This window comes from Streptococcus parasuis (assembly GCF_021654455.1).
GTDB lineage: Bacteria > Bacillota > Bacilli > Lactobacillales > Streptococcaceae > Streptococcus > Streptococcus parasuis.
Window position 1 is genome coordinate 2,017,787 of the sequence record NZ_AP024276.1, and the last position, 57,671, is coordinate 2,075,457.

At 42.1% G+C, this 57,671-nt stretch carries 56 protein-coding genes, 11 tRNA genes, 3 rRNA genes, 2 pseudogenes and 1 riboswitch (1 of these 73 cut by a window edge); of the genes and pseudogenes, 7 read left to right on the forward strand and 65 right to left on the reverse strand.

What is annotated here, in order from left to right; translation table 11 throughout:
* Positions 1-203: 203 nt before the first annotated feature.
* The 6 genes from fusA to L6410_RS10130 all read right to left on the reverse strand — a co-directional run bounded on the left by fusA (position 204) and on the right by L6410_RS10130 (position 6,579).
* Positions 204-2,285, reverse strand: coding sequence for an elongation factor G (gene fusA, locus L6410_RS10105; protein ID WP_105126475.1), 2,082 nt, complete (start codon positions 2,283-2,285; stop codon positions 204-206).
* A 212-nt stretch (positions 2,286-2,497) separates the two neighbouring features.
* Positions 2,498-2,968 carry a 30S ribosomal protein S7 gene (gene rpsG / locus L6410_RS10110; RefSeq protein WP_002940031.1) on the reverse strand — a complete coding sequence of 157 codons (471 nt, stop codon included), beginning with the start codon at positions 2,966-2,968 and terminating at the stop codon, positions 2,498-2,500.
* A gap of 16 nt (positions 2,969-2,984) precedes the next feature.
* Complete coding sequence (gene rpsL, locus L6410_RS10115) at positions 2,985-3,398, reverse strand: 30S ribosomal protein S12 (RefSeq protein ID WP_002940030.1); 414 nt, start codon at positions 3,396-3,398, stop codon at positions 2,985-2,987.
* Between the two features lie 229 nt (positions 3,399-3,627).
* Positions 3,628-5,250: a chaperonin GroEL gene (groL, locus tag L6410_RS10120; RefSeq protein ID WP_237395445.1), complete on the reverse strand. Its 1,623-nt coding sequence runs from the start codon at positions 5,248-5,250 to the stop codon at positions 3,628-3,630.
* Positions 5,251-5,341: 91 nt separating this feature from the next.
* Complete coding sequence (groES, locus tag L6410_RS10125) at positions 5,342-5,623, reverse strand: co-chaperone GroES (RefSeq protein WP_237395446.1); 282 nt, start codon at positions 5,621-5,623, stop codon at positions 5,342-5,344.
* 560 nt (positions 5,624-6,183) lie between these two features.
* Positions 6,184-6,579 carry a single-stranded DNA-binding protein gene (locus tag L6410_RS10130; protein ID WP_172040749.1) on the reverse strand — a complete coding sequence of 132 codons (396 nt, stop codon included), beginning with the start codon at positions 6,577-6,579 and terminating at the stop codon, positions 6,184-6,186.
* 78 nt (positions 6,580-6,657) lie between these two features.
* On the opposite strand from L6410_RS10130, the gene L6410_RS10135 reads away from it, so the two are divergent.
* Entirely contained in the window at positions 6,658-7,590 is a 933-nt protein-coding gene (locus L6410_RS10135) for an alpha/beta fold hydrolase (protein ID WP_172089535.1), read from the forward strand.
* Positions 7,591-7,658: 68 nt separating this feature from the next.
* Here L6410_RS10135 and ytpR read toward each other — a convergent pair whose 3' ends face one another.
* The 4 genes from ytpR to L6410_RS10155 are packed head-to-tail and all read right to left on the reverse strand — an operon-like array spanning position 7,659 to position 9,903.
* Positions 7,659-8,282, reverse strand: coding sequence for a YtpR family tRNA-binding protein (gene ytpR, locus L6410_RS10140; RefSeq protein WP_172040745.1), 624 nt, complete (start codon positions 8,280-8,282; stop codon positions 7,659-7,661).
* Positions 8,283-8,300: 18 nt separating this feature from the next.
* Positions 8,301-9,257 (reverse strand): DUF1002 domain-containing protein, encoded by a 957-nt coding sequence (locus tag L6410_RS10145; RefSeq protein WP_237395447.1) that lies wholly within the window; start codon positions 9,255-9,257, stop codon positions 8,301-8,303.
* Positions 9,258-9,301: 44 nt separating this feature from the next.
* Positions 9,302-9,622: a thioredoxin family protein gene (locus tag L6410_RS10150; protein WP_024375735.1), complete on the reverse strand. Its 321-nt coding sequence runs from the start codon at positions 9,620-9,622 to the stop codon at positions 9,302-9,304.
* On the reverse strand, positions 9,619-9,903 hold the full coding sequence (locus L6410_RS10155; RefSeq protein ID WP_002936537.1) for a DUF4651 domain-containing protein: 285 nt from the start codon (positions 9,901-9,903) through the stop codon (positions 9,619-9,621). The genes L6410_RS10150 and L6410_RS10155 overlap by 4 nt, the downstream gene beginning before the upstream one ends.
* Before the next feature lie 212 nt (positions 9,904-10,115).
* Here L6410_RS10155 and pepA point away from each other — a divergent pair, with 212 nt between their 5' ends.
* Positions 10,116-11,177: a glutamyl aminopeptidase gene (gene pepA / locus L6410_RS10160; RefSeq protein ID WP_024393516.1), complete on the forward strand. Its 1,062-nt coding sequence runs from the start codon at positions 10,116-10,118 to the stop codon at positions 11,175-11,177.
* Positions 11,178-11,222: 45 nt separating this feature from the next.
* On the opposite strand, the gene L6410_RS10165 is transcribed toward pepA, so the two are convergent.
* The 11 genes from L6410_RS10165 to comGA form a co-directional block, all read right to left on the reverse strand.
* Positions 11,223-12,479 (reverse strand): bifunctional folylpolyglutamate synthase/dihydrofolate synthase, encoded by a 1,257-nt coding sequence (locus L6410_RS10165; RefSeq protein WP_237396779.1) that lies wholly within the window; start codon positions 12,477-12,479, stop codon positions 11,223-11,225.
* Between the two features lie 54 nt (positions 12,480-12,533).
* Positions 12,534-13,085 (reverse strand): folate family ECF transporter S component, encoded by a 552-nt coding sequence (locus L6410_RS10170; RefSeq protein ID WP_237395448.1) that lies wholly within the window; start codon positions 13,083-13,085, stop codon positions 12,534-12,536.
* A 41-nt stretch (positions 13,086-13,126) separates the two neighbouring features.
* Positions 13,127-13,216: riboswitch (THF riboswitch) on the reverse strand.
* A gap of 123 nt (positions 13,217-13,339) precedes the next feature.
* Positions 13,340-14,527: an acetate kinase gene (locus tag L6410_RS10175; protein ID WP_237395449.1), complete on the reverse strand. Its 1,188-nt coding sequence runs from the start codon at positions 14,525-14,527 to the stop codon at positions 13,340-13,342.
* Between the two features lie 49 nt (positions 14,528-14,576).
* Positions 14,577-15,530, reverse strand: a complete 954-nt coding sequence (locus tag L6410_RS10180; protein ID WP_172071572.1) for a class I SAM-dependent methyltransferase — start codon at positions 15,528-15,530, stop codon at positions 14,577-14,579.
* 19 nt (positions 15,531-15,549) lie between these two features.
* The gene (comGG, locus tag L6410_RS10185; RefSeq protein WP_237395452.1) at positions 15,550-16,050 is read right to left on the reverse strand and encodes a competence type IV pilus minor pilin ComGG; all 501 of its coding nucleotides are present in this window, start codon (positions 16,048-16,050) and stop codon (positions 15,550-15,552) included.
* Complete coding sequence (gene comGF, locus L6410_RS10190; protein WP_237395454.1) at positions 16,028-16,462, reverse strand: competence type IV pilus minor pilin ComGF; 435 nt, start codon at positions 16,460-16,462, stop codon at positions 16,028-16,030. Before comGF ends, comGG begins: the two co-directional genes overlap by 23 nt.
* Positions 16,449-16,742, reverse strand: a complete 294-nt coding sequence (comGE, locus tag L6410_RS10195) for a competence type IV pilus minor pilin ComGE (protein WP_237395456.1) — start codon at positions 16,740-16,742, stop codon at positions 16,449-16,451. Before comGE ends, comGF begins: the two co-directional genes overlap by 14 nt.
* A complete protein-coding gene (comGD, locus tag L6410_RS10200; protein ID WP_172040730.1) occupies positions 16,714-17,118 on the reverse strand; it encodes a competence type IV pilus minor pilin ComGD in 405 nt (134 codons plus the stop codon). Before comGD ends, comGE begins: the two co-directional genes overlap by 29 nt.
* On the reverse strand, positions 17,102-17,386 hold the full coding sequence (comGC, locus tag L6410_RS10205) for a competence type IV pilus major pilin ComGC (RefSeq protein WP_172055438.1): 285 nt from the start codon (positions 17,384-17,386) through the stop codon (positions 17,102-17,104). Before comGC ends, comGD begins: the two co-directional genes overlap by 17 nt.
* A 1-nt stretch (position 17,387) precedes the next feature.
* Complete coding sequence (gene comGB, locus L6410_RS10210) at positions 17,388-18,416, reverse strand: competence type IV pilus assembly protein ComGB (RefSeq protein WP_261311091.1); 1,029 nt, start codon at positions 18,414-18,416, stop codon at positions 17,388-17,390.
* Positions 18,337-19,287 (reverse strand): competence type IV pilus ATPase ComGA, encoded by a 951-nt coding sequence (comGA, locus tag L6410_RS10215; RefSeq protein ID WP_237395458.1) that lies wholly within the window; start codon positions 19,285-19,287, stop codon positions 18,337-18,339. The genes comGB and comGA overlap by 80 nt, the downstream gene beginning before the upstream one ends.
* Before the next feature lie 87 nt (positions 19,288-19,374).
* Here comGA and L6410_RS10220 point away from each other — a divergent pair, with 87 nt between their 5' ends.
* A complete protein-coding gene (locus L6410_RS10220; RefSeq protein WP_237395459.1) occupies positions 19,375-20,325 on the forward strand; it encodes a S66 family peptidase in 951 nt (316 codons plus the stop codon).
* 27 nt (positions 20,326-20,352) lie between these two features.
* On the opposite strand, the gene L6410_RS10225 is transcribed toward L6410_RS10220, so the two are convergent.
* The 4 genes from L6410_RS10225 to pbp1b form a co-directional block, all read right to left on the reverse strand.
* On the reverse strand, positions 20,353-20,727 hold the full coding sequence (locus L6410_RS10225) for a DUF1033 family protein (protein ID WP_024392660.1): 375 nt from the start codon (positions 20,725-20,727) through the stop codon (positions 20,353-20,355).
* A gap of 130 nt (positions 20,728-20,857) precedes the next feature.
* Complete coding sequence (gene rpoC, locus L6410_RS10230) at positions 20,858-24,502, reverse strand: DNA-directed RNA polymerase subunit beta' (RefSeq protein WP_172039399.1); 3,645 nt, start codon at positions 24,500-24,502, stop codon at positions 20,858-20,860.
* 177 nt (positions 24,503-24,679) lie between these two features.
* The gene (gene rpoB, locus L6410_RS10235; RefSeq protein ID WP_002936570.1) at positions 24,680-28,252 is read right to left on the reverse strand and encodes a DNA-directed RNA polymerase subunit beta; all 3,573 of its coding nucleotides are present in this window, start codon (positions 28,250-28,252) and stop codon (positions 24,680-24,682) included.
* 771 nt (positions 28,253-29,023) lie between these two features.
* Positions 29,024-31,429 carry a penicillin-binding protein PBP1B gene (gene pbp1b, locus L6410_RS10240; RefSeq protein WP_237395462.1) on the reverse strand — a complete coding sequence of 802 codons (2,406 nt, stop codon included), beginning with the start codon at positions 31,427-31,429 and terminating at the stop codon, positions 29,024-29,026.
* Between the two features lie 152 nt (positions 31,430-31,581).
* Between pbp1b and tyrS the strand changes: the two genes are divergently transcribed.
* Positions 31,582-32,838: a tyrosine--tRNA ligase gene (gene tyrS, locus L6410_RS10245; RefSeq protein ID WP_237395465.1), complete on the forward strand. Its 1,257-nt coding sequence runs from the start codon at positions 31,582-31,584 to the stop codon at positions 32,836-32,838.
* Positions 32,839-32,894: 56 nt separating this feature from the next.
* Positions 32,895-33,272 carry an HIT family protein gene (locus L6410_RS10250; RefSeq protein WP_237395467.1) on the forward strand — a complete coding sequence of 126 codons (378 nt, stop codon included), beginning with the start codon at positions 32,895-32,897 and terminating at the stop codon, positions 33,270-33,272.
* Between the two features lie 28 nt (positions 33,273-33,300).
* On the opposite strand, the gene L6410_RS10255 is transcribed toward L6410_RS10250, so the two are convergent.
* The 21 genes from L6410_RS10255 to L6410_RS10355 form a co-directional block, all read right to left on the reverse strand.
* Positions 33,301-33,510, reverse strand: a complete 210-nt coding sequence (locus tag L6410_RS10255) for a heavy-metal-associated domain-containing protein (protein WP_237395469.1) — start codon at positions 33,508-33,510, stop codon at positions 33,301-33,303.
* A 153-nt stretch (positions 33,511-33,663) separates the two neighbouring features.
* Complete coding sequence (locus L6410_RS10260) at positions 33,664-34,128, reverse strand: CopY/TcrY family copper transport repressor (protein WP_237395471.1); 465 nt, start codon at positions 34,126-34,128, stop codon at positions 33,664-33,666.
* A 102-nt stretch (positions 34,129-34,230) separates the two neighbouring features.
* The gene (locus L6410_RS10265) at positions 34,231-35,739 is read right to left on the reverse strand and encodes a metal ABC transporter solute-binding protein, Zn/Mn family (RefSeq protein ID WP_237396794.1); all 1,509 of its coding nucleotides are present in this window, start codon (positions 35,737-35,739) and stop codon (positions 34,231-34,233) included.
* A 9-nt stretch (positions 35,740-35,748) separates the two neighbouring features.
* Positions 35,749-36,561 (reverse strand): metal ABC transporter permease, encoded by an 813-nt coding sequence (locus L6410_RS10270; RefSeq protein WP_160864054.1) that lies wholly within the window; start codon positions 36,559-36,561, stop codon positions 35,749-35,751.
* The gene (locus L6410_RS10275; RefSeq protein WP_024404806.1) at positions 36,554-37,258 is read right to left on the reverse strand and encodes a metal ABC transporter ATP-binding protein; all 705 of its coding nucleotides are present in this window, start codon (positions 37,256-37,258) and stop codon (positions 36,554-36,556) included. The genes L6410_RS10270 and L6410_RS10275 overlap by 8 nt, the downstream gene beginning before the upstream one ends.
* A complete protein-coding gene (locus L6410_RS10280; protein ID WP_024404807.1) occupies positions 37,259-37,702 on the reverse strand; it encodes a zinc-dependent MarR family transcriptional regulator in 444 nt (147 codons plus the stop codon). It lies immediately after the preceding gene.
* Between the two features lie 181 nt (positions 37,703-37,883).
* A protein-coding gene (locus L6410_RS10285; protein WP_172016537.1) for an IS630 family transposase occupies positions 37,884-38,731 on the reverse strand; the annotation gives its coding sequence in 2 pieces (ribosomal slippage) (positions 37,884-38,428 and positions 38,428-38,731; 849 coding nt in all).
* A gap of 172 nt (positions 38,732-38,903) precedes the next feature.
* Positions 38,904-38,987, reverse strand: a tRNA-Leu gene (locus L6410_RS10290).
* A gap of 11 nt (positions 38,988-38,998) precedes the next feature.
* A tRNA-Gln gene (locus L6410_RS10295) sits at positions 38,999-39,070 on the reverse strand.
* Positions 39,071-39,081: 11 nt separating this feature from the next.
* Positions 39,082-39,154, reverse strand: a tRNA-His gene (locus tag L6410_RS10300).
* Positions 39,155-39,161: 7 nt separating this feature from the next.
* Positions 39,162-39,232, reverse strand: a tRNA-Trp gene (locus L6410_RS10305).
* A gap of 7 nt (positions 39,233-39,239) precedes the next feature.
* Positions 39,240-39,320: transfer RNA gene (locus tag L6410_RS10310), tRNA-Tyr, on the reverse strand.
* Between the two features lie 15 nt (positions 39,321-39,335).
* A tRNA-Phe gene (locus L6410_RS10315) sits at positions 39,336-39,408 on the reverse strand.
* 22 nt (positions 39,409-39,430) lie between these two features.
* Positions 39,431-39,504: transfer RNA gene (locus L6410_RS10320), tRNA-Met, on the reverse strand.
* An 11-nt stretch (positions 39,505-39,515) separates the two neighbouring features.
* A tRNA-Ser gene (locus L6410_RS10325) sits at positions 39,516-39,605 on the reverse strand.
* A gap of 6 nt (positions 39,606-39,611) precedes the next feature.
* Positions 39,612-39,683, reverse strand: a tRNA-Glu gene (locus L6410_RS10330).
* Between the two features lie 21 nt (positions 39,684-39,704).
* Positions 39,705-39,777, reverse strand: a tRNA-Asn gene (locus L6410_RS10335).
* A 5-nt stretch (positions 39,778-39,782) separates the two neighbouring features.
* Positions 39,783-39,898, reverse strand: a 5S ribosomal RNA gene (gene rrf / locus L6410_RS10340).
* 208 nt (positions 39,899-40,106) lie between these two features.
* Positions 40,107-43,010: ribosomal RNA gene (locus tag L6410_RS10345) — 23S ribosomal RNA — on the reverse strand.
* A 301-nt stretch (positions 43,011-43,311) separates the two neighbouring features.
* Positions 43,312-43,384 (reverse strand) — tRNA-Ala (locus tag L6410_RS10350).
* Positions 43,385-43,436: 52 nt separating this feature from the next.
* Positions 43,437-44,992 (reverse strand): 16S ribosomal RNA (locus L6410_RS10355).
* Together the 16S, 23S and 5S rRNA genes with 11 tRNA genes alongside form the textbook arrangement of a ribosomal RNA operon.
* Positions 44,993-45,479: 487 nt before the next feature.
* Between L6410_RS10355 and L6410_RS10360 the strand changes: the two are divergent.
* Positions 45,480-46,502, forward strand: a pseudogene (locus tag L6410_RS10360) (IS30 family transposase).
* Between the two features lie 276 nt (positions 46,503-46,778).
* Positions 46,779-47,207 (forward strand): annotated as a pseudogene (locus L6410_RS10365) (helix-turn-helix domain-containing protein); the annotation flags it as partial.
* Positions 47,208-47,793: 586 nt separating this feature from the next.
* Here L6410_RS10365 and rplQ read toward each other — a convergent pair.
* The 19 genes from rplQ to rpsQ all read right to left on the reverse strand — a co-directional run.
* On the reverse strand, positions 47,794-48,180 hold the full coding sequence (gene rplQ / locus L6410_RS10370) for a 50S ribosomal protein L17 (RefSeq protein WP_000331493.1): 387 nt from the start codon (positions 48,178-48,180) through the stop codon (positions 47,794-47,796).
* Positions 48,181-48,194: 14 nt separating this feature from the next.
* A complete protein-coding gene (locus tag L6410_RS10375; protein WP_024391469.1) occupies positions 48,195-49,133 on the reverse strand; it encodes a DNA-directed RNA polymerase subunit alpha in 939 nt (312 codons plus the stop codon).
* 44 nt (positions 49,134-49,177) lie between these two features.
* Complete coding sequence (rpsK, locus tag L6410_RS10380) at positions 49,178-49,561, reverse strand: 30S ribosomal protein S11 (RefSeq protein WP_004195509.1); 384 nt, start codon at positions 49,559-49,561, stop codon at positions 49,178-49,180.
* A gap of 17 nt (positions 49,562-49,578) precedes the next feature.
* A complete protein-coding gene (gene rpsM, locus L6410_RS10385; protein ID WP_002936622.1) occupies positions 49,579-49,944 on the reverse strand; it encodes a 30S ribosomal protein S13 in 366 nt (121 codons plus the stop codon).
* Positions 49,945-49,963: 19 nt separating this feature from the next.
* Positions 49,964-50,080, reverse strand: coding sequence for a 50S ribosomal protein L36 (rpmJ, locus tag L6410_RS10390; protein WP_001808836.1), 117 nt, complete (start codon positions 50,078-50,080; stop codon positions 49,964-49,966).
* Between the two features lie 24 nt (positions 50,081-50,104).
* Positions 50,105-50,323: a translation initiation factor IF-1 gene (gene infA, locus L6410_RS10395; protein ID WP_002936627.1), complete on the reverse strand. Its 219-nt coding sequence runs from the start codon at positions 50,321-50,323 to the stop codon at positions 50,105-50,107.
* A gap of 121 nt (positions 50,324-50,444) precedes the next feature.
* Positions 50,445-51,086: an adenylate kinase gene (locus tag L6410_RS10400; protein ID WP_024391470.1), complete on the reverse strand. Its 642-nt coding sequence runs from the start codon at positions 51,084-51,086 to the stop codon at positions 50,445-50,447.
* Positions 51,087-51,179: 93 nt separating this feature from the next.
* The gene (secY, locus tag L6410_RS10405; protein WP_237395473.1) at positions 51,180-52,490 is read right to left on the reverse strand and encodes a preprotein translocase subunit SecY; all 1,311 of its coding nucleotides are present in this window, start codon (positions 52,488-52,490) and stop codon (positions 51,180-51,182) included.
* 13 nt (positions 52,491-52,503) lie between these two features.
* A complete protein-coding gene (gene rplO / locus L6410_RS10410; protein WP_024391472.1) occupies positions 52,504-52,944 on the reverse strand; it encodes a 50S ribosomal protein L15 in 441 nt (146 codons plus the stop codon).
* A gap of 129 nt (positions 52,945-53,073) precedes the next feature.
* Positions 53,074-53,256 carry a 50S ribosomal protein L30 gene (rpmD, locus tag L6410_RS10415; RefSeq protein ID WP_024383066.1) on the reverse strand — a complete coding sequence of 61 codons (183 nt, stop codon included), beginning with the start codon at positions 53,254-53,256 and terminating at the stop codon, positions 53,074-53,076.
* A gap of 14 nt (positions 53,257-53,270) precedes the next feature.
* On the reverse strand, positions 53,271-53,765 hold the full coding sequence (gene rpsE, locus L6410_RS10420) for a 30S ribosomal protein S5 (protein ID WP_024391473.1): 495 nt from the start codon (positions 53,763-53,765) through the stop codon (positions 53,271-53,273).
* Positions 53,766-53,783: 18 nt separating this feature from the next.
* The gene (gene rplR / locus L6410_RS10425) at positions 53,784-54,140 is read right to left on the reverse strand and encodes a 50S ribosomal protein L18 (RefSeq protein WP_002936641.1); all 357 of its coding nucleotides are present in this window, start codon (positions 54,138-54,140) and stop codon (positions 53,784-53,786) included.
* An 88-nt stretch (positions 54,141-54,228) separates the two neighbouring features.
* On the reverse strand, positions 54,229-54,765 hold the full coding sequence (gene rplF, locus L6410_RS10430) for a 50S ribosomal protein L6 (protein ID WP_024391474.1): 537 nt from the start codon (positions 54,763-54,765) through the stop codon (positions 54,229-54,231).
* A 402-nt stretch (positions 54,766-55,167) separates the two neighbouring features.
* Positions 55,168-55,566, reverse strand: coding sequence for a 30S ribosomal protein S8 (rpsH, locus tag L6410_RS10435; protein ID WP_024391475.1), 399 nt, complete (start codon positions 55,564-55,566; stop codon positions 55,168-55,170).
* A 218-nt stretch (positions 55,567-55,784) separates the two neighbouring features.
* Complete coding sequence (locus L6410_RS10440) at positions 55,785-55,970, reverse strand: type Z 30S ribosomal protein S14 (protein ID WP_002936651.1); 186 nt, start codon at positions 55,968-55,970, stop codon at positions 55,785-55,787.
* A 14-nt stretch (positions 55,971-55,984) separates the two neighbouring features.
* Positions 55,985-56,527: a 50S ribosomal protein L5 gene (rplE, locus tag L6410_RS10445; protein WP_018377731.1), complete on the reverse strand. Its 543-nt coding sequence runs from the start codon at positions 56,525-56,527 to the stop codon at positions 55,985-55,987.
* Between the two features lie 23 nt (positions 56,528-56,550).
* A complete protein-coding gene (rplX, locus tag L6410_RS10450) occupies positions 56,551-56,856 on the reverse strand; it encodes a 50S ribosomal protein L24 (RefSeq protein ID WP_024391476.1) in 306 nt (101 codons plus the stop codon).
* 194 nt (positions 56,857-57,050) lie between these two features.
* Entirely contained in the window at positions 57,051-57,419 is a 369-nt protein-coding gene (gene rplN, locus L6410_RS10455; protein ID WP_002936658.1) for a 50S ribosomal protein L14, read from the reverse strand.
* Between the two features lie 24 nt (positions 57,420-57,443).
* Positions 57,444-57,671: the 3' portion of a 30S ribosomal protein S17 gene (gene rpsQ, locus L6410_RS10460; protein WP_000440801.1), read on the reverse strand. It continues 33 nt past the right edge of the window; only the last 228 of its 261 coding nucleotides appear in the window; its start codon lies beyond the right edge, outside the window; its stop codon occupies positions 57,444-57,446.

The following is a 57,671-nucleotide window of genomic DNA, read 5'->3' on the forward strand; positions in this document are numbered from 1 at the left end:
TCGAGTTATATTTTTTAAAAGGCAAGCCTTTTAATCCTATTGTGAAAATTGTAACTTGTAGATTTACAAGAAAGTTTTCAACGTGATTATTATATAACTATTTGACGAAAATTGCAAGTATTTGCCACCTCTGTCTTGCAAGCTATTTATGAAAATTTTAATGAAAAAATGAAAAAGGCAGCCGAAGCTGCCAGGGTAAGCAATTATGCATTGCCGCCGTTTTTCTTAATGATTTCATCTTGTACAGATTTTGGCACATCTTCGTAGTGGTCAAATACCATCATGAACGTACCGCGACCTTGTGTTGCTGAACGAAGAACAGTTGCGTAACCAAACATTTCAGCAAGTGGTACATAAGCACGAACGATTTGTGTGTTACCACGAGCTTCCATACCATCAACACGACCACGACGTGCAGTAACGTGACCCATAACGTCACCTAGGTTATCTTCAGGTGCAGTGATTGTTACAAGCATCATTGGCTCAAGAATAGTTGGTTGAGCTGATTTAGCCGCTTCTTTAAGGGCAAGAGATGCTGCCACTTTGAAGGCTGTTTCAGATGAGTCGACATCGTGGTATGAACCATCGTAAAGCTTAGCTTTAACGTCAACAATTGGGTAACCAGCAAGAACACCATTAGCCATAGATTCTACGAGACCTTTTTCAACCGCTGGGATGAATTCACGTGGAACCACACCACCGACGATAGCGTTCTCGAACTCGAAACCTTTACCTTCTTCGTTTGGTGTGAATTCGATCCAAACGTCACCGAATTGACCTTTACCACCAGACTGGCGTTTGAAGAAACCACGAGCTTGTGTAGAAGCGCGGAATGTTTCACGGTATGATACTTGAGGAGCACCTACGTTTGCTTCAACCTTGAATTCACGACGCATACGGTCAACAAGGACATCCAAGTGCAACTCACCCATACCAGAGATAACTGTTTCACCAGTTTCAACGTTTGTTTCAACGCGGAATGTTGGATCTTCTTCAGCCAATTTAGAAAGCGCAATCCCCATCTTGTCTTGGTCAGCTTTAGATTTAGGCTCAACCATCAATTGGATAACTGGTTCTGGAACGTGGATTGACTCAAGGATGATTTTTGCTTTTTCATCTGTCAATGAGTCACCAGTTGTAGTATCTTTCAAACCAACCGCAGCGGCGATGTCACCTGCATAAACAGTTTCAATTTCTTGACGGCTGTTTGCGTGCATTTGAAGGATACGTCCGATACGCTCACGTTTACCTTTAGAAGTGTTCAATACGTATGAACCGCTGTTAAGGACACCTGAGTATACACGGAAGAATGTCAAACGACCTACGAATGGGTCAGTCATGATTTTGAAGGCAAGAGCTGCAAATGGCTCTTCATCTGATGCATGACGCTCTTCTTCAGCATCTGTATCTGGGTTAACACCTTTAATAGCAGGAATGTCAAGTGGGCTTGGAAGGTAGTCGATAACCGCATCAAGCATCAACTGAACACCTTTGTTTTTGAAGGCTGAACCACACAATACTGGGAAGAATTCAACGTTAATAGTTGCTTTACGGATAGCAGCTTTCAATTCGTCAATTGTGATTTCTTCACCTTCAAGGTATTTCATCATCAATTCTTCATCAGTTTCAGCAACTGCTTCAACCAATTTTTCACGGTATTCTTCAGCTTGCTCAAGGTATTCAGCTGGAATATCTTCTTCAAGAATATCTGTACCAAGGTCGTTAGTATAGATTTCAGCTTTCATCTTAATCAAGTCGATGATACCACGGAACTCATCTTCAGAACCGATTGGCAATTGGATTGGATGAGCATTTGCTTGAAGACGCTCATGAAGTGTGCTTACTGAGTAAAGGAAGTCAGCACCGATTTTATCCATTTTGTTCGCAAATACAATACGTGGAACACCGTATTCAGTTGCTTGACGCCATACTGTTTCAGTTTGTGGCTCAACACCTGATTGTGAGTCAAGAACGGTTACCGCACCATCAAGAACGCGAAGTGAACGTTGCACTTCGATTGTGAAGTCCACGTGTCCTGGTGTGTCGATGATGTTTACACGGTGGTTGTTCCATTGAGCTGTTGTTGCAGCAGATGTGATAGTAATACCACGTTCTTGCTCTTGCTCCATCCAGTCCATTTGTGATGCACCTTCGTGAGTTTCACCGATTTTGTGGATTTTACCAGTGTAGTAAAGAATACGCTCAGTTGTCGTCGTTTTACCCGCGTCAACGTGCGCCATGATACCGATATTACGAGTTTTTTCCAATGAAAATTCGCGTGCCATGAGGTTTGTTCTCCTATATTTTTAGATTTCTATTTTGATTATACCATATTTTAATAAAAGCGAGTGGGTAAATCCCACCCGCTTAATTTCTTACTAATGGTGTGAAATGGCTGAGGCATGCCTCAATCCGATTTGTGATGATTGAACGATAAGTTGATACCATAATCTCAATTGATTTATGTAGAACTGACTTAAGGTCCTCACATCCTATCTTACCAGCGGAAGTGTGCGAATGCGCGGTTTGCTTCTGCCATTTTGTGAGTATCTTCACGTTTCTTAACAGCTGCACCTGTGTTGTTTGCTGCATCCATGATTTCTTTCGCAAGGCGATCGATCATAGTGTGCTCACCACGGTTACGAGCGATTGTTACCAACCAACGAAGACCAAGTGTTGTGCGACGCTCTGGACGAACTTCAACTGGGACTTGGTAGTTAGAACCACCGACACGACGTGCACGTACTTCAAGTACAGGCATGATGTTTTCCATTGCTGTTTCAAATACTTCAAGTGCATCATTGCCAGTTGCTTCTTTGATTTGATCAAAGGCACCGTATACGATTGATGCAGCAGTACCACGTTTACCGTCCAACATAACACGGTTAATCAAACGAGTTACCAATTTTGAGTTATACAATGGATCTGGCAATACTTCGCGCTTAGGCGCTTGATTTTTACGACTCATTTATATTTCCCCCTTCTTAGCCTTTTGGACGTTTAGTACCGTATTTAGAACGGCCTTGCTTACGATCGTTTACACCAGCAGTATCAAGTGCACCACGAACGATATGGTAACGTACCCCTGGAAGGTCTTTTACACGTCCACCACGAAGAAGAACCACACTGTGTTCTTGCAAGTTGTGACCGATACCTGGGATGTAAGCAGTAACTTCGATAAGGTTGCTCAAACGTACACGAGCAAATTTACGAAGGGCTGAGTTAGGTTTTTTAGGTGTCATTGTTCCGACACGAGTTGCAACACCGCGTTTTTGTGGTGATGAAACGTTTGTTTGAACTTTTTTACGGCTGTTGTAACCAACGTTCAAAGCTGGTGATTTAGATTTTTCTACTTTAGACTTACGTGGTTTACGTACCAACTGGTTAATTGTAGGCATCTACATTCTCCTGTATATATTTTTTATTTTTGGTGATAGGGCATTGGTGACAACCCCTATCTGTGTGTACTTTTGCAACATTTGTCAGCACGTCCCTGTACACTCTTGAGAGACCAAAAGTAAAAAGTACCGTCTAATATAGTACCATATCCCAAACCTATTGTCAAATAGATGTGATTGAAATTTTCAAGAAAAACACAGCCTTTCGACTGTGTTTCCTTTAATCTAATTAGTAACCCATTCCCATTCCATCCATACCTTGTGGCATAGCTGGAGCGGCTGGTTCTGGTTTGTTAGCAACAACTGCTTCTGTTGTCAAAATCAAGCTGGCTACTGAAGCCGCATTTTGAAGAGCTGAACGTGTTACTTTAACAGGATCAATAATACCTGCATCCATCATGTTGACCCATTCGCCTGTCGCTGCGTTAAAACCAGTGCCAAGTTCTGAATTCTTCAACTTGTCAATGATAACTGAACCTTCATAACCTGCGTTATAGGCAATCTGACGAACTGGTTCTTCCAAGGCACGCAGGACAATATTACGTCCTGTTTCATCGTCGCCTTTCAACTCCAATTTCGCTACACTATCGATAACATTGACAAGAGCTGTACCACCACCGGCTACGATTCCTTCTTCAACTGCGGCACGTGTTGCGTTGAGGGCGTCTTCGATACGGAGTTTCATTTCTTTCAGCTCAGTCTCAGTAGCAGCACCAACTTTGATGACAGCGACACCACCTGACAATTTAGCCAAGCGCTCTTGCAATTTTTCACGGTCAAATTCTGAAGTGGTTACCTCAATTTGTGACTTGATAACAGCGACACGGTTGGCAATTGCTTCTGGATTTCCAGCACCTTCAACAACGGTTGTACCATCTTTATCGACCACAACTTTAGCTGCTTGACCAAGTGCTTCGATCGTCGCATCTTTCAAGTCCAAACCAAGGTCTTCTGTAATCACTGTACCGCCGGTCAAGATAGCAATATCTTCCAACATAGCTTTACGACGGTCACCAAATCCTGGCGCCTTGACAGCAACTACGTTGAAAGTACCACGAATCTTGTTGAGTACAAGTGTTGGTAAGGCTTCCCCATCCACATCGTCAGCAATAATCAACAATGGACGATTGGTTTGGAGAATGCTTTCCAAAAGTGGCAAAATATCTTGAATATGAGAAATTTTCTTATCGGTAATCAAGATGAATGGATTTTCAAGTTCAGCCACCATCTTTTCATTATCTGTTACCATGTATTGTGACAGATAACCACGGTCGAATTGCATACCTTCAACCACATCCAATTCTGTTTCCATACCGCGAGATTCTTCAATGGTAATAACACCATCTGTTCCCACGCGCTCCATAGCTTCTGAGATGTACTCACCAACTTTTTCAGAACGTGAAGACACGGCTGCGACTTGAGCAATTTCTTCTTTATTTGAAACTGGATTGGCCTGCGCTTTCAGAGCCTCAACTGCTGTTGCGACTGCTGCTTCAATCCCACGACGGATACCGATTGGGTTGGCACCTGCAGTCACGTTTTTCAAGCCTTCGCGAACAATCGCTTGTGTCAAAACAGTAGCAGTTGTTGTACCGTCACCAGCTATGTCATTGGTTTTTGAAGCCACTTCGGATACCAACTTAGCACCCATATTTTCAAAATGGTCTTCCAATTCGATTTCTTTGGCAATTGTCACACCGTCGTTTGTAATGAGTGGTGATCCATAAGCTTTTTCCAAGACAACATTGCGACCTTTTGGTCCCAAGGTTACTTTGACCGTATCAGCCAAAATATCGACACCACGAACCATGCTCTCACGAGCATCTGCTGCAAATTTAATTTCTTTTGCCATAATTATACCCTCCCGCCTAAATCAATAAAAAATCCTACTTCACATTTCTTACAATTTCACAAGCGGGTTCAAATCCTTTTCTATTAGTTTCTTATTCAACGATTGCTAAAATATCAGTTTCACGAATGATGTGAACGGTCTGGTCACCGTCTTTGACTTCCAAGCCTGCATGAGCGTCAATCAACACTGTGTCACCAACTGCCACAGCAGGTGCTACCAGGTCTCCGTTCAAGGTACGAATTCCTTGTCCAATCGCTAGGACACTTGCTTCCTTGGTTTTTTCTTGACTTGCTCCAGCTAAGACAAAGCCACCAACTGTTTGTTCTTTTTCTTCAATTTTTACGACGATACGATCGCCCAATGGTTTTAACATTCTACTACCTCCTGGTATTTTTAGCACTCTATACACATGAGTGCTAATTCACATTTCCTATTGTATCACTTGGTCAAAAATAGTCAAGAAAATTCTATCTCTTTTTCGTGAAAATCCTCCTTAAGTATGAGACAGAATTTACCTATTCATTATTGTTAAACTATGCTATACTATTTTTAACAAGTTAGGGAGTATTCATGAAATTTTTTAGAGATTTAAAAACAGACTACCTTGAAAGCCGATTTTCAGCCTACGAAAGTTTTGCAGAATGGTTTTAAAACGTAAATTAGGCTTTGGTGGGAAAATGATATTCGCCTGTCTACTCTGGCTAGTCTGGATATTTTTCTTTCGCCACCCTCACTACATCATCTTTTTCTTCTACAGAGTTATCCTACTTTCTCTAATTATCATGCTGATAGAATGGTGGAGTGATAGGAAATAGAACACAAAAAACACCAACTTTCATTGGTGTCTTTAAGGAGATATGAAAAATATTTAGGATTGACCAAAGTATAACCTATTTTTCAATACGCTCCATCGGTCTTGGGACGGATATTACATCAAAACGGCAATTCTTCTTCTTCCAAAATCACATCCGCCAAATCATCATTCGCATTATTTTCACGCATAGCACGTTGAGCACGACTTTCAAGCAATTGGAATGATTGACCTAGAATCTCTGTCACATAGTGGTTGCTACCGTCTTTTTCGTATTTTCGCGTTCGCAACTCACCGTCAATAGAAATCAGACTGCCCTTGCTGCCATAAGAAACAAGTGTTTCCGCCAGTTTGCCCCAGAAAATAATATTAAGAAAATCTGCTTCACGCTCACCATTTTCTGTCTTAAATCGGCGATTGACTGCGACAGTTACACGAGTCAGATTTTTGCCATTTGGCGTTTGAGTCAGTTCTGGTTGGGCCGTCAAGCGACCGATTAAAATAACTTTATTATACATTTTATATCCTCCTACTTATTTATTCGTAGGAAAGATGATAAAATGATGAAATAATAAAAATAAATGGGGAGTTTTTCAATGATGAGAAAGAGGGTATCACACCGTCTGCTGTTAACAATTACGATCGCTATCGCAGCCATGTACTGTTATCACCAGATTCAAATTCAACTGGAACAACCACTTCGGCAACCACTAGGACAAACAGTTACTATTAAAAATAAGAAAATGAATGTGTTAGTTGAGGGCAAAGGTAACAAAACACTTGTATTTTTAGCAGGTGGAGGAACTACCTCTCCTATACTCGACTTTCAAGCCTTGACCTCTCGACTAAAAGATGATTTTAGAATTATTGTCGTTGAAAAATTTGGTTACGGATTTAGCGACGATATTGATGAGAAACGAGAAATACAAACCATCGTAGCAGACACTCGCTCAGCCTTAAAACAGCTAGGCATTCAAGGAGAGTTAATCCTCTGCCCCCATTCATTATCCAGTCTCGAGGCACTCTATTGGTCCAATCACTATCCTGACGAAGTGGAGGCTATTGTTGGCTTAGACATGGCATTCCCCGCCTCCTACCAAACAATGGATATAAATCCTTCCCTATTTCATGCTCTCTCGTTTGCATCTCATTTTGGAATAACACGTTTCTTTCCCAGTTTGGCCAATCAACCAGCCCTTAACCAACCCTTTCTATCCAATCAAGAAAAGGCTACCTATCAAGCCCTACTGCACCATCACCCAATCTCAACCAATATGCTAAACGAATTAGAAGAACTTAAAGAAAATGCTGATACAATCAACAATCTGCCAACTCCCAGTATCCCAATGCTCTTGTTCGTTTCAAATGGTGATGGAACAGGGTTTACACAGGCAGAATGGTTGGGCTACGCTCATCAATTCTGTAAGAAGGCAAATAATATCAAAATCATACAATTAGATTGCCCTCACTATGTCCATGATTACCTCCCCCAACAAATAGCAGAACAGATAACAGAATTTGCACGATAACACAATTATTTACAACAAATTATTCAAAGTTAAAAATCGAACGGTTGCTATTCCCGTTCGATTTCTTCTTATCCCTTCCAGTGTTTTGCTGGTTCAAATGCTGCTCCGACTTCTGCGGAGTCGTCCAATTCGATAATACCACGGACTTGTGGTGCGTTTGGCAGAGCCAATTCACGCGGACTGCACATCATACCAAAGCTATCTTCACCACGCAATTTTCCCGGGAAGATTAGGCTACCGCTCGGCATCATTGCCCCCGGAAGAGCCACAATGGTTTTCAATCCTTGGGCAGCATTTGGGGCACCAGCTACGATTTGCACTGTTTTATCACCAACATTGACCTGACAGATATTGAGGTGGTCGCTGTCTGGATGAGGAACCAATTCCGCAATCTGACCGACTACGAACTTTGGAGCATTGTCGTTGACCAAGCTTTCAGTAAAGCCTTCTTTTGCTAATACTGCATTCAAGGTCGCAACTTGCTCGTCTGTCAGGAAAACTTGACCATTTCCAGCAATCTCAACCAAACTTGATGCTTCAAAAATATTCCAGGCTACTGTTTTTCCTGTGTCCTCTAGGAAAACACGCGCCACTTGACCCTTGCGTTCAAACTGGACAGCCTGCCCCTTGTCCTCAGCAACAATCACCATCAGAACATCGCCAACGTGTTCCTTATTATATGTAAAAATCATTTCTCTTTCATTTCTCCTTTATGCAAATAGACCGGTCAAGCCTTTCCAAAGATTTTCAAAAAAGGCACCGATTTTTTCTAAAATCCCTGAATCTTGTAGATTCTTATAGGCTTCTGAAATTTGTTGCTCCGCCTGTTGCTTGAACTGGTTGAGCTGAGCGGCAACCTCAGCCGAATCAATGGCAGAAGTTTCCTGATAGGCTTTGGCAAAGGTAACTAATTTTGAAATTTCATCTGCTGTGATGACATTTTCCAAACCGTTATTGGCCAAGACATCGTTAATAATAGTATTAATGTCTGATTCGGAAGCTACCTGACCATTGGACTTTTTGTAGTCGGCAAGAGCTGTCTTGATTTCTGCTACCGCCTTATCCAAGGCTGAACTATCAAAATTGGAGTCACCTGTATGAGCCGTCGCCACTTCATTGACTGTCTCTAGCTCCTGTTGAGCCACTTCAGTTCGAGCGGTATCAACTGTTTCACCATTGACTGCAAGAGCCTTGTAAACACCTGTCAGAGCGGACTCCCCCGTCACCTGAATGGGTGCCGCTACATCAATCAAGACGTCCGTCGCACCAGCTGTAATAGCCGCATTGGCATACTGTGTTTCGGTAATCAAGGTGATGTTCTGTGGCGTCTTAATATCCACCACAACCCCTTTGCCAGCGTCCTGCTTTTGCACCAAGACAGATGAATAGAGGGAGGCTGTGTCCGCTCCAGTTGTACCTAAATATTGGTCCATATCCGTGCCAACAACCACCTGACGGCTAACATTATTAACATCCGAAATACCAAATAGATTGTTGACCTCTGTCGCCTGCGCATCTGACAAACCTCCACCGTAGACTAGTGTTGGCTTGCCCCATTTTTCATTGATAACATCTGTTTGAATCTCAGCCTGCACCAAGGGAGCAAGACTCAAACTCAACCCCAGCACCACAGGTGCTAGAAGGATTTTTCCTAGTGATTTCTTCATGTTCTTTCCTTTCTTTTGGGAAATGGCAGAGCTTCTCTGCTAATCTATCTACCCAATCCAGATAAGAAGTTCATGATTTCTTCCTTGGTCTTGCGATTCTTATCGACAAAACGACCGATTTCCTTACCATTTTCCAAAACAACCAGACTTGGAATGCCTAAAATAGCCCATTCCTGCGCCAAAGGCATAAAGTCATCTCGGTCTAGTTGCACAAAACGGAAATCTGGAAAAGCCTCTTCGATAGCTGGCAAATGCGGTTTGATATAGTGGCAATCTCCACACCAAGTCGTCACAAATAGAAAAACAGTCGGCTTGCCATCTTCAATCAAGGCAGCTACTTCTTCAAGATTTGTTGGAAAAATCATCTTTCTTCCTCCCTGTATTGAATAGAACCTTGGGCATTTTCAAATAGAAACACCTGTCCTGCCTCCATCACAACTCCTCCAACGAGAGAGTCTTGCGTTGAGGCTGTTTCATCCACATAGACCGTCGCAATTTCTCCTACATTAGCGAAAAAGTCACGCACCTCCTGCAAGGCCTGTGCTTTTTTACGGTCTTCCTGAACCTTACGGTAAAATTGAGCACTAGCGGTGAGCACACCTGCCCCCAATAAGCCTGCTAGCAAGGCTGTTCTTTTCTTTTTCATGTTGACTATTTTATCATATTTCCTCGGAATTTTCCCAAAAATGCCATTGAACTTGTGACAGCTGAGACAAACTCTCCACAAACATATGAAAAAGATTCAGTTTTCAGAAAGCATGATTTCATCATGTGTTTATTGTATATTTTTCCATATTTTCAAGACAAGTCTATCTCTTCGTGATAAAATAGTAGTAATTATGTCATGGAGGAAGAAGAATGACTCTTTTTGAAAAAATTAAAGAAGTTACAGAATTACAAAGCTTACCAGGCTTTGAAGGACAGGTTCGCAACCATATCCGCCAGAAAATCACACCGCATGTAGACCGCATCGAAACAGATGGACTAGGTGGAATTTTTGGCATCAAGGATACAACTGTTGAAAATGCTCCTCGCATCTTAGTGGCTGCACATATGGATGAAGTCGGCTTTATGGTTAGCCAGATCAAACCAGACGGTACTTTTCGTGTTGTCGAGCTAGGTGGTTGGAACCCTTTGGTCGTATCGAGTCAAGCCTTTACGCTTCAACTACAGGACGGTCGGACCATTCCTGCCATTTCAGGTTCCATCCCTCCACATCTAACACGCGGGGGCAACGCTCCAGGCGTACCTGCCATAGCTGATATTATTTTCGATGCTGGTTTTGCCAATTATGACGAAGCTTGGGCGTTCGGCGTTCGTCCGGGGGATGTCCTCATTCCCAAAAATGAAACCATTCTAACAGCCAACGGAAAAAATGTCATTTCTAAGGCTTGGGACAACCGCTTCGGTGTCCTTATGGTGACCGAACTACTAGAAAGCCTATCCGGTCAAGCTTTGCCAAATCAGTTGATCGCTGGGGCCAATGTGCAAGAAGAGGTTGGTCTTCGTGGTGCTCATGCCTCTACAACCAAGTTCAATCCAGACATTTTCCTTGCTGTTGATTGCTCACCAGCTGGCGACATCTATGGTGACCAAGGAAAAATCGGGGATGGTACTCTGCTTCGTTTCTACGATCCTGGACATATCATGTTAAAAAACATGAAAGACTTCCTCCTCACAACTGCCGAAGAAGCAGGTGTCAAATTCCAATACTACTGTGGTAAAGGTGGAACAGATGCCGGTGCAGCCCACTTGAAAAACCATGGTGTTCCATCAACGACAATCGGTGTCTGCGCTCGCTACATCCATTCACATCAAACTCTCTACAGCATGGATGACTTCCTAGAGGCCCAAACCTTCTTGCAAGCTATCGTTAAAAAGCTAGATCGCTCAACGGTTGATTTGATTAAAAATTATTAAAAACAAAAGACTTTGCTAGGTAGAATGCCCGGCAAAGCCTTTTTTCTATATAAACTCTTCTAATATGTACTTCCTCACATAAGTAATAAAATACAGCGAGCCTGTAATCAGGTAAAGTTTTTTGGGATTGTTCAAGTCCACCTGCTCCAACCACTCTTGATAGGTCTGAACTCGTTCATAACCTGACGGATAATCATCCAGCTGTACCGCACGGAAATCATCAAAGGTTGTCACACTAACAGGTCCAAATTGACTAAGCTGCGATAACATCTGATCCACAGGCTTGGTATTGATGGCTGCAAAGAGGATTTCGATGTCTCTGTCCGCATATTTTTCCTCTAGGAGCTGGGTCAGGACGGCGATACTTTCATTATTGTGGGCTCCGTCAATCATGAGCCATGGTTGCATCAATTCTAAGCGGCCCGGCCAGATGGCTTGGGACAAGCCCTGGCTGATGGTTTCATTGATAATCTTTGGAAAATGTGAGCTAAGAAGCTGAGCTGTGGTCACTGCCAAGGCTGCATTGACCTCTTGGTGACGCCCCTGCATCTGTAGCCTCAAATCCTCAACACGGCCGAAGGGGCTTGAAACCGCAAAGCCTGCTCTGCTATTTTCCAAAAGAATCTCCCGCCCCACCGCATAGGTCGGACTCTGAAGCTGACTGGCGTGATCCTCAAATACCGCCTCCACTTCTGGCTGGTCGGTCGTATAGAGGAGGGGGACCCGCTCACGCAAGACAGCAACCTTGTGACGGGCTATAGCAGCATGAGTCTCCCCTAAAAAGGATTGATGGTCTAGACCAATAGAGGGGCACACTACCGCCAATGGACTTAAGACATTCGTGGCATCCAGTAAACCACCCATGCCTGCTTCCACCAAAAGAATATCGGGATGCTGGTAGTGAGCAAAATAGACAAACATAGCCACTACAACAATCTCAAACTCTGAGATGGCGTCTAGTTCTGCTGTCTGGTCCAAGTTATCAATCAAGGGTTGCAAGTCTGTCACAATCCTCGCAAAATCTTCCTCTGAAATCATATCCTGCTCAAAGACAATCTGTTCTCGAAAATCAATGATAGACGGCGATGTAAACCGGCCAACGGTATACCCAGAAGCTTGCATGATAAACTGCAGGGCATTAAGGGTCGATCCCTTACCATTTGTTCCCACAAAGTGAACCGTTGGTACACGATGCTGGGGTTTGTCCAAGCGCTCCAAGAGCCAGTTGACACGTGCAACACCATTTTCTAAATCTGATGCAGGACGATTCGATAGCCACCGGCGAGTTTCTAGGTAATTCATCATTTCACCTCTACAAAAGAGCAACAGGGGGATGACCTGTTGCTGGATACTATATTATTTAATACCCATTAGTTTTGCGAACTCAGGTATTTTTTGTAAATTTGGTAAGACAAGCATGGTTACGACGATGCGTAATGGAATTTCAAAAACTGCCTTAATCAAGCGACTACTGTATAAAGCAATCCAAGGTGTTCCAAAATGGAAATGGAGGGCAATCGGTGTCATGATAAAGGAAATCACAACCTGAATCAAAACAACAACCCCAGCAACATAGAACCAGTCAGCTTTATTTTTAATATCTAGTGGTTTTTGATAAAAGAACCAGCCATAGATAAAAGCCGATACCGCTTCTATTAATATCCAAGTAAAGAGAACAGTTTGTCCGCTAAACAAGACAAAGACTGGGTCTGAAAAAGCTGCAAAGACAGCTGCCCAAACTGGACCCGCAATAGCTCCCAAAATCGTGTTTGGAATAAAGGTAAACTGAACCTGCAAAGTGTCCGAAAGACGGATTGAGAAATAATTCTCTACAATCATGACCAGGGCAAGGGTCACTGCAATGGCAGTCAATAACTGCACAGTCAGTTTTGGAATTTTCTTTTCCATAAAAACGCTCCTTTTAAGAAATGGAGCTGTCGTATTCATTCGACAGCGGATGCAATGGTTTACCGCGCTGACGCTTCGTTATGTGGCAACATCCCATCCACATACACTTAACGCAAACCACCTACTCTGTGCAAATTTCTTTGCTAGTCTATTTTATCATATCAAGGTCAGTTTGACCAATTGCCAAAATCTATTACTCCTAACAGTTACTGACTATAAGAAAAACTGGCAGGGTTACTGCCAATTTCCTTCTATTATTTCAAGCGTTCAACTTCACGCGCAATAACCAATTCTTCATCCGTTGGAATAACCAAGACACGAACTTTTGATTCTAGCGTTGAAATGTCACCATAGTTGCCAAATACATTTTTTGCTGGGTCCAACTCAATACCAAACCAAGACAACCCTGCAATGACATCATTCCGCATTGCAGCAGCATTCTCACCCATTCCTGCTGTAAAGATGATGGCGTCAGCACCATTTAAAACCGCAAGATACTGACCGATAAATTTCTTAATACGGTCAATGAAAATATTGTAGGCCAATACTGCATCTGGATTGTGAGATTGGATGCCTGCTTCAATATCGCGCATATCACTTGAAAGGCCAGATACACCAAACAAGCCTGACTGTTTATTCAACATGTTAACAACGTCTGCAGCATCTTTCAACTCTTCAACATTCGCAATCAAATAAGGAATGATGGCAGGATCAATATCCCCTGAACGAGTTCCCATCATCGGACCAGCCAGAGGTGTGAAGCCCATTGACGTATCCACAGATTCACCATGATAGTTAGCAGTGATGGATACACCGTTTCCGATGTGAGCCGTAATCAATTTTAATTCCTCAATCGGACGACCCAAAACTTTTGCTGCCTCATGCGCTACATAGAAATGGCTTGTTCCATGAGCACCATACTTACGAACTTTATAGTCTGTATAATATTTTTGTGGAATCGGATAGAGATAAGCGTGTTTTGGCATTGTTGTATGGAAAGCAGTGTCAAAAACAGCTACATTCAATACTTCTGGCAATACTTCTTCAAAAGCGCGCATCGCCGCCACGTGTGCTGGGTTATGAAGCGGTGCCAAAGCACTTAGTTCTTCAATTTGCTCAACCTCTTTTGGTCCAATGACAGCTGATTCTTTGAAAATCTCTCCACCTGCAACAACACGGTGTCCGATACCAGTAATTTCCTCGTAAGCAGCAATAATATTGTGTTTGAGCAAATCTTCTAAAAGAATTTTAACTGCAACTGTATGATTAGGAATATCTAATACTTCGGTTTCTTTCTTCCCATCATATTTAACTGTAGAAATAGAATCATCTAAGCCGATACGCTCGATAATACCCGCTGCTAAAACTGTTTCTTCTGGCATTTGATAAAGTTGCCATTTTAAACTAGAACTACCTGCATTAATTGCAATTGTTTTTGACATATCTTACCTCTTTTAAAGCGTTTTCCCCACTAGTATAACAGATTTTCACTTAAATTGCATTCTCTTGCTTCCAATTTTTGAAATTGACCATGAACTTCTGAATCGCTTCTGGTTCTTGCAGGCTTTGCAAAGGATAAACGAAAGGAGTTAAAGGTCTGGCAGCTTTCTTTTGTAACACAAAAATGGACTTGGCCATGGCAGCCTTCCCAAAAAGATTTGGTGGCAGGGCAATCATGGCAACAACATTGGCTTGTTCTTGTAACCAGCCTTTTAATAAATTGCTTTGCGGACTCGTTAATAAATCATTTGGAGCCAGTAAAATCGCAAATCCATCTTTTTCTAGATATTTGAGGGACTGTTCCATGAGCAAATGATGGGCGTAGGTATGTTCATTTGGACTGGCTACCTGATAACGGCTAGCAATCTGGTCATCTGGATAGTAGCCGATAGGCAAATCTCCCAAAATCACTTGGCTTTCTTTCAAAATCTGCGGACGTACCGCATCTCCCTGAGCAAATGAAATAGCTGCTCCCATGACATCCGCGATACTAGCTGATAAATCAATCAAGAGGTCATCTATTTCAATCCCTAAATAGTCTAATTCCTTTTGGCTAGCGTTGAGAATGGTCTGAGCTAAGTTTCCTGTACCAGAACCAATTTCCAAAACCGTCACTCTTGGAGTAGAGACCAACTGGTCCACAAGGAAAGATAAGATAAATCCGATAGAATCAGGTGTGAACTGATGGTTGTACTGCATCGGTTCTGTCTGGTTAGCTTTAATGAGCAAGAATTGGTAAGCACGACGCCATTCTTCCTTTGTCAAGGCTAATTCTCTCAAGACTTTATTGTTGTTGAGAACAAGTTCAGTTTCATGTTGATCAGCTACATAGGCAGCATTTTGCTCAATCATAGCATCATAAATATTGGTCCCAAGTTGATTTTGAATCGTCTGTACATTTTCTAAAAGTAGGTTGTAGGCCTGTTCAATTTTTTCATATTTCATATTCTTATCTTATCAAATTTTAAGGAATTTGACTAGAAATTGGGAAGTGGTAAGTGAATTGCTTACCTCCATTTAGTGTTACGACAACAGTCAATTGATTATTTTTAATGCGATAGTCTGATTGACCCTTGTGAAATGAAATCTGCCCTTTCTTTACGACCGATTTTTTGGATGATTTTTGGGTCGGTGACGCCTTAGTGGCCTCCTCCGCATCAGCTTGTTTCTCACCTAGGTTTGGGGAATCTGTCTTAGAACTCCCTTCCTCGAGACGAGTTTGTTGGGCTATTTCTTGATCCTGACTAACTTTCTTTAATTGGATTTCCTGCTGGTACTCTGTCTTGACTTGCTCGGATACCATTTGAGCCATCATATAAGCAGTAGCTTCTTGCTTGGTTACTTGTACCAGTTGACTTTCAACGAATTGCCTCTTGAGATAGAACTGGAGAATCAGGCTAAAGACAGCGAGCATTAAGAGTGCATAGAGCAGAACACCTGCCTTAATTCGTTTTTTCAAAAACATACCTAAAACTCCTTTCCTCCCCACTTTCAAATGTTACATCCAGCTGTATAACCTCGCCTTGTTGGACGTAAGTAGCTGAATAAACTTTGTACAACATGGGCTGATAGCCCTGACCATTTGCATTTGTCTTGCGAAAATCATCTGCCATAGACTTGCCAAATGCCAATGATTTTTCCCCTTTGGTTAGGTACAACTTTCCAGAATCAACCCGATCAAGACTTGCTCCTTCCCATTCAGCCCGCAATTGATCACAAAATAGTAACCACTGTTTTTCCACATGACGCTCTTGATAGCGAACCTCATGCGCTATTAATTTTGATAAACCTTCAATCACTAGCAAGCTGCCAGAAATAATAAGTAAAGCAATTAAACATTCCAAGAGGGTGAACGCGGCTAACTTAGTTTTTCTCAATCCGGATAACCTCCTTACCTTCATGGTAAACGGTCAGTTCACGAGATGTTCGTTGTACTGAAACTTCAACCCCGTTTAGCTCTAATTGGGATTCTCCTGTCTGAACTGCCATCTTTGCAACATTATAAACTTCTTGTTGGTACAAACTGTTTACTAGTTGCTTTCGTCCGGTATCTATAGCTGTCAAAATCAAGCTACAAATCGTTACCAAGGTAGCTAGGGCAACTAAACTTTCTAACAAGACATAGGCTCTACTCTTCAATTTTCTTATATCGACCACTCCCTATATATAGTTGATACTTGATTGTTTCATGACTCATCTTAAAACTGATTTTTTCCAAGGAAGAATTACCTCCATCATCCTGAAACACAATTGTTTTTTCTTCTACTATGGATACATTAGGTGGCAATGAAATGATTCGATAGCCATTTGATACTTCTTCTCCAGCTATACGAAGCACTACCTTTTCTTGAGTTCTAGCAGCCAATTCTTGACTGTCTTTATACAAGGACTCAAATTCCAAAAGAAACACCTGCTCTTGCACTACCTGAAAAGCAGTATGCACCGACCCCGATAATAACAAAGCTAGAAAACAGACAACACTTAGTGTTAGTAAGCTCTCTAGAAGAGTAAAGGCCTTATTTTTTAGGTACATTATTATATTTTTCTAGTTGATCTTCAGTTATCATTTCCAAATTTTCTAATTCTTCTGCTGTTGGACGAACACCATGCTCCAATTCGTAAATGTCCATTTGACTTTCAACAACTTTTACAACCGCCGCATTGCCGTCTTCTTGTATTTTTTGCTTTTGCTTACTGAGATTTGGCACAAATAACAGCAAGAGAATACTAATAATTCCAAGCACCACTAACATTTCGATCAAAGTGAATCCTTTGACTTTCTTTTTCAACATTTTTTTCATTTTATAACTCCATATTCTGATAAATTGGCAGCAACATGGCTGCATAGATGAGAACGACCATTAAGGCCACAAAGAGAAAAACCAATGGTTGAATCAACTGCATGGCCCTATTAACGCGAGTAAAAAAATCCTCCCAACACTCTGTTGCATACACAGATAACTCACTTCCTAATTTTGATTTGACTTGCCCATACTCAATCATTAGACTCAGCTCCCGTTTGAAAAAGCCATACGTTTGGATATGAGCATGGAAACTATGCCCATCAGAAAGCGAACGCTCTAAATCTTCACCAATCTCACGAAAAAGCTGTGATTTTTGTTCCTGCATCAAGCCCACAATCTGAGGCATATCAAGTCCCTGACCAATCAAGCTTCCCCATTCCCTCGCGTAATAGGCGGTCAAATAGGTTTGGATGAGTTTTCCGAAAAATGGCAGAGCTACTAAGCGAGAAAAAGCCTTGATTTTATTTGTTCTGCGATACCAAATAAGCCCACCTAAGACAGCAAGAAAGAAAAGGCCACAAAAGGATAAAAAGATTGTTGGCAAGTGTTGAATCAATATAGTCGCAACATTTCCTTCTTCCAACTGGGGCAACAAATAGTTTTTTAGTCCCAACATTATCAATAATAAAAAGGCAAGCAAGATGATTGGATAGGTTGCTACTTCTATCAATTTTTTACGCACCTTGCTAACATTTTCAAGATAAGATTGAATATGACTTAGACTCAGACTGGTATTGCCATGAACCTCCGCCAAGGCCACCTGGGTGACAACCGCATCCGAAAAGCGTAAATCTCCCAAAAGACTTGAAAATGGCTTTCCTGCAAGAAGACCATCGGACAAAACTTGCGTGTATTGATCAGCCAAGAGTTGACTCCGTTTGAGAAAATCGACAATTTCCCCCAAGTGAAATCCACTAGCAAAAAGATTGTTAAAGAGCTCAATCACCTTACGCTGTCGAACCAAGGACAATTTTTTCTGTTTCTGCCTGCCGAGGACTGATATGTCCTGCTGCAAGAAGGCAATCAATTTGCTCGTTCCACTTGTCCGAGGAATGGTTTTGGTAGTTTCCTTTTGCAAAATCAACAACACCTCCTCCCCCTATTAATCGTTGATAGGCAATTCCTTGAAGAGCATTATTTAATTCTTCAGGACTTACACCCAGTTCTAACATGCGGGCATAGACACCAGCAACACTTCTAGCATGAACCGTTGAGAAGACCGTTGCCCCTGTCAAACTAGCTCGTATTACTGCTCGCGCAGTTTCTGCATCTCGAATTTCTCCAATAATCAGTAAATCTGGTCGATGACGAAGTGATAGTTTGATGAGATTATCATAGGTAGCACCAATTGCCTCGTTAAGCTGGAGTTGGAGCATATCTTCCTGTTTGATTTCCACTGGATCTTCAATAGTTAGAATTTGCTTATCTGGAAATTTCAATCTCGCCAGCTGGTACATGAGTGTGGTCTTGCCTGAACCGACCGGCCCCGAAAAAAGATAGAGCCCTCGTCCCTTGATTTCTTGAGCAATTCTCTCCAATGCTCCAAACCAAAAATTAAGTTGTTGATCTTGATCATAGAGCAGACGAATGACCAAACTTTCTTTACCACGATAATCACCAACCGTTGATAACCGAAGTGAAATCTCCCCTGAGCCATAATTGTAGTCACAAGAGCCTTGCTGGCTACGCCGTTTTTCACCGACATTCAAACCCGCTAAAAACTTGAAATGACTAATAATGGCCATCACCTCATCTTCGGTCAATTCTTGAATATATTCCCGTTCATCCATTACTCGATGATAGACTTGGTAGTTTTCTCCTCTTGGAATCAAATAAATATCACTGACCCTTTCGGCAACTGCCTCTTCAATCATTTTTCTTGCTTTTTCTTGAATCATATAACCTCCCTACTCCATCTATTCGTAAAACATATTGATTTGTGGCATATTTATGTTAGAATAGTAAAAAAGTTGTGGAGGTTTCCCATGAAAAGATTAAAAAAAGGCGACCACATACGCGTAGTCAGCCCGTCTTCATCTATCGAAAGAGTTGGTGGCTTTGAGGCTAATGTAGCAGCTAAGAAAAAGTTAGAAGCACTTGGGTTCAGACTCTCTTTTTCAGAACATTATTTTGAAAATGATATCTTTGACTCAGCTCCGATTGCTAGTCGAGTTGCGGACTTGGAGGCGGCTTTTGCGGATGAGTCGGTCGATGCCATTCTGACAACCATCGGCGGTTTCAACTGCAATGAACTCTTGCCCTATCTGGATTTTGATTTGATTGCACAAAATCCGAAAATTTTCTGCGGTTATTCGGATACGACCGCCCTGCTCAATGCCATCTACGCCAAGACAGGCATGCAAACTTATATAGGCCCAGCTTATTCCAGCTTTAAAATGGAGCAAGGGCAACAGTACCAAACAAGATCTTGGCTAAATGCAGTCACTCAGGATACCTATCAATTAACTCCAAGTCCTGAGTGGTCTAGCGATGCTTGGTACTTACCAGACGCCCCTCGCACCTTTTACCCAACAGAATGGAAAGTCTACAATCCGGGCCAGGCCTCTGGTATTGCCATCGGCGGAAACATTTCAACCCTCAATCTGCTGACAGGAACCGAGTTTGCACCCAGACCCGATAAATATGTTCTATTTTTAGAAGAGGCAGAAGACGATGATTATCTCATTATCGCTCGTCATTTAACAGCTCTTCTACAAGCCTATCCAAATCCACAGGCTCTTGTCTTCGGTCGTTTTCCTAAGGAAACCAAGATGACCCAGGAAATTTTGTTGGCGATTTTGGACAAGCACCCTATTCTCAAAAAAGTTCCTGTTTTGTACGATTTGGACTTTGCCCATACCCAACCTCTCTTTACCATTACAATCGGTGGACAGGTAGAGCTCGACACCGAAGCCTTTTCTATCAGATTCAGCTAAAAAGGATTGCTCATTAGGGCAATCCTTTTATAAATCATAGTTCACACATTTTCCTTGTCTTAGTTTGCAAGCGCGAACTCTCGGTTGTTGCACCTGTTTAGCCGCAAGTCCAGCAGGCAAATTTTCCTTCGCTTCTATCAGCATAAGGGAGTGGAACCGTTGTAAATACTCATCACATTCTTCACACCAGTACTGATCTGATTCATCCCAAAAAGCGACCATTGTCCCATTTTTACTTTTTTTCATAGGAAAACTTTCTGAAAGTTTTACCCATTCCTTCTGAAAAGCAGATAGTGCATCCTCGTAACGTTCGTACGTCACTCTACTGACAACATCTTCTTCCCATCCATCTAAGAACCACCACGGTTCAAAATCTCCATACATCTTAATAACTTGATACATCATTTAATACTTCCTTTACCGTACACATTATATCGAAATTGTATGATAAAAAAAAACATTCTGCTTGTAGGATTCCTCACAAGCCAGACAAAAAAGAAAACACACCTCAAAAATGAGATGTGCATTCTGTTTATTCAGTGGCTGCAAGTTTTGCTTCTTCAGCAAGTTCTTCTGCTACTGTATCTTCAATGATTTCAACTTCATTGATGGCTTGTGGTTCAAGATTACGGTAGCGGGCCATACCTGTACCTGCTGGGATAATCTTACCGATAATAACGTTCTCTTTCAAACCGAGAAGGTTATCACGTTTACCACGAATGGCTGCATCAGTAAGGACACGAGTTGTTTCCTGGAAGGATGCTGCTGACAAGAATGAGTTGGTTTCAAGAGATGCCTTAGTAATCCCCATAAGGACTGGACGAGCTGTTGCTGGAACACCACCAGCGATAACCACGTCAGCATTGGCATCTGTAAAGTCTGCAATATCCATAAGTGTACCCATAAGAAGATCTGTATCGCCTGGATCCATGACACGAACTTTACGAAGCATTTGGCGAACCATTACCTCAATGTGCTTGTCACCGATTTCTACACCCTGGCTACGGTAAACTTTTTGAACTTCAGAAAGAAGGTACGTTTCAACTGCCAAGACATCACGAACTTCAAGCAAGCGTTTTGGTTGGATAGAACCTTCAGTGAGGGCGCTACCTCTCGCAACTTGATCTCCAACTTCGACTTTCATACGGGCTGTAAATGGTACCACGTATTCGCCTTCGCCAGTTTTACCTTTAACAAAGACTTTCTTGGTACGAGTAGAAGCATCTTCTTCAATAGCGATAACTTCACCTTTAACCTCAGTGATAACCGCTTCCCCTTTCGGATTGCGCGCCTCAAAGATTTCTTGGACACGAGGAAGACCCTGAGTGATATCGCTGTTTGAGGCTACACCACCCGTGTGGAAGGTACGCATTGTAAGCTGTGTACCAGGTTCACCGATAGATTGGGCTGCAATCGTACCAACTGCTTCACCCACTTCAACCGCATCACCTGTCGCCAAGTTGATACCGTAACAATGACGGCAGACACCGTGACGAGTGTTACATGTAAATACGCTACGGATGGTTACTTGTTCAACACCTGCATTGACAATTTCACGGGCAATATCTTCCGTAATCAATTGATTTGGACCAATGATAACGGCACCTGTTTCAGGATGTTTAACAGTTTTCTTAGTGTAACGACCTTGCAAACGCTCTTCAAGCGGCTCGATCATTTCCTTGCCATCTGTGATAGAACGGATGTCAAGACCACGGTCTGTTCCACAGTCGTCTTCACGAATAATAACGTCTTGGGCAACGTCAACCAAACGACGAGTCAGATAACCTGAGTCGGCTGTCTTCAAGGCCGTATCCGTCATACCCTTACGGGCACCGTGAGTTGAGAAGAACATTTCCAATACAGAAAGACCTTCACGGAAGTTAGACAAGATAGGCAATTCCATGATACGTCCGTTCGGAGCTGACATCAGACCACGCATACCGGCCAACTGGGAGAAGTTGGAAATGTTACCACGGGCACCAGAGTCCATCATCATAACGATTGGGTTCTTCGGATCTTGTTTTTCAACCAGACGTTTTTCCAATTTTTCCTTAGCTGAACGCCATTCATCTGTAACAGCTGCATAACGCTCATCATCAGTAATCATACCACGACGGAATTGTTTCTTGATTTGTTCTACACGTTCGTGAGATTCTTCAATGATTTCAGCCTTGTTGTCGATGACCGGAATATCGGCAATACCCACTGTCAAACCAGCGAGTGTTGAGTGATAATAACCCAAGTCTTTCAAACGGTCAAGAAGGGCTGATGTTTCAGTTGTACGGAAACGCTTGAAGATTTCAGCGATGATGTTACCAAGATTTTTCTTCTTGAATGGTGGGTTGATTGGCAATTCTGCAATGGCAGCCTTAATATCTGATCCTGGTTCCAAGAAGTATTTATCAGGAGTTCCTTCTGTCAAGTTAGCATTGTTTGGCTCTTGCAAGTATGGAAGACCTTCTGGCATAATTGCGTTGAACAAGATTTTTCCGACAGTTGTCATCATGACCTTGTGTTTTTGGTTGTCTTTCCAAGGTTTATCGAGGCTATCTGTTGCGATACCAACACGAGTATGCAAGTGAACATAGCCATTGCGGTAAGCCATAACAGCCTCATCCGCATCCTTGAAGACCATACCTTCACCTTCACGACCAGCATCTTCCATGGTCAAGTAGTAGTTACCCAAAACCATATCCTGAGATGGTGTTACGACTGGTTTACCATCTTTAGGGTTAAGGATGTGTTCTGCCGCGAGCATAAGGATACGTGCTTCCGCTTGTGCTTCTTCTGACAATGGAACGTGAATCGCCATCTGGTCACCATCAAAGTCGGCGTTGTAAGCTTCACAGACAAGCGGGTGCAAACGAAGGGCTTTACCGTCGATCAGAACTGGCTCAAAAGCCTGGATACCCAAACGGTGAAGGGTAGGTGCGCGGTTCAAAAGAACTGGGTGTTCTTTGATCACTTCTTCCAAGATATCCCAAATACGATCATCCCCACGTTCAATCAAACGTTTTGCAGCTTTTACGTTACCAGCAATATCACGGGCAACGATTTCGCGCATAACAAACGGTTTGAAGAGTTCGATAGCCATTTCACGTGGTACACCACATTGGTACATTTTAAGAGTTGGACCAACGGCGATAACGGAACGTCCTGAGAAGTCAACACGCTTACCAAGCAAGTTTTGACGGAAACGTCCTTGCTTACCTTTAAGCATGTGGCTGAGTGATTTAAGTGGACGGCTACCTGGTCCTGTAATTGGACGACCACGGCGACCGTTGTCAATCAAAGCATCCACAGCTTCTTGGAGCATCCGTTTTTCGTTTTGTACGATGATCCCTGGAGCGTTTAGTTCCAATAGACGAGCCAAACGGTTGTTACGGTTGATAACACGGCGATATAATTCATTCAAATCAGATGCAGCAAAACGGCCACCATCCAACTGAACCATCGGACGCAAATCTGGTGGAATAACTGGCAAGATATTGAGAATCATCCACTCAGGTTTATTTCCAGATTTGTAGAAAGCATCCAATACATCCAAACGACGCACAGCTTTAATCCGTTTTTGTCCAGTAGCAGTTTTTAACTCTTCTTTCAACGCAGCGATTTCTTTTGGAAGATCAACTTGTTTCAAGAGGTCTTGGATCGCTTCTGCACCCATTTTAGCAACGAATGAACCATAGCCATATTCACGCAAACGCTCACGGTATTCGCGCTCAGTCATGATTGACTTGTGCTCAAGCGGTGTATCTTTAGGATCAATCACCACGTAAGCCGCGAAGTAGATAACTTCCTCAAGCGCACGTGGGCTCATATCCAAGGTCAAGCCCATACGACTTGGAATACCTTTGAAATACCAAATGTGTGAAATTGGTGCTTTCAACTCAATGTGTCCCATACGTTCACGACGTACTTTTGCACGAGTCACTTCAACACCACAGCGGTCACAAGTAATCCCTTTATAACGGATACGTTTGTATTTGCCGCATGAACACTCCCAGTCTTTTGTTGGACCGAAGATGACTTCGTCAAAAAGTCCATCACGTTCTGGTTTAAGTGTACGATAGTTGATTGTTTCAGGTTTTTTAACCTCACCGTAAGACCATGAACGAACCTTACTTGGTGAAGCTAACGTGATTTGCATACTTTTAAATCGATTTACGTCAACCACTAATAATCCCTTTCTTTTCTTGTGAGAGGATGGATTCCCATACCTCAAATTCTTGAACAATAATCAGCAGATTGGATAGCTGGTAAGCTATTTCTCTATAAATCAGATGGTGGAAGACTGTTGGTCCTTATCTCTTTCAGTTCTGAGATTTGGACCAACTTGTTCCATCCATTCAAATTATTCTTTGCCTTCTGCTTCTTCTGCTGCAAAGGCTGCGGCTGCATCAGCTGCGGCTTTTGCACGTGCTTTTTCAAGATCATCTACGTGGATGATGTCATCATCTTCACCTTCATCAAGGTCACGCAATTCTACTTCATTGTTGTCTTCATCAAGGACACGCATATCCAAACCAAGTGATTGCAATTCTTTGACAAGAACGCGGAATGATTCTGGAACACCTGGTTTTGGAATTGGTTTACCTTTGGTGATGGCTTCATAGGCTTTAAGACGGCCTGTCACATCATCTGACTTGTAAGTCAAGATTTCTTGTAGGACGTTTGAAGCACCGTAGGCTTCAAGGGCCCAAACCTCCATCTCACCGAAACGCTGACCACCAAACTGAGCCTTACCTCCGAGTGGCTGTTGGGTAACGAGTGAGTATGGTCCGACTGAGCGGGCGTGAAGTTTATCATCAACCATGTGGTGAAGCTTGATCATGTACATGACACCAACAGATACACGGTTGTCAAATGGCTCACCTGTACGGCCATCGTAAAGAATGGTTTTGGCATCTGAGTCCATACCTGCTTCTTTAACAGTTGACCAAAGATCTTCTGAACTTGCACCATCGAAAACTGGTGTTGCAATGTGGATACCCAAATTGCGTGCAGCCATACCCAAGTGAAGTTCCATAACCTGACCGATATTCATACGTGATGGCACCCCAAGTGGGTTCAACATGATGTCAACTGGTGTTCCGTCTGGAAGATATGGCATATCCTCAACAGGTACAATACGTGAAACGACACCCTTGTTACCGTGACGACCGGCCATCTTATCTCCGACCTTGATCTTACGTTTTTGAGCGATGTAAACACGAACCAACATGTTTACACCTGATTGCAATTCATCACCGTTGGCACGAGTAAAGATTTTCACATCACGAACGACACCATCGGCACCGTGAGGTACACGAAGAGAGGTATCACGTACTTCACGTGATTTGTCACCGAAGATTGCATGCAAGAGACGCTCTTCAGCAGAAAGATCTTTTTCACCTTTTGGTGTGACTTTACCAACAAGAATGTCGCCCTCTTTAACTTCGGCACCAATACGGATAATCCCCATTTCGTCCAAGTTGCGAAGAGCATCTTCACCAACGTTTGGAATTTCGCGTGTGATTTCTTCAGGGCCTAACTTAGTATCACGTGTTTCTGATTCGTATTCTTCCAAGTGAACAGAGGTATACACATCGTCTTTCACAAGGCGTTCAGACATGATAACCGCATCCTCGAAGTTGTAACCTTCCCAAGTCATGTAGGCAACGATAGGGTTTTGACCAAGAGCCATTTCCCCATTTTCCATGGAAGGTCCATCTGCGATGAAGTCACCTTTTTCAACGATGTCGCCTAATTTTACAAGGGTGCGTTGGTTATAGGCTGTACCAGAGTTTGAACGACGGAATTTAGAAATGTGGTAGACATCAAGCGATCCATCTTCACGACGCACTTCTACCTTGTCCGCATCTGCGTAAACAACCTTACCATCGTGTTGAGCGATGATTGCCGCACCTGAGTCGTGGGCAGCCTGGTATTCCATACCAGTACCAACGTAAGGTGCTTTTGGATCAATCAATGGTACAGCCTGACGTTGCATGTTGGCACCCATGAGGGCACGGTTGGAGTCATCGTTTTCCAAGAAAGGAATACATGCTGTCGCAACGGCAACTACCTGCTTAGGAGAAACATCCATGAAATCTGCTGAATCTGCTGGGAACTCTTGGTTGTTACCTTGGTGACGTCCCATAACAATCTTATCAACGAAACGGTTGTTTTCATCAAGTGGAGATGTTGATTGTGCTACGATGTAGGCATCTTCTTCATCCGCTGTCAACCAAACGATTTCGTTTGTAACTGTACCAGTTGCACGGTCGATCTTGCGGTATGGTGTTTGGATGAAACCATACTTGTTAAGGTGACCATAAGAAGACAAGTTGTTGATCAAACCGATGTTTGGTCCCTCAGGCGTTTCAATAGGACACATACGACCATAGTGAGTGTAGTGAACGTCTCGAACCTCATAACCAGCACGGTCACGAGTCAAACCACCAGGTCCCAAGGCTGACAAACGGCGTTTGTGAGACAACTCAGAAAGTGGGTTGTGTTGGTCCATGAACTGTGACAACTGAGATGAACCAAAGAATTCTTTGATTGCGGCTGTAACAGGACGGATATTGATGATTTGTTGTGGCGTCAATACTTCATTGTCTTGAACAGACATACGCTCACGCAAGTTACGTTCCATACGAGTCAAACCGATACGTACTTGGTTAGCAAGCAATTCACCAACGGCACGAATACGACGGTTACCCAAGTGGTCAATATCATCTACACGACCAAGACCCTCAGCCAAGTTGAGGAAGTAGCTCATTTCAGCCAAGATGTCCGCAGGTGTTACTGTACGTACGTTTTCTGCTGGATTCGCATTACCAATCACCGTCACAACACGTTCTGGATCCTTAGGAGCTACAATCTTGAATTTCTGCAAAAGAACTGGCTCAAGAAGAACAGCATTGTCATTTGGAATATACTCTACCAAGTTGAGCTCATCGAATTGTGCTTCTACTTTTTCAAGCACATCGCGACTCAATACAGTACCAGCTTCCAAGACGATTTCGCCTGTCTCACCGTTAATCACATGCTCAGCAAGTGTTTGGTTGAGCAAACGAGTACGGAGGTTGAGTTTTTTATTAATCTTGTAACGACCAACAGGTGCCAAGTCGTAACGACGTGGGTCAAAGAAACGAGCTGTCAAAAGGCTACGAGAGCTTTCAGCTGTCTTTGGTTCACCTGGACGAAGGCGCTCATAGATTTCCTTAAGCGCTTCATCTGTACGAGAATCTGCTGGGTTTTTATGAATATCTTTTTCGATGGTATTGCGAACCAATTCGCTATCACCGAAGATGTCAAAGATTTCATCATCGCCTGAGAAACCAAGCGCACGAACAAGCGTTGTGAATGGAATCTTACGCGTACGGTCAATACGAGTGTAGGCAATGTCTTTTGAATCTGTTTCCAATTCCAACCAAGCTCCACGGTTAGGAATAACCGTTGAACCATAACCTACTTTACCGTTCTTATCTACTTTATCATTGAAGTAGACACCTGGTGAACGAACCAACTGAGAAACGATGATACGCTCTGCACCGTTGATGATGAAGGTACCCATTTCAGTCATGATTGGAAACTCACCGAAGAAGACTTCTTGCGTCTTGATTTCGCCAGTTTCTTTATTCACCAGACGGAAAGTTACATAGATTGGAGCTGAGTAGTTCGCATCATGCGCACGCGCCTCTTCCAATGTATATTTAGGTTCTTTCAATTCATAACCAACGAATTCCAATTCCATGGTATCCGTAAAGTTTGAAACTGGAAGTACATCTTCAAAGACTTCTTTCAAACCATAATCTAAAAAGTCTTGGAAAGAGTCCGTTTGGATTTCAATCAAATTTGGTAAATCAAGAACTTCCTTGATTCTTGAAAAACTACGACGGGTACGGTGCTTACCGTACTGAACTTCATGTCCTGCCAAAAGTTTTCTCCTTTGTATTAAGATACTAAGCCGTAAACAACTCAAAGAAAAATAGGAAACACGACGACGGAGGCAAGCCTCCTAGGAGCTGTTTATCTTTTTTCACAGAGTTGTAGGCGAGTTCAATTAAAAGATACGAGACCGTGAAAACCAAAGTGAAAATAGGAGAGTGACGCCGTGTCACCAGACACAAGGAGCTCTATCTTTTTCACACAGGTTTTAGGTCGAGTTCAATTAAAGATACGAGGGCGTCTAACACTCCAAAAGAAAATAGGACATCGACAAAGCAATCAAAAGATTGCAAGGAGATGTATCTTTTTCTACAGGAGTGTAGCCCGAGTTCAATTATATTCAGACATGTGATCACCTGCACTTGCTTTTTCTGAATTTTTAGAATCTTTAAGAATAGGTGACAATTCTCAAAGAACTTCTTCATAGACACAAAAAGAGCAGCTAAATCTTCCTTTTAAAAAGTGTGATTTAACTGCTGCAAGCCTTGCTTGGACAATATTTCAAACAAGACACACGACAAATAATTTATACAATTATAGCACAAGAACTAGAATAAATCAAGAAATGAATCAGTTTTGTATCTTTGATATCATTCGAAAGTAATCAATCGATCTGAATTGTCTTTTTGCCTGTGATCGTCATAAAACTATTATCTTGCTCTTGAGATAAATTCTACAATGTTAACCACATAGTCTACTCTAATTTTGAATTATTATCTAATTATATGGAACAAGCGCTTCGATTTGAACCCCTAAAAGATTAGTCACTGCTAGATGTCTGAGTGTCTGTATCTTGGTCATTATTTGAACTCGAAGAACTTGTACCACTGCTTCGACTAGAGCTACTGCGTTGAGTTGAGCTACTTGATGTGGTCGTTTGCGACCCAATTATAGTATTCCAAGCCTGACGTTTATCGCTGTCGGTCCCGCCAACCATGAAGTTATAATTGGTTACAGGTGCACCGTTTTTGGCCCAATAACTTGTTGTGGTCGCACCACCAATCGTTACTTGACGACCATTCACCTGAACTGTTCCAGCACGTTGACCAGTAGAAGATACAACATTAGAAGAGATGACACTGCTATCCAGTTCAAACTTGCCTGAAAACATATCCGATTTGACATTGTATAATGCATCCACAAGGTATGCAACGTATTGTGAATTATTATAGTATCCTGTCCAGACGTACATTTCTGAGTTGTCATCATTCCCCACCCATGTTCCTAAGGTTACTTTCGGAGTAGATAACATTAACCAAACATCATTTACCTCATTACTTGTACCCGTTTTTCCAACAAAATCTGAAGTGGCAGCTTGAGGATTCAAACTATTTAGTCGACTTTTAAATGTAGTAGTATATCCAGAATTAACTACTTGCCTCAACAATTGGTTCATGATGCTTGCAGTCGCTTTTGAGTATACTTGAACAGGTGCCACTTCATGCTGATACACTACTGTTCCATCCGATGCAGTGATACTTTCAACAATATAGTGCTTATTATAAACACCGCCATTGGCCAAAGTCTGATAGGCGTTGGTATTCGTTAGTACAGAGATTTCAACTCCTCCGCCTAATGGCACGCTTTCAATATCATACATTGGAATATGATAATTCATTTTTTCCATGTAATCCTTAGCATTAACCCCTGCGTTTTGAATCATTTTATAAGTCCAAAAAGCCGGGATATTTACAGACATATCAATTGCAGTCTGTAAATTCATCATACCAGTACCTTTACTACTGCCGTACATAATTGGCTGACCACTTGAGAAGTTTGTAGGATAGTTAGATAGAATACTTGCAGACCCTAGCAATCCTTGATCAATAGCAATACCATAAGCTAACAATGGTTTAATAGTAGAAGCGGGTGACCGTTGTGTATCGAAGGCGTGGTTATTTTGATTTGTTGCAAAGTTTCTACCACCAATAAATCCTAGAATAGCTCCTGTACTATTATCAATCAAAACACTTCCTGTTTCAACATATTCATTTCCATTGTCTAGAACTGAACCGTAATTCGCTACGACAGATTGCATTGCAGAATAGATGCCTTTATCAACGGTACTCTTTATAATATATCCCCCTTGACTTAATTCCTGAGTCGCCATCTCCTCATATGATGATTTTATATCATCATTTTTCAAGTCATTTTCAGAAACTGCATCCCGTTTAACGAGATAATCAAACATGACCTGCTGTGCCTCCTCCATAACTTCATAATAGAGGTAGTCTTTTGTGTCTGCAGTGATGGGGGCAGGGGTGATAAAATCTTGCTTAATATCATAATCTTTATAAGCTTCGTATTCCTCTTTAGTCAAAAAAGAAGCCCGATACATATTATAAAGAACGTCCTGATAACGCTCAATTCCATAAATCATGTCATCATCCGATTTCCGTGTTCCATCTGAAGCATACGGAGAATACACAATAGGACTTTGAGGCAATCCAGCGATATAAGCAGCCTGTGGGACGCTTAACTCCTTAGCCGTTTTTCCAAAGATACCTCTTGCGGCTGCCTCTACACCTGCAATATTTTTACCTTGATTGTTTCGTCCAAAAGGAGAGACATTCAAATAAATTGTTAATATCTCATTTTTTGTCATATTTCGCTCTAAAGCTAAAGCAGAAATGATTTCATTAGCCTTTCGCGTAAAGGTTGGAGCATCACCCACCAATTGTTGTTTGATCAATTGTTGGGTCAAAGTAGAGCCACCACTAGAAGATCCTAGTCCGATAGATCCTAAAGCAGCACGTAATACTGCTTTTGGTACAACACCATTATGCGTCTCAAAGGTTTCGTCTTCTGTAGCAATAACAGCCTGCTTTAGATAATCCGAAACCTCTTCAGACGTGACTGGTATACGTAATAAGTCAGAATTTACTTCTGAAACTAAACTACCATCTGAATAAGTAACCGTTGAAATACGACTAACTTCCGATACCTTTTCAACCAACTCTTCTGTTTTTGGCACTTCAACTTTGTCGAAAAGACTTACAACAAAGCCCACTCCTACCCCACCACCAAAAATAGCAATTAAAAATCCTAAGACAACTAGCGAATTAATCAATAATTTAAGGGTCCGAAGGAAGATTCCAAAACCATTCTCTAACTGATGAATATCAACTTTCTTTTTTAAATCTTGTTTTTCTGATTTGTTATTCATAAAAACTCCTTATCACTCAATTATACCAAATTTTGTATATTTTCCGCAATTTCATGGTATAATAGGAGGGAATTTTTTAATACAAAGTTCGACCCAAATACTTTAAAACATGACTTGGGTCCTAACTATTCAATCAAAAGGAGACAGCCTACATGAACATTTTTGAAGAACTGAAAGCTCGCGGCTTGGTCTTTCAAACAACAGACGAAGAAGCCTTGGTAAAAGCATTAACAGATGGACAAGTTTCTTATTATACAGGCTATGATCCAACAGCTGATAGTTTACACTTAGGCCATCTGGTTGCCATCCTAACAAGCCGTCGGTTACAATTAGCTGGGCACAAACCTTATGCTCTTGTTGGTGGTGCTACCGGTCTGATTGGTGATCCATCTTTTAAAGATGCGGAACGTAGCTTGCAAACCAAAGATACCGTGGACGGCTGGGTAACAAAAATCCAAGGTCAGCTCTCTCGCTTCTTGGATTTTGAAAATGGTGACAACCGAGCTGAAATGGTCAACAACTACGACTGGTTCTCAGATATTAGCTTCATTGACTTCCTTCGTGATGTCGGTAAATACTTCACTGTCAACTACATGATGAGCAAAGATTCTGTTAAAAAACGAATTGAGACAGGAATTTCTTACACTGAATTTGCATACCAAATCATGCAAGGCTATGATTTCTATGAGTTGAATGATAAGCATAATGTTACATTGCAAATTGGTGGTTCAGATCAATGGGGCAATATGACCGCCGGCACGGAATTACTACGTCGCAAAGCTGATAGAACTGGTCACGTGATGACTGTTCCGCTCATCACTGACTCAACCGGTAAGAAATTTGGTAAGTCTGAGGGTAATGCTGTTTGGCTTGATGCTGATAAAACATCTCCTTACGAAATGTACCAATTCTGGCTCAATGTCATGGACGACGATGCCGTTCGTTTCTTGAAAATCTTTACATTCTTATCTCTTGATGAGATTGCAGAGATTGAAGAACAATTCAACGCAGCCCGTCATGAACGCCTGGCTCAGAAGATTTTGGCTAAGGAAGTCGTGACATTGGTCCACGGTGAAGAAGCCTATAACCAAGCACTTAACATCACCGAGCAATTGTTCGCTGGCAACATCAAAAACCTATCCGCAAAAGAACTTAAACAGGGTCTCAGCAACGTTCCAAACTACGCTGTACAGGCTGAAGACAACCTCAACATCGTTGAACTCTTGGTTACCTCTGGTATTGTTAACTCAAAACGCCAAGCTCGTGAAGATGTAGCAAATGGTGCCATCTATGTCAACGGTGAGCGTGTGCAGGAATTGGACTACACTCTTTCTGACAGCGACAAAATCGACGGCGAGTTGACCGTTATCCGTCGTGGTAAGAAGAAATATTCTGTTTTGACTTATTAATGTTTTTCAAGGAAATCCTATGTGATTTCCTTTTCTGCTAACCTAGGAGAAAAGACATGACCTGCATTTTTTGTCACCAACTCAATGATAATGACATTCTCTACCAGACGGAACATCTCAAGGTCGTCTGGGATATTGACCCTGTCCAAACTGGACATCTACTGATTATCAGCAAGAAACACTATGACACGCTCCACCAAGTCCCTCCTGCTGTTCGCTATGAACTGTCGGACTTGGAAGTCTTATTGACTGAAAAACTCTGTCAAGCATTGACAATTGACGGTGTGACCATAGCTTGCAATGATCGCTTGTTTGATGCTGGTACCCATTTCCATGTCCACCTGATTCCACGCTTTCGATCAGACGGCTTCTGGGACCAAATTTCGCTTGCACAAGTGCAACTGGATCTGACTCACTTTCTCAAAGCATTATAAAAAAGCAGCTCGACGGCTGCTTTTACTCCTACACTAATTCTACCACCTCATAGACAGTATCTTCCAAGGCTTCTTTATAACTCTCTAAGCTATGTTCTACAGAAGTTTGTACTTCTGCTAACTGCTCTTCCAACTGGATTGATACCTCATCTACCCCATCCATTTCCAAGAAATGATTGGTCACATGCTTCACACAGTTTTGACAAGATAAATTTTTCAATTTCAAGGTTTGTTTCATGATTTTTCTCCTCGTTCTTTCACAATAAAAATAAAAAGTAGCACAACACTAAAGGTTTGCAAATTGAGCAAACTCTGTTCACATCCTTAAGCCAAAGATTGAACTCTGGTACTTACTCATTTTCAAGTAACACCACTCAAAATTTACACTCATTTAATCAACACACCTTATGTCGATTTTTGAAGTTGTGTGATGATGACCACAAGTACATTGACCTGGCAGACACTGACAAACAATACTCTCAGGTGCCGTCTTTTGTAACTGCGAGATTTTGCTGGAGATATTCTCAAGGCTTTTTTGGGAAAATGTCCCTGTGTCTAGCAGTTTTTCAACCAGTTGCCCCTGTTTTGTGGAACATATGGCAGCTAGTAAGAGCTCCACCTGCCCCTGCAAATGTTCCTCTTCACTGATCAGCGGGTAGTAGTGGTACTTGCTAGTTTCCTTATCCATTCTCAGATAGTTTTTCTTCCGCAGCCGCCCTAAAAGTGTCTTAATGGTCGTCGCCTGCCAATCAAAGCCTTCCTGCAAGGCCTGAATAATTTCCTGAGAAGTCGCACCAGGATGGGCCCACAGGACCCGCATGACCTGCCACTCCGCAGCAGAAATTGTCTGCTCCACACATTCACCTCCCAACAATAATTTTCTAACTTTAGTTTACATTTGTAGTCAAAAATTGTCAAGAAGAAAGACTGAACACCTTGCCCAGTCTTCTCATCATTCTTAGTGAGCCAGCATCTCCTGACCAATTTCCAAACCAGTCAAACCAACAGGGTAGTATGTCGGCCAGTTTTCCAACTCTTCCAAGAGTTTTTCTTGGCTCTCTCCACCAAAATAGATATGGAAGTGACCTGTTTTAACAGGGGCGATATTGTGGTCGCTAAATTGAACATATTTATAGTTGCCAGCATTTGCATCCGTTGCTTCAAACAAGAAACGAACACCACGATTTCCTTTTTTGTAGGTCAAAATCTTATAGCCCACATACTTATACGTGAATTTTTCTTTCTTATCTCCCACTACAAATTCCATGGTATTATCTGTAATGTTAATTTGATCAACATCTGTTTTGTAGCCAGTATCGTAGTAAGCCTTGTACTCTTCAGCTGTCATGCCACCTTTGATCTTAGCCTTGTAATCCCAGACCTGATCTAGTGTACCATCAAGCAAGTATGGATAAACAGATTGCCACTCACCTGCATAATCTGAAAGAGTACGATCTTTTATGGCACTATCTTCAAAATAACCGTTATAAACAGTTTGCGCAGTCTCAGCACCCTCTTCTGGCAAAATTTCAGAACCTTCTTGGGAAGTTGTTTTTTCAAGGGCAGTCAGATTATCTTCCATAACAGAAATATAATCCTTACCATTTTTCATATCCTCATCCGTCAAACTTTCAAGAGGATTAAGAACGTCCAACTGAACCCCAGTCTCTTTGGCAAGTGTTTCTGCAACAGATTTTGACGCATTTTCTTCAAAATAGATATACTTAATACCATATTTATTGATATACTCTGTCAATTCTGCTAGACGTGATGGAGTCGGATCCTCATCTGCAGCAACACCTGTAATAGAAACTTGTTTCAAACCATAGTCCAAAGCCAAATATGCAAATGCAGTATGTTGTGTAACAAAGTATTTCTGTTTCGCAGCAGATAATGTTTCAGAATATTTCATATCTAAAGCATCTAATTTCTCAATATAGGCTGCCGCATTTGTTTCAAAAGCATCTTTCTTTTCTGGATATTTAGCTACCAAACTATCACGAATATTTTCTACAAGTGTGATAGCACGCTCAGGAGACAACCATACATGCGGATCATAAGCATGGCTATGCCCCTCCTCACTATGGTCGTGATCCTCACCTTCTTCACTACCTGGTAACAAGAGCATCCCTTCCGTTGCACTAATCACACTGACCTTTGAGGTGTCAATAGATTCCTCAACATCATGAACCCATGTTTCCATATTTTCATTTTCGTAAACAAAAACATCAGCTTCTTGAATTCGAGCAATATCTTTTGCTGAAGGTTCATAATCATGAACTTCTGTTCCAGCCTTAACCAACAGATCAACATTCGCCTCATCACCTGCCACCTGCTTGGTAAACTCATAAACAGGATAGAAGGTTGTTACAATATTTAGCTTCCCATCTTCAGAAGCTGTGCTATTGCCACAGGCTCCTAAAAGCAAAGCTGAAATAGACACGAATAGCAATCCAACTTTTTTCATCATAACTCCTTATTTTTTAAATTTTTGAACAACATTCACCAGTAAGAAAATACTAATGAAAATCAAGGTAATACTTGCACTTGCTGGGGTTTCTGCATAATAGGATGTCATCAAACCTGTCACCATTCCTAAAAAGCCAATTGCCATCCCCGTAAAGATAACAGCTTTAAAACTCTTACCAAGTCGTAAGGCAATAGAAGCAGGTAGAACCATAATGGTTGAAACCAATAAAGCCCCCGCAGCAGGAATCATAAGAGCAATCGCAACACCAGTAACTACATTAAAGGCAATGGACATGGCTCTAACAGGCAATCCATCTACAAATGCGGTATCTTCATCAAAGGTAAGAATATACATCGGACGTAAAAACAGCAATGTCAGCACAATGACAATCACAGCAATCGTAAACAAAGCAATTACCTGCTCCTGACTAATCGTCACAATCGAACCAAACAGATATTGTTCCAGGCTAAGCCCTGATTTCCCACCAGATTTATTCATGACAATGAGCGAAATAGCCAAACCAGTCGACATGAGGATAGCCGTCCCAATTTCCATAAAATTCTTGTAAATTGTCCGCAAATACTCTAAAAATACAGCCGCCACAATAACGACAAGAACAGTCGAAAGAGTAGGCGAAATACCCAAAACCAAACCAAATGCAACTCCCGCCAACGAAACATGACTAAGAGTATCCGACATCAAACTCTGTCGTCTGAGTATCAAAAAGACCCCCAAAATAGGCGAGAACAGACTCATCGCAATGATTGCCAGGAAAGCACGATGCATAAAGTCATAATGAAATACAGATAGATCAAACATCAGCAACCTCCTCATCCGCTTCATGAACATTGAAACAACGCCAAGGAGACTGCTGATCACGAACCAAGTGAATGTTTCGATCAGCATACCTATTCAGCTCATCAGGATCATGAGTTATCATCAGAACCGACTTTCCATGCTTCTTAGCCGAATGATGCATGAGCTGGTAAAAAGCATCCTTGGTCCCTGCATCCATCCCTGTTGTCGGTTCATCCAGAATAAAAATATCTGGATCAGAGGCAAACATACGCGCAATGACAGCACGTTGCTTCTGCCCACCACTCAAGGCACCTAAGCGCTTATCCCGATGTTCCCACATTCCAACTGATTCCAAACTAATCCGAACATGTTCCTCATCATGGGCTGTCAAACGACGAAACCAACCTTGTCGAGGATAACGCCCTGATTTTACAAATTCGTAAACAGTGCTCGGAAAACCAGCATTAAAACTTGCAATTTGCTGAGGTAAATAGGCCATTCTTAACTTCTTACCTTTTATACTCTTCTCAGCAATAGAAACCCTCCCCTGTTTGGGCTTCAATATCCCCAAAGTCGCCTTAATGAGGGTTGTCTTGGCTGCGCCATTCTCACCAGTCAAAGTCACAAATTCCCCACTATCAAGATAATAATGAATATGTTCCAAAACCGGTTCTTTGTCGTAGTAAAACGACAAATCTTCCACAGTAATATATCTCATTTATTTTCTAATTTTCTCCACTAACTCATTCAAAAATCTTGCAATCAGCTCTTGTTCGTCAAGACTATAATTACCTAACAGTTCTTCATATGCTTCCAAAGTATGGGCATGATGATGCGCATGCTCCGCAGCAATAGGCTTTGCAGCCTCAGTCAGACTAAAACGAACAATACGTGCATCCTTTGAATCCTTTACTGCTACTAATAAGCCCTGAGCAACCAACGACTTTGTTGCCTTTGTAATAGCAGCTTGACTAACATTGAGCTGCTTTGCAATCTCAGTATTAGTATATGCAGCCTTTTCAATAAGCATCAAAATATGCTCCTGCGTATTCGTCAACTTCACCGTACTTTGACAAGAACCAACTAATATTTCCAACTGGTTCTCAGAACTCAAAACTATTTCATGCAAACACTTCTCAATATCTAATGCAAATTGGCTCATAAGCACATCCTTAACCTTTTAATTAACCTGTTAAGTGTATCATACTAATAAGAAAAAAACAAGAAAAAAATAAAAAATATTTAAAAGCTAACTTGTCAAAGTAAGTTCTAGTCTGACTCGAAAACTAGAAACTAGACTGAGACGATGAAATAAGGTAGAACTTGAGAACATTAAAGTATAGTTAATTGAAACAAGAACAGGACAAAAGTGCCTCAAGAAAAGTATCGCAATTTGGCAATACTTTTCTGAGGTGTTTTTTAATTTGAGCCCATGTTTTCTCAATGGGATTATACTCAGGTGAGTAAGGAGGAAGTGGTAAAAGTCTATGACCCTGCTCCTTGCATAACTCTTTTAGCTTACTCATCCGATGAAACCTTGCATTGTCCATAATGATAACAGATGGTCTATCTAAAGTGGGTAGTAAGAATGTTTTAAACCAAGCTTCGAAAAAGTCACTAGTCATGGTTTCTTTGTAGGTCATTGGGGCTATAATCTCACCGTTTATAAGACCTGCGACTAAAGATAGCCGCTGGAATCTTCTTCCAGAGACCTGACCAGTGATCAACTGACCTTTCAAAGATCGACCATATTCTCGATGAAAATATGTCTCAAACCCTGTCTCGTCAATATAAACAGGTGTCAAGTGACTTAAGTTATTAAATTCTTTAAGGAACTGATTTACTTTCTCAGGGTCTTGTTCATAGTAGGTACAGCTCTTTTTTTTCGAGTATACCCCATAGCTTTGAGAGCGTAATGAATAGCTGTTGGATGACAGCCAAATTCAGAAGCTATTTCAGTCAAAAAAGCATCTGGATGAGCTTCAAGATAGTTCTTTAATTTTTCTCTATCAACTTTTCTTGGTTTGGTTCCCTTAACTTGGTGATGAAGCTCGCCTGTACTCTCCATTAATTTTAGCCATTGATAGATGGTGTTGCGGGAAATATCGAAAACAACAGATGCTTCAGTAATACTGCCGGTTTTCTCACAGTATGCGAGAACTTTTTTACGAAAATCTAATGAATATGCCATAAGTACATTATACCATAAATGTACTATTTTTGTTTCATTTTACTATACATTTAGAATTAAAGAGTGGTTCATCTACCCACTACAGTTGACAAAGAGCCGGTAAATAGTGACCAAAAGTTAACCAAAAAACAAAAGAAACGCTGATAAATCAACGCTTCTTCTTTATAAACTATACCGGCGGCCGGGGTCGAACCGGCACGTCCTTGCGGACACTGGATTTTGAGTCCAGCGCGTCTGCCAATTCCGCCACGCCGGCATATAGTTAAACTGGGGTAGCTGGATTCGAACCAACGCATGAGGGAGTCAAAGTCCCTTGCCTTACCGCTTGGCGATACCCCAATATTAAAATAGGCGAGTGAGGGGAATCGAACCCCCGAATGTCAGAGCCACAATCTGATGTGTTAACCACTTCACCACACCCGCCATAGAACACGGGCAGTAGGAATTGAACCCACACTGAAGGTTTTGGAGACCTTAGTTCTACCTTTAAACTATGCCCGTAAAGGTATGGAGAGAGAGGGATTCGAACCCCCGAACCCGAAGGAGCGGATTTACAGTCCGCCGCGTTTAGCCTCTTCGCTATCTCTCCAAAATATTAAATTAATGGCGCGAGACGGAATCGAACCGCCGACACATGGAGCTTCAATCCATTGCTCTACCAACTGAGCTACCGAGCCATAATCCACAATATAAATAGAATTGCGGGAGCAGGATTTGAACCTACGACCTTCGGGTTATGAGCCCGACGAGCTACCTAGCTGCTCCATCCCGCGATAGTAAGTAAAGGAGGATGTGGGATTCGAACCCACGCACGCTTTTACACGCCTGACGGTTTTCAAGACCGTTCCCTTCAGCCGGACTTGGGTAATCCTCCAAATTATAGTCCGTACGGGATTCGAACCCGTGTTACCGCCGTGAAAAGGCGGTGTCTTAACCCCTTGACCAACGGACCATAAATAAAGACTTCTCTTTACTCCGCCAACAGGGCTCGAACCTGTGACATCATGATTAACAGTCATGCGCTCTACCAACTGAGCTATGGCGGAATATAGCTAAGCGACTACCGTATCTAACAGGGGGCAACCCCCAACTACTTCAGGCGTTCTAGGGCTTAACTGCTGTGTTCGGCATGGGTACAGGTGTATCTCCTAGGCTATCGTCACTTAACTACTGTTGAATGGAATTGTACTCGGACTAAAATCCTAGTGAAAAAGATAAACTTCCTAGAGTCTATTGACTCTGCGTCAGTTTCCTATTTTCTTACGGATTTTGTAACGCCCTCGTTACTTCACTTTATCCACTCAAAATTGAATATCTATATTCTAACAAGAAACAACCACGCTGTCAATATTGACTTCGTTGAATTTTTCTTATCTAGGATAAGTCCTCGAGCGATTAGTATTGGTCCGCTACATGTGTCGCCACACTTCCACTTCCAACCTATCTACCTGATCTTCTCTCAGGGCTCTTACTAACTTAATGTTATGGGAAATCTCATCTTGAGGTGGGTTTCACACTTAGATGCTTTCAGCGTTTATCCCTTCCCTACATAGCTACCCAGCGATGCCTCTGGCGAGACAACTGGTACACCAGCGGTAAGTCCACTCTGGTCCTCTCGTACTAGGAGCAGATCCTCTCAAATTTCCTACGCCCGCGACGGATAGGGACCGAACTGTCTCACGACGTTCTGAACCCAGCTCGCGTGCCGCTTTAATGGGCGAACAGCCCAACCCTTGGGACCGACTACAGCCCCAGGATGCGACGAGCCGACATCGAGGTGCCAAACCTCCCCGTCGATGTGAACTCTTGGGGGAGATAAGCCTGTTATCCCCAGGGTAGCTTTTATCCGTTGAGCGATGGCCCTTCCATACGGAACCACCGGATCACTAAGCCCGACTTTCGTCCCTGCTCGAGTTGTAGCTCTCGCAGTCAAGCTCCCTTATACCTTTACACTCTGCGAATGATTTCCAACCATTCTGAGGGAACCTTTGGGCGCCTCCGTTACCTTTTAGGAGGCGACCGCCCCAGTCAAACTGCCCGTCAGACACTGTCTCCGTAGATGATAAACCTACCGGGTTAGAGTAGCCATAACACAAGGGTAGTATCCCAACAGCGCCTCAATCGAAACTGGCGTCCCGATTTCGTAGGCTCCTACCTATCCTGTACATGTGGTACAGATACTCAATATCAAACTGCAGTAAAGCTCCATGGGGTCTTTCCGTCCTGTCGCGGGTAACCTGCATCTTCACAGGTACTAAAATTTCACCGAGTCTCTCGTTGAGACAGTGCCCAAATCATTACGCCTTTCGTGCGGGTCGGAACTTACCCGACAAGGAATTTCGCTACCTTAGGACCGTTATAGTTACGGCCGCCGTTTACTGGGGCTTCAATTCAGATCTTCGCTTACGCTAAACCCTCCTCTTAACCTTCCAGCACCGGGCAGGCGTCACCCCCTATACATCATCTTACGATTTAGCAGAGAGCTGTGTTTTTGATAAACAGTTGCTTGGGCCTATTCACTGCGGCTGACTGTAAGTCAGCACCCCTTCTCCCGAAGTTACGGGGTCATTTTGCCGAGTTCCTTAACGAGAGTTCTCTCGCTCACCTGAGGCTACTCGCCTCGACTACCTGTGTCGGTTTGCGGTACGGGTAGAGTATGATACATCGCTAGAAGCTTTTCTTGGCAGTGTGACGTCACTAACTTCGCTACTTAACTTCGCTCCCCATCACAGCTCAATGTTATAGATACAAGCATTTGACTCATATCACACCTCACTGCTTAGACGGGCTCTTCCAATCGCCCGCTTTAGTTAGCCTACTGCGTCCCTCCATCACTTCATACTCTAGTACAGGAATATCAACCTGTTGTCCATCGGATACACCTTTCGGTCTCTCCTTAGGTCCCGACTAACCCAGGGCGGACGAGCCTTCCCCTGGAAACCTTAGTCTTACGGTGGATGGGATTCTCACCCATCTTTCGCTACTCATACCGGCATTCTCACTTCTATGCGTTCCAGCACTCCTCACGGTATACCTTCTTCACACATAGAACGCTCTCCTACCATAACACTTAAGTGTTATCCACAGCTTCGGTAAATTGTTTTAGCCCCGGTACATTTTCGGCGCAGGGTCACTCGACTAGTGAGCTATTACGCACTCTTTGAATGAATAGCTGCTTCTAAGCTAACATCCTAGTTGTCTGTGCAACCCCACATCCTTTTCCACTTAACAATTATTTTGGGACCTTAGCTGGTGGTCTGGGCTGTTTCCCTTTCGACTACGGATCTTAGCACTCGCAGTCTGACTGCCGACCATAAATCTTTGGCATTCGGAGTTTATCTGAAATCAGTAAACCGAGATGGCCCCCTCATCCAAACAGTGCTCTACCTCCAAGATTCTCAAATGTCGACGCTAGCCCTAAAGCTATTTCGGAGAGAACCAGCTATCTCCAAGTTCGTTTGGAATTTCTCCGCTACCCACAAGTCATCCAAGCACTTTTCAACGTGCCCTGGTTCGGTCCTCCAGTGCGTCTTACCGCACCTTCAACCTGCTCATGGGTAGGTCACATGGTTTCGGGTCTACGACATAATACTAATGCGCCCTATTAAGACTCGGTTTCCCTACGGCTCCGTCTCTTCAACTTAACCTCGCATCATATCGTAACTCGCCGGTTCATTCTACAAAAGGCACGCTCTCACCCATTAACGGGCTCGAACTTGTTGTAGGCACACGGTTTCAGGTTCTATTTCACTCCCCTTCCGGGGTACTTTTCACCTTTCCCTCACGGTACTGGTTCACTATCGGTCACTAGAGAGTATTTAGGGTTGGGAGATGGTCCTCCCAGATTCCGACGAGATTTCGCGTGTCTCGCCGTACTCAGGATACTGCTAGGTATAAAGAATATTTCAAATACGAGGCTATTACTCTCTTTGGCCTACCTTCCCAGGTAGTTCTTCTATACTCTTTAAGTCCACATTGCAGTCCTACAACCCCGAGGAGTAAACTCCTCGGTTTGCCCTCCTGCCGTTTCGCTCGCCGCTACTAAGGCAATCGCTTTTGCTTTCTCTTCCTGCAGCTACTTAGATGTTTCAGTTCACTGCGTCTTCCTCTACACTACCTTAACAGTAGTGAGTGACAGGCATTACCTGCCGGGTTCCCCCATTCGGACACCCCTGGATCATTGCTTACTTACAGCTCCCCAAGGCATTTCGTCGTTAGTCACGTCCTTCTTCGGCTTCTAGTGCCAAGGCATCCACCGTGCGCCCTTATTAACTTAACCTTATTAACCTAATTTTTTCAAAAATTAGAAAACTCATTAAATATTCACAGCGTTTTCGGTTTATTTTCTTGTTACTATTTCTTTATGTATCCTTACAGATACACAAGGAATGTTTGATAGATATTCAATTTTCAATGGACAAGTTTAGGATATGAACGACGGTCGCTTTTGCGAAACTTCTGTAGAAAATTAGGAATCTGACGTTGTGTCTTTAGACACAAGGAAGATAATCTATTTTCCTAAGAAGTTAGTCGTGAATTCAACTTCACTGGTATTCAGTTTAGTAGGATTTCTATCCTAATGGAGCCTAGCGGGATCGAACCGCTGACCTCCTGCGTGCAAAGCAGGCGCTCTCCCAGCTGAGCTAAGGCCCCACAAGACCTCTCAAAATTAAAGAAGACTAACGTACAGGTTCCGTTTCCTTAGAAAGGAGGTGATCCAGCCGCACCTTCCGATACGGCTACCTTGTTACGACTTCACCCCAATCATCTATCCCACCTTAGGCGGCTGGCTCCTTACGGTTACCTCACCGACTTCGGGTGTTACAAACTCTCGTGGTGTGACGGGCGGTGTGTACAAGGCCCGGGAACGTATTCACCGCGGCGTGCTGATCCGCGATTACTAGCGATTCCGACTTCATGTAGGCGAGTTGCAGCCTACAATCCGAACTGAGACTGGCTTTAAGAGATTAGCTTGCCGTCACCGACTTGCGACTCGTTGTACCAGCCATTGTAGCACGTGTGTAGCCCAGGTCATAAGGGGCATGATGATTTGACGTCATCCCCACCTTCCTCCGGTTTATTACCGGCAGTCTCGCTAGAGTGCCCAACTGAATGATGGCAACTAACAATAGGGGTTGCGCTCGTTGCGGGACTTAACCCAACATCTCACGACACGAGCTGACGACAACCATGCACCACCTGTCACCGATGCTCCGAAGAGAAACCCTATCTCTAGGGCGGTCATCGGGATGTCAAGACCTGGTAAGGTTCTTCGCGTTGCTTCGAATTAAACCACATGCTCCACCGCTTGTGCGGGCCCCCGTCAATTCCTTTGAGTTTCAACCTTGCGGTCGTACTCCCCAGGCGGAGTGCTTAATGCGTTAGCTGCGGCACTGAGTCCCGGAAAGGACCCAACACCTAGCACTCATCGTTTACGGCGTGGACTACCAGGGTATCTAATCCTGTTCGCTCCCCACGCTTTCGAGCCTCAGCGTCAGTTACAGACCAGAGAGCCGCTTTCGCCACCGGTGTTCCTCCATATATCTACGCATTTCACCGCTACACATGGAATTCCACTCTCCCCTTCTGCACTCAAGTTTGACAGTTTCCAAAGCGTACTATGGTTAAGCCACAGCCTTTTACTTCAGACTTATCAAACCGCCTGCGCTCGCTTTACGCCCAATAAATCCGGACAACGCTCGGGACCTACGTATTACCGCGGCTGCTGGCACGTAGTTAGCCGTCCCTTTCTGGTAAGATACCGTCACTGTGTGAACTTTCCACTCTCACACACGTTCTTCTCTTACAACAGAGCTTTACGATCCGAAAACCTTCTTCACTCACGCGGCGTTGCTCGGTCAGGGTTCCCCCCATTGCCGAAGATTCCCTACTGCTGCCTCCCGTAGGAGTCTGGGCCGTGTCTCAGTCCCAGTGTGGCCGATCACCCTCTCAGGTCGGCTATGTATCGAAGCCTTGGTGAGCCGTTACCCCACCAACTAGCTAATACAACGCAGGTCCATCTCATAGTGAAGCAGTTGCTCCTTTCAAGCATTTACCATGCGATAAATACTGTTATGCGGTATTAGCTATCGTTTCCAATAGTTATCCCCCGCTATGAGGTAGGTTACCTACGCGTTACTCACCCGTTCGCGACTCATGATTAATGGTGGAGCAAGCTCCGGTATCAATCATGCGTTCCACTTGCATGTATTAGGCACGCCGCCAGCGTTCGTCCTGAGCCAGGATCAAACTCTCATTAAAAGTTTTGATTCAAACTCAAGCTATTGCTAGCTTTCCGTTTTATTGTTTTTGTTTTGTCATTGACGATTTATCCTTAGATAAATCACCCTGCACGTTTGGTTCGTCTTCTTTAATTTTCAAAGGTCTTGTCGTCGTCACTCCCTTGCGACAACTATCTTAGTTTATCATTTCTTCAAGGTCTTGTCAACACTTTTTTGAAACTTTTTTTCGTTTCTTTTGTATCGAACTCCCTCAAGAGACAACTCAATTATTCTATCATCTTCAGACTTACATGTCAACTACTTTTTCAAACTTTTTTTCGTTGTTTTTAGCTGACTAGTCTTGCGAGACAACTCAATTATTCTATCAAATCTTATCCATCATTGTCAAGTAGTTTTTCATGTTTTTTAACTTTTTTATTTTCCCGTGTTGTAAAATGAAGTGCAAAAAAAGACATACTCATCTGATATACTAGAATTCCCCAACTCAGTATAGAAAGCAGATGAGCATGTCCACTAATTATTCTACCAAAAAATCGTATAATCACACCTTTCAGCCTCTGAACGCGGAGAAATCAGCGCCTATCTCAAGATTGGCAAGAACCCCTCTGAGATTGCTCGTCTGCTTGGGCGTCATCGCTTAACCATCAGTCGTGAAATCAAACGAGGAAGTGTTTCTCAGGTTCAAGATAAGAACGGGAATCGAATCTACTCAACGGTTTACTTTCCAGATAATGGTCAACGTGTTTATGTGACCAATCGTCGAAAAAGTGCCTATCATAAACTATCGTACTGCTCCCAGACCTTCTTCAAGGAACTTGAGAAAGCCTTGAAAACAAAACCTCGTTGTCATAGTGTCGATAGCTTTGTTCAAACTTGCCGAGAAAAACATCCACTGGAAGTTATCCCCTCCCACCAAGACAGTGTATCGTTCCATCAAAGACGGACTGTTGAGGGTTAAACCGATTGATTTACCTAAGATGGTGTGCATCCGAAAACGGTCTAAAGCAACGCCTAAGGCCACGAAGAAAATCTTAGGAAAATCCATTGAAGAACGTCCAGAAACTATTACTAATCGTTCTGAATTTGGACATTGGGAAATTGATCTCATGCTTGGCAAGAAGACCAAAGGGGAAGCTGTTGTCATGACCCTAGTAGAGCGTCAAACACAATTTGCCATCGCTGTAAAACTGGCTAATAAACAAGCAGAAACCATCAATAGGGCTGTTAAGAGCTTACTATCACAGTATCCTATTCGCTCTATTACATCGGACAACGGCTCAGAGTTCAGTAGCTTGTCAGACTTAAAAGGTATGGAAGTCTATTTTGCCCATCCTTATGCATCTCATGAAAGAGAAACAAATGAAAATTTCAATGGTCTCTTGAGAGAGTTTCTCCCAAAAGGTGTCTCTCTTAACTCACTAACGACAGAAGAACTCAATCACTACGTCTCTGCTATCAATGACAGACCTAGACGACTTCACAAGTATAATACCGCAAATATTTTGTTTGGGCTAGCCCAAAAAGCTTAACCTCTGGAACTCTTAGTTATCAATGAACTTGTTGCACTTGACTTGACAAGTGGGGGAATGAAAATTCAATAATGAAGTTAGCCACCTTGCTTTGCTAAAAAATATTTGTTTCGCTATCTTTGAGTAAGCTGTATTTTCATTTGATAACAGGCTTGAAGATATTAGGCTAAATAGTTTCAAGGGTTCCTGTTGTCAAATGAAATCCAATTTAAGGCAAAAGAAAACACCTCTGTGCTATACTTGTTGTTCACCACAAACACAAAGAAGGGCACAGAGATGCAAAGACATTATACACCAAAAGGCAAACATATGACAATGGATAACCGTCGCCTGATTGAACGATGGAAAAATGAAAACATGTCCAATCGTGAAATTGCAGGGTTGCTTGGAAAGGCGCCTCAGACGATTAACAATGAAGTTAAACGTGGAACAACCTTACAACAAGTGCGAAAAGAGCTGTACAAAAAAGTCTATTCTGCCGACTATGCACAAACGGTATACCAAACTAATCGAAAACGATCGGTAAAAAAGATAATCCTAATGAAAGAATTGAAAGAGAAAATTTTACACTATACTAAGCAAAAATTTTCTCCTGAAATGATGGTTAAGAAGAAGAAAATGAAAGTGGGTATTTCAACCATTTACTATTGGTTTCACAATGGCCATTTAGGATTGACGAAGTTGATACCAATTCATCCTCATAAAACTACATACTGTGCAGACATCCCGCACTGATGGTAATCTTTATAGTTTAGCAAATTCTCACATCGTTGCTGCATATGGTACAGAATTTTGTCATCTAAGCAAATTGTTTCCTGAAGAACATATTTGCTGCAACAGCTACACCCTTCATGCGAAAGACGGAGTATATTAGACCAGTGGACGAATTTCGGTCAAAATATTAAGACTAAAGAGTGATGAATAAGGTCATAATCTATAGATTCTTAGATGGGACTCTAAGGAAATAAAAAGTTGATTGGATAGCTTTAAATACCCTCACATTTTGCTCCCTCTACTTTTTGGAACTTTACTTCAAATGTTATAGCTGAATTGCTTTGCCCCAAAAATACACAACGTTTATGCTTTCTTCATCCTAATTGACATTGAGCCCTATAGTTTTAAAGAAAAAACGCCTGCTTACGAAATTATTCTACTTTAGAGTAATTTCGTAAACAAGCGTCCAATCAATATGATGAGTGTTACCGCCGAGACAGACTCGGCGGTAGACCAGAGCTAGACTAAGAACCCACATGGAATTCCATCATCATAACACTCAACAAAATTGATGATCTTATACAAGTTCGATAATTGCCATCGGGGCAGCATCGCCACGACGTGGTTCAGTTTTTAGAATACGAGTGTATCCACCGTTGCGTTCAGCATAACGAGGTGCGATTTCTGAGAACAATTTTTGAAGTGCAGTTGTAGAAGTATACTTATCTGTTGCTTCATCATAGTTTTCAGATGCAATTTCATTACGAACAAATGCAGCAGCTTGACGACGAGCGTGCAAGTCACCACGTTTACCAAGTGTGATCATTTTTTCAACTGTTTTACGGATTTCTTTAGCACGAGCTTCAGTTGTAACGATTGATTCGTTGATCAAAAGGTCAGTTGTCAAATCGCGCAACATTGCTTTACGTTGTGAGCTAGTGCGTCCTAGTTTACGGTATGCCATGATTTCCTCCTATATTATTTATCTTTTTTCAATCCTAGACCAAGATCTGCCAATTTAACTTTGACTTCTTCAAGACTCTTGCGGCCAAGATTGCGCACTTTCATCATTTCTGGTTCAGTCTTCTCTGTCAAATCAAATACAGTGTTGATACCTGCACGTTTAAGACAGTTATATGAGCGAACAGAAAGGTCCAATTCCTCAATCGTACGATCAAGCATGCGATCATCCGATGCAGTCTCTGTTTCTTTCATCACTTCTGCTGATTTTGCAACTTCAGTCAAATCTGTAAACAGACCAAGGTGTTCCATCAAAATACGTGCAGAAAGACCTAGAGCATCTTCTGGAATAATTGTACCATTAGTATTGATTTCAAGTGTTAATTTGTCAAAACCATCGTTGCTACCAACACGGGCTGGTTCAACTTGATAATTGACTTTTTTTACTGGCGTATAGATAGAATCTACAGCAAGTGTACCTACTGGCGCGTCATCTTTTTTATTACCTTCTGCAGGGACATAACCACGACCTGAATTGACTGTCAAAATCGCTTTAAATGTTTTACCTTCAGCAATGGTAAATAGATAATGGTCAGGGTTTACAATTTCAATGTCACTATCTGTAAGAATGTCACCTGCTGTCACTTCAGCTGGACCTACTACATCAAGTTCAATTTTCTTTTCGTCTTCGACATAAGATTTTACAGCAATGCCTTTGATGTTAAGAATGATTTGCATAACATCTTCACGGACACCTGGAACTGTGTCGAATTCGTGGAGTACACCATCAATTTTAATAGATGTAATTGCAGCACCTGGGAGTGATGCAAGAAGTACACGACGAAGAGAGTTACCAAGAGTTGTACCGTAACCACGTTCTAATGGCTCGATAACAAATCTGCCGTAATCTTTATTTTCATCAATTTTTGTTATTGTTGGTTTTTCAAACTCAATCATTTCTTACTCCCTCTTAAACGAAAAGCTGTGTATGGTATGTATGATTATACACGGCGACGTTTTGGAGGACGAGCACCATTGTGTGGTACAGGAGTCACATCACGAATTGCTGTTACTTCAAGACCAGCGGCAGCAAGAGCGCGGATAGCAGACTCACGACCTGAACCTGGGCCTTTAACGGTAACTTCAACTGTTTTTAGACCGTGTTCTTGTGCAGATTTAGCAGCTGCTTCTGAAGCCATTTGGGCTGCGAATGGTGTAGATTTACGTGAACCTTTAAAACCAAGAGCACCAGCTGATGACCAAGCAATAGCGTTACCATGCACATCAGTAATCATAACAATAGTGTTATTAAATGTAGCGTGAATATGTGCAATACCAGATTCGATATTCTTTTTCACACGACGTTTACGTGTTGGTTTAGCCAATTTTTCTACCTCCTATATTATTTTTTCTTACCTGCAATCGCAACGGCTTTACCTTTACGAGTACGAGCATTGTTTTTAGTGTTTTGTCCACGGACAGGAAGTCCACGACGGTGACGGATTCCGCGGTATGAACCGATTTCCATCAAACGTTTAATGTTCAAGTTAACTTCACGACGGAGGTCACCTTCAACTTTGATTGCATCAACTTCACGACGAATAGCATCTTCTTGATCTGATGTCAAATCTTTCACGCGTACATCTTCTGAAATGCCTGCAGCTGCAAGAATTTTTTTAGATGTTGCAAGACCGATACCATAAACATAAGTCAATGAAATAACTACACGTTTGTCATTTGGAATGTCAACTCCAGCAATACGAGCCATGTTTTCTCCTTTCTATTTCTTAACCTTGACGTTGCTTGTGTTTAGGGTTTGCTGGGCAAATCACCATAACACGACCATTACGACGAATAACTTTGCAGTATTCGCAAATTGGTTTGACCGATGGTCTTACTTTCATGTTTAATCCCTCCAAGTATTTCGACTATTTAAAGCGGTATGTGATACGTCCACGTGTCAAGTCGTAAGGACTAAGCTCAACAGTTACGCGGTCACCGACCAAAATACGAATGTAGTTTTTACGGATTTTACCAGAAACAGTTGCAAGGACTTGGTGTCCGTTTTCCAACTCAACAGTAAACATAGCATTTGGCATTGTATCGACTACTTTGCCTTCAATTTCAATCACATCTTCTTTTGCCATGCAAAAGTAACCCCTCTCTAAATATCGATTTGATGTCCTCTGAACACAGAGGTAACAATTATAAGTCAGACTAGGCTATTTTATCATCTTTGCAAGAAAAATGCAAGCCAAATCCATTAGATTATTGCAATTTTGATAATACAGTATCAATTGCTTGGAAAACAAGTTCGATGTCTTGATCGCCTTCAATATCATGAACCAAACCTTTTGCACGATAATGGTCGATAATCGGCTGACCTTGGGCAATGTTTACTTCTAAACGGCGCTTAACAGACTCTGGTTTATCATCTTCACGTTGATAAAAATCTTCTTCCTTATAGTCTCCAACAGGTGGGTTGAATACTTTATGGAACGTTTCCCCAGTTTCTTTATGAATGATACGTCCACTGAGACGTTCTACAAGTTTAGAAGGATCAATTTCAATATTGATGACTCCCTGTAGCTCAATACCTAACTCATCTAGGTTTGTATCAAGCGCATGTGCTTGTTCAATTGTTCGTGGGTATCCATCTAATAAGAAACCTTTTTCTTTGATATCATTCTGAGCTAAACGCTCTTTCACAATACCATTTGTAACCTCATCAGGCACAAGATCGCCTTTGTCAATATATGACTTAGCTAATTTGCCCATTTCAGTTTGATTAGCCATTGCTGCACGAAACATATCGCCAGTTGAAATGTGAGCAACATTAAATTTCTCAACAATCTTAGCTGCTTGTGTTCCTTTACCAGCACCTGGTAAACCCATAATTAAAAGATTCATGACAAACTCCTTATTTTGTTTTCACATAAATTTGCCAATATTGACAAACTTATCTAAAAACAAAATAGAAGGTTGACGAGGTCAACCTGTATTCTATTCTGTAATTTCTAAGAAACCTACATATTTTCTCTTAAGAAGGTAGCCTTCCAATTGCTTGATTCCTTCAATACTTGTAGAGATAACAATAATCAAACTTGTACCGAGGAATGCAATGTTTGAAGAAAGTCCAAAGAGATTTTGTGCAATAATCGGCAACAAAGCAACAAAACTCAAGAATAAAGCACCAACTGTTGCTAATCTTGTTAGAAGCTTAGACAGATATTGCTCAGTCCCGTTACCAGGTCGAACCCCATGGATATATGCTGCGCTCTTTTGAAGGCTTTCAGCAGTTTTTTCTGGGTTGACTTGAACAAAAGTATAGAAGAATGTGAATACAATAATCAATCCAGCATATACCAGCATTCCTTTTACCGTTGAATAATCAAAATATTCTTGAACAGTCAATAACCAACCTGCACTCTGATTCTGACTTGCAAAGTATTGAATAAGAGATGTAGGTACTGCTGTAATTGAACCAGCAAAAATCACGGGAATAACACCTGCTGGATTTAATTTCAATGGTAAATAAGAACTAGATGGTGCTCCTTGAGCTCTTTTTGTATATTGGATTGGTAATTTGTATTCTGCTTGTTGTACAAATGTCGTGAAGTAAACGACTAGTAAAATTAATACAATCAAGATTGCTACAAAGATAGCTGATTCTCCCAATCGACTAGATTCAATATTGACAAAACGATCAATATAAATCTCGTGAAACGTTCCTGGTAGGGAAGATATAATCCCTGCGAAGATAATCATGGACGTACCATTTCCATACCCTTTTTCTGTAATCTGCTCACCCAACCAAGTTACAATGACTGAACCAGTTGTCAAAATAGAACCGATTAAAAGGTACGTTTGCCAATTCAAAGGCATATTTGTCAGTTGTGCACCCGAAAGGGCATTAAATCCTGCAGTAATACCAATAGATTGGACAAAAGCTAATCCCAAAGAGATATAACGTGTTGCTTGATTCAGTTTGCGACGGCCCACTTCACCTTGCTTACCCCATTCAACAAATTTTGGAAGGATATCCATTTGTAAAAGTTGAACAATAATCGAAGCAGTGATATATGGACTAACCCCTAGTGCAAAAACTGAAAAATTACGCATTGCGTTTCCTGAAACCAAGCTCAACATATTTAAAAACGGTACATTTGAGAGGGCTTCAAGACTCTTGGCGTTAATACCTGGAACTGTAATGTGAGTTCCAACCCGGAAGACAAAAAGGATGAAGATAGTGAACAATATTTTGTTACGTACTAATCTAACCTTTACGGCATCTTTTAAAAGTTTAAAAAACATAGGCTGCCACCTCTTAGATGACTTCTACTGAGCCACCTTTAGAAGTGATTGCTTCTTCAGCTGATTTAGAGAATTTAGCAGCTTTAACTGTCAATTTCTTCGTTAATTCACCGTTACCAAGAATTTTAATTCCTGATTTTTCAGCTTTAACGATTCCAGCTTCGATAAGCACAACTGGTGTTACTTCTGCACCATCTTCAAAAGCGTTCAATTGATCAAGGTTAACGATTGCATATTCTTTAGCGTTGATGTTTGTAAAGCCACGTTTTGGAATACGACGGAACAATGGAGTTTGTCCACCTTCAAAACCTAGGCGAACACCGCCACCGCTACGAGCCTTTTGACCTTTTTGACCACGGCCAGATGTTTTACCGTTACCTGATGATGTACCACGACCTACACGGTTGCGAACTTTACGTGAACCTGTAGCTGGTTGTAATTCATGAAGTTTCATTATTATTTTCTCCTCTTTTATATGCTAGCGCCTGTGAAGTACAAGAGTCTTCATTCACAAACTCGCCTTATGTAAAAATGGACTAGAAGTCGCAAAGATTCTTCTATGCGACTTAGCCTATTTGTATGATTACTTAACTTCTTCAACAGTTACCAAGTGAGAGATAGCATTTACCATTCCAAGAATAGCTGCGTTATCTTCCTTAACAACTGAAGAGTTCAATTTACCAAGTCCAAGTGCAACAACTGTTTTACGTTGCTCTGGTTTGCGACCGATTGGAGACTTAGTCAAAGTAATTTTAATTTGAGCCATGAGTATCTCCTTTCTTATGCTAAATCAGAAACTGAGATGCCACGAAGTGCAGCCACTTCTTCAGCACGTTTCAATTGTTTCAAACCTTCAACAGTTGCACGAACGATGTTGATTGGTGTGTTTGAACCAAGTGACTTAGAAGTCACATCTGCGATACCTGCCAATTCGATTACGGCACGAGTCGCACCACCGGCAGCAACCCCAGAACCTTCAGCAGCAGGTTTCAACAATACACGAGCTCCGCCAAATTCTGAACGAACTTCGTGAGGGATTGTTGTACCAACCATTGGTACTTCAATCATGTTTTTCTTAGCAGATTCAACTGCTTTACGGATAGCTTCTGGTACTTCTTGAGCTTTACCAGTACCGAAACCTACGCGACCGTTACGGTCACCAACAACCACAAGAGCTGCGAAACGAAGACGACGTCCACCTTTAACAACTTTTGTAACACGGTTGATGGCTACTACGCGTTCTTCAATTTCAACTGCGTTATCTTTGAATGCCATTTCTTAGTGTCCTCCCTATTAGAATTTCAATCCGTTTTCACGAGCTGATTCAGCCAAAGCTTTCACACGTCCGTGATAGAGATATCCACCGCGGTCAAAGACCACTTCAGAAATACCTTTAGCTACCGCGCGTTCAGCAACGAGTTTACCTACAACAACAGCTTGTTCTGTCTTAGTACCTTTTGAAACTTCTTTATCAAGAGTAGAAGCGCTTGCGAGCGTTACACCCGCTACGTCATCAATCACTTGAGCGTAGATGCCTGTATTAGAACGGAAAATGTTCAAACGTGGGCGAGCAGCAGTTCCAGAGATTTTACCGCGAACGCGACGATGGCGTTTTTGGCGGATTTTGTTTTTATCTGGTTTTGAAATCACAATATTCACCTCTTAATGTATGATTCTGTTTCTCACGAAACAATTTGAGAAATAGTCAGCCAGGTGGCTAAGCCACCTCAGCAAGCTATTATTTACCTGTTTTACCTTCTTTACGGCGAACGAATTCACCAACGTAACGAATACCTTTACCTTTGTATGGCTCAGGAGCGCGAAGGCTACGGATATAAGCTGCTGTTTGACCAACAACTTCTTTGTTGATACCAGACACGACGATTTGTGTTGGTGTTGGAACTTCAAATGTAATACCTTCTGGTGCAACCACTTCATCTGGATGTGATTTACCAACAGCAAGTGTCAATTTGTTACCAGCCAATTGAGCACGATAACCGACACCACGCATTTCAAGTTCTTTTTTGAAGCCTTCAGAAACACCAACAACCATGTTGTTGAGGTTGGCACGGCTAGTACCGTGAATAGTCTTCATTTCTTTTGAATCGTTTGGACGGTGAAGAGTTACTTCTGTACCTTCCACACGAATTTCAATAGCAGTTGGGAATTCACGAGTCAATTCCCCTTTAGGTCCCTTTACAGTTACCACACCGTTGTCTTGAGTAAGCTCAACACCAGCAGGCAATGTAATAATTTTATTACCAATACGTGACATTTTTTTATTTCTCCTGTTAAATTATCAAGCCGTCAAGCGACTAGTTTTCACGGGGGCTCATGATACAGAGGGCGTAAAGAAGTCAAAGTAAAAATAGGAATCCTGACGCAGAAGCCTAAGCTTCGAGGAAGGATTGTCTTTTTTACACAGACTTTAGCCCGTGTTCGAATGAGCAGGTTTCATGATCGCACTTGAGAAGCAATCATGCTGTTTGGTTTCATGATACCTTCAAATCAGATTGTTAGATTTGAACACGCACGAAGAACTGGTCCTCCCGCATTTGTATCATGCATGCTTTTAGGTTTCAATTTCTAAATGTGGCAAGGCAGAGCGACGCAGACCATACTTGAGTATGTCGAGACGCTCTAACACAGGCACATGACGAAATTGGAAGCTAAAAGATTACCAAACGTATGCGACAACCTCGCCACCAACGTTCTTTTGACGAGCTTCTTTGTCAGTCAAAAGACCTTCTGATGTTGAGATGATTGCAATACCAAGTCCGTTAAGAACTTTAGGAATATCTTCACGTTTTGAGTAAACACGAAGACCTGGTTTTGAAACGCGTTTCAAGTTAGTGATAACTTTTTCACCGTTTGGTCCGTATTTCAAGAATACGCGGATGATGCCTTGTTTGTCATCTTCGATGAATTCAACGTTTTTTACAAAACCTTCGTTTTTAAGGATTGTAGCAATACCTTTTTTGATGTTTGATGCAGGTACTTCAAGCACTTCGTGTTTTGCTTGGTTAGCATTACGAATACGTGTCAAAAAATCTGCAATTGGGTCAGTCATAACCATTTGTTGTTTCTCCTCTTACTAGCAGTTTGCAAGTTACACTTGCTAGTTAATGATGTCCGAGCGGACGGGGTGATCTGAAAGAACTGCTTTCAGTATCAAATTAAATTTGAACTCGAGCTACTACCGGTGCAAAAAAGATAAAATTTCCTAGAGTCTGTTGACTCTTCGTCAATTTTCCTATTTTTGCTTTGGTAGCTTAACGCTCTCATATCATGTTTTTACCAAGAAGCTTTCGTTACGCCCGGAATTTGTCCAAGGTAAGCCAAGTCGCGGAAGCATACACGGCAAAGTTTGAATTTGCGGTAAACTGAGTGTGGACGTCCACATTTTTCACAGCGTGTGTAAGCTTGAGTTGAGAACTTAGCTGGGCGTTTGTTCTTAGCGATCATTGATTTTTTAGCCATTTATTCTCTCCCTCTTATTTTGCAAACGGCATACCAAGGCCAGTAAGCAATGCACGTGATTCTTCGTCAGTGTTAGCAGTTGTAACGATAACGATATCCAAACCGCGAGTTTTATCAACATCGTCGAAGTTGATTTCTGGGAAGATCAATTGTTCTTTCACACCAAGTGTGTAGTTACCACGTCCGTCGAATGACTTAGTTGGTACTCCGTGGAAGTCACGTACACGTGGAAGTGAAACTGTAACCAATTTATCCAAGAATTCATACATACGTTCGCCACGAAGAGTTACTTTCGCACCGATTGCAACACCCTCACGAAGACGGAAGCCGGCGATTGATTTCTTAGCTTTAGTGATAAGTGGTTTTTGACCTGAGATCAAAGCCAACTCTTGAGCAGCTTTTTCAAGGTTTTTAGCGTTAGAAACAGCGTCACCAACACCCATGTTCAAAACGATCTTATCAACTTTTGGTACAGCCATAACTGAAGAATAGTTAAATTGTTCAGTCAAAGCAGGAACTACTTCATTAAGATATTTTTCTTTTAAACGATTTGCCATTATACTTCTCCTTTCCTTCGTGATTAATCAAGCACTTCGCCTGATTTTTTATTGTAGCGAACTTTTTTGCCGTCTACAAATTTGTAACCAACGCGTCCAGCAACACCATTTTTGTCAAGAACTTGAACGTTTGACACATGGATTGGAGCTTCTTTTTCAACGATTGCACCTTGAGGGTTTTCGTTATTTGGTTTTTGGTGTTTCTTAACGATGTTAACACCTTCAACAATCACTTTGTTAACTTTTGGAAGTGCTGTTACGACAACTGCTTCAACGCCTTTGTCTTTACCAGCGATTACGCGAACTTTATCGCCTTTTTTTACAAACATTTGATTTCTCCTATAATTTCTTACGCCCTAATGGGCACCCTGGTTAGTTTGTTAACCAGGGGACTTAGTTTGTTTTCTAGTTTACTAAATCCGTCACAGACTTCGCTAGTTTGTTTTGATGTACCCAAGTACTATCTACAACAAACTGCCTAGTCTGTAACAAATTTCCTAAAACCATCTGATTAAAGTACTTCTTAAAGTACTTCTGGTGCCAATGAAACGATTTTCATGAAACCGCCGTCACGCAATTCGCGTGCCACTGGGCCAAAGATACGAGTTCCGCGAGGGTTTTTGTCTTCACGGATGATAACTGCAGCATTCTCATCGAATTTGATGTATGAACCATCAGCACGACGAGCACCTGTCTTAGTACGAACGATAACGGCTTTAACAACGTCACCTTTTTTAACCGCACCACCAGGAGTAGCTTGTTTTACTGAAGCAACGATGATGTCGCCGATGTTCGCGAATTTACGTCCTGAACCACCAAGAACTTTGATTGTCAAGATTTCACGTGCGCCACTGTTGTCAGCAACTTTCAAACGAGTTTCTGTTTGAATCATGTCAATTTTCTCCTTTCAGGTTGATTAAATGATAACTGCCTCTTCCACAACTTCTACAAGACGGAAACGTTTTGTAGCTGAAAGTGGGCGAGTTTCCATGATACGAACGATATCGCCTTCTTTAGCAACATTGTTTTCATCATGAGCTTTGTACTTTTTAGAGTAGTTAATACGTTTACCATAGACTGGGTGGTTACGTTTAGTTTCAACTACAACTGTGATTGTTTTGTCCATTTTGTCAGATACTACGCG

Coding starts and splice junctions, on each gene's coding strand:
- L6410_RS10220 (WP_237395459.1), top strand. CDS start 19,375: ATGAAAAGATTAAAAAAAGGCGACCACATACGCGTAGTCAGCCCGTCT.
- rpsH (WP_024391475.1), bottom strand. CDS start 55,566: ATGGTTATGACTGACCCAATTGCAGATTTTTTGACACGTATTCGTAAT.
- L6410_RS10280 (WP_024404807.1), bottom strand. CDS start 37,702: ATGAGCCAATTTGCATTAGATATTGAGAAGTGTTTGCATGAAATAGTT.
- L6410_RS10255 (WP_237395469.1), bottom strand. CDS start 33,510: ATGAAACAAACCTTGAAATTGAAAAATTTATCTTGTCAAAACTGTGTG.
- L6410_RS10130 (WP_172040749.1), bottom strand. CDS start 6,579: ATGTATAATAAAGTTATTTTAATCGGTCGCTTGACGGCCCAACCAGAA.
- L6410_RS10165 (WP_237396779.1), bottom strand. CDS start 12,479: ATGAATTACCTAGAAACTCGCCGGTGGCTATCGAATCGTCCTGCATCA.
- L6410_RS10275 (WP_024404806.1), bottom strand. CDS start 37,258: ATGAGATATATTACTGTGGAAGATTTGTCGTTTTACTACGACAAAGAA.
- rpsL (WP_002940030.1), bottom strand. CDS start 3,398: ATGCCTACAATTAACCAGTTGGTACGTAAACCACGTAAGTCTAAAGTA.
- L6410_RS10265 (WP_237396794.1), bottom strand. CDS start 35,739: ATGAAAAAAGTTGGATTGCTATTCGTGTCTATTTCAGCTTTGCTTTTA.
- pepA (WP_024393516.1), top strand. CDS start 10,116: ATGACTCTTTTTGAAAAAATTAAAGAAGTTACAGAATTACAAAGCTTA.
- rplO (WP_024391472.1), bottom strand. CDS start 52,944: ATGAAACTTCATGAATTACAACCAGCTACAGGTTCACGTAAAGTTCGC.
- L6410_RS10145 (WP_237395447.1), bottom strand. CDS start 9,257: ATGAAGAAATCACTAGGAAAAATCCTTCTAGCACCTGTGGTGCTGGGG.
- L6410_RS10440 (WP_002936651.1), bottom strand. CDS start 55,970: ATGGCTAAAAAATCAATGATCGCTAAGAACAAACGCCCAGCTAAGTTC.
- L6410_RS10375 (WP_024391469.1), bottom strand. CDS start 49,133: ATGATTGAGTTTGAAAAACCAACAATAACAAAAATTGATGAAAATAAA.
- comGC (WP_172055438.1), bottom strand. CDS start 17,386: ATGAAAAAAATGTTGAAAAAGAAAGTCAAAGGATTCACTTTGATCGAA.
- L6410_RS10225 (WP_024392660.1), bottom strand. CDS start 20,727: ATGTATCAAGTTATTAAGATGTATGGAGATTTTGAACCGTGGTGGTTC.
- L6410_RS10135 (WP_172089535.1), top strand. CDS start 6,658: ATGATGAGAAAGAGGGTATCACACCGTCTGCTGTTAACAATTACGATC.
- comGA (WP_237395458.1), bottom strand. CDS start 19,287: ATGATTCAAGAAAAAGCAAGAAAAATGATTGAAGAGGCAGTTGCCGAA.
- pbp1b (WP_237395462.1), bottom strand. CDS start 31,429: ATGAATAACAAATCAGAAAAACAAGATTTAAAAAAGAAAGTTGATATT.
- L6410_RS10155 (WP_002936537.1), bottom strand. CDS start 9,903: ATGAAAAAGAAAAGAACAGCCTTGCTAGCAGGCTTATTGGGGGCAGGT.
- L6410_RS10170 (WP_237395448.1), bottom strand. CDS start 13,085: ATGGAAAAGAAAATTCCAAAACTGACTGTGCAGTTATTGACTGCCATT.
- groL (WP_237395445.1), bottom strand. CDS start 5,250: ATGGCAAAAGAAATTAAATTTGCAGCAGATGCTCGTGAGAGCATGGTT.
- rplE (WP_018377731.1), bottom strand. CDS start 56,527: ATGGCAAATCGTTTAAAAGAAAAATATCTTAATGAAGTAGTTCCTGCT.
- comGD (WP_172040730.1), bottom strand. CDS start 17,118: ATGTACCTAAAAAATAAGGCCTTTACTCTTCTAGAGAGCTTACTAACA.
- secY (WP_237395473.1), bottom strand. CDS start 52,490: ATGTTTTTTAAACTTTTAAAAGATGCCGTAAAGGTTAGATTAGTACGT.
- rpsE (WP_024391473.1), bottom strand. CDS start 53,765: ATGGCATTCAAAGATAACGCAGTTGAAATTGAAGAACGCGTAGTAGCC.
- rpmD (WP_024383066.1), bottom strand. CDS start 53,256: ATGGCTCAAATTAAAATTACTTTGACTAAGTCTCCAATCGGTCGCAAA.
- infA (WP_002936627.1), bottom strand. CDS start 50,323: ATGGCAAAAGAAGATGTGATTGAAATTGAAGGCAAAGTAGTCGATACA.
- rplN (WP_002936658.1), bottom strand. CDS start 57,419: ATGATTCAAACAGAAACTCGTTTGAAAGTTGCTGACAACAGTGGCGCA.
- groES (WP_237395446.1), bottom strand. CDS start 5,623: ATGTTAAAACCATTGGGCGATCGTATCGTCGTAAAAATTGAAGAAAAA.
- L6410_RS10270 (WP_160864054.1), bottom strand. CDS start 36,561: ATGTTTGATCTATCTGTATTTCATTATGACTTTATGCATCGTGCTTTC.
- rplQ (WP_000331493.1), bottom strand. CDS start 48,180: ATGGCATACCGTAAACTAGGACGCACTAGCTCACAACGTAAAGCAATG.
- rplF (WP_024391474.1), bottom strand. CDS start 54,765: ATGTCACGTATTGGTAATAAAATTATTACATTGCCTGCTGGTGTTGAG.
- rpsM (WP_002936622.1), bottom strand. CDS start 49,944: ATGGCTCGTATTGCTGGAGTTGACATTCCAAATGACAAACGTGTAGTT.
- rpsG (WP_002940031.1), bottom strand. CDS start 2,968: ATGAGTCGTAAAAATCAAGCGCCTAAGCGCGAAGTATTGCCAGATCCA.
- L6410_RS10150 (WP_024375735.1), bottom strand. CDS start 9,622: ATGATTTTTCCAACAAATCTTGAAGAAGTAGCTGCCTTGATTGAAGAT.
- L6410_RS10175 (WP_237395449.1), bottom strand. CDS start 14,527: ATGTCAAAAACAATTGCAATTAATGCAGGTAGTTCTAGTTTAAAATGG.
- L6410_RS10180 (WP_172071572.1), bottom strand. CDS start 15,530: ATGAAATATGAAAAAATTGAACAGGCCTACAACCTACTTTTAGAAAAT.
- rplX (WP_024391476.1), bottom strand. CDS start 56,856: ATGTTTGTAAAAAAAGGCGATAAAGTTCGCGTAATCGCTGGTAAAGAC.
- fusA (WP_105126475.1), bottom strand. CDS start 2,285: ATGGCACGCGAATTTTCATTGGAAAAAACTCGTAATATCGGTATCATG.
- L6410_RS10250 (WP_237395467.1), top strand. CDS start 32,895: ATGACCTGCATTTTTTGTCACCAACTCAATGATAATGACATTCTCTAC.
- L6410_RS10400 (WP_024391470.1), bottom strand. CDS start 51,086: ATGAATCTTTTAATTATGGGTTTACCAGGTGCTGGTAAAGGAACACAA.
- ytpR (WP_172040745.1), bottom strand. CDS start 8,282: ATGATTTTTACATATAATAAGGAACACGTTGGCGATGTTCTGATGGTG.
- tyrS (WP_237395465.1), top strand. CDS start 31,582: ATGAACATTTTTGAAGAACTGAAAGCTCGCGGCTTGGTCTTTCAAACA.
- rpmJ (WP_001808836.1), bottom strand. CDS start 50,080: ATGAAAGTAAGACCATCGGTCAAACCAATTTGCGAATACTGCAAAGTT.
- comGG (WP_237395452.1), bottom strand. CDS start 16,050: ATGTTTTTGAAAAAACGAATTAAGGCAGGTGTTCTGCTCTATGCACTC.